The organism is Novosphingobium resinovorum (genome assembly GCF_036352595.1).
GTDB classification, from domain to species: Bacteria; Pseudomonadota; Alphaproteobacteria; order Sphingomonadales; family Sphingomonadaceae; genus Novosphingobium; species Novosphingobium resinovorum_B.
The window spans coordinates 112,336-165,785 of record NZ_JAZFAX010000010.1 but is presented as its reverse complement, the minus strand read 5'-3'; the positions used below and the strand labels follow the sequence as shown (position 1 = coordinate 165,785).

62 protein-coding genes (2 of these 62 only partly in view) are annotated in these 53,450 nt (G+C 68.7%); 43 read left to right on the top strand and 19 right to left on the bottom strand.

The genetic code is table 11. From position 1 onward, the window contains the following. From cyoD to V2S85_RS12190, 5 genes are all read left to right on the top strand, one after another. Positions 1-341: the 3' portion of a cytochrome o ubiquinol oxidase subunit IV gene (cyoD, locus tag V2S85_RS12210; protein WP_330703132.1), read on the top strand. It extends 52 nt beyond the left edge of the window; only the last 341 of its 393 coding nucleotides appear in the window; the start codon falls outside the window, past its left edge; it ends in the stop codon at positions 339-341. Between the two features lie 77 nt (positions 342-418). Next, positions 419-1,060 (top strand): SURF1 family protein, encoded by a 642-nt coding sequence (locus tag V2S85_RS12205; protein ID WP_330703131.1) that lies wholly within the window; start codon positions 419-421, stop codon positions 1,058-1,060. A 35-nt stretch (positions 1,061-1,095) separates the two neighbouring features. After that, positions 1,096-2,382, top strand: coding sequence for an ATP-binding protein (locus V2S85_RS12200; protein ID WP_419198193.1), 1,287 nt, complete (start codon positions 1,096-1,098; stop codon positions 2,380-2,382). 8 nt (positions 2,383-2,390) lie between these two features. Then, on the top strand, positions 2,391-2,945 hold the full coding sequence (locus tag V2S85_RS12195; RefSeq protein ID WP_330703129.1) for a response regulator transcription factor: 555 nt from the start codon (positions 2,391-2,393) through the stop codon (positions 2,943-2,945). 166 nt (positions 2,946-3,111) lie between these two features. Beyond that, positions 3,112-3,813 (top strand): Crp/Fnr family transcriptional regulator, encoded by a 702-nt coding sequence (locus tag V2S85_RS12190; protein WP_330703128.1) that lies wholly within the window; start codon positions 3,112-3,114, stop codon positions 3,811-3,813. A 616-nt stretch (positions 3,814-4,429) separates the two neighbouring features. Here the strand turns inward: V2S85_RS12190 and V2S85_RS12185 are convergent. Continuing rightward, a complete protein-coding gene (locus V2S85_RS12185) occupies positions 4,430-5,128 on the bottom strand; it encodes an OmpW/AlkL family protein (RefSeq protein WP_330703127.1) in 699 nt (232 codons plus the stop codon). Positions 5,129-5,504: 376 nt separating this feature from the next. On the opposite strand from V2S85_RS12185, the gene ccoN reads away from it, so the two are divergent. From ccoN to hemN, 10 genes are all read left to right on the top strand, one after another. Then, a complete protein-coding gene (gene ccoN, locus V2S85_RS12180; protein WP_330703126.1) occupies positions 5,505-7,148 on the top strand; it encodes a cytochrome-c oxidase, cbb3-type subunit I in 1,644 nt (547 codons plus the stop codon). 21 nt (positions 7,149-7,169) lie between these two features. Next, positions 7,170-7,919, top strand: a complete 750-nt coding sequence (gene ccoO, locus V2S85_RS12175; RefSeq protein WP_330703125.1) for a cytochrome-c oxidase, cbb3-type subunit II — start codon at positions 7,170-7,172, stop codon at positions 7,917-7,919. Next, positions 7,916-8,098, top strand: coding sequence for a cbb3-type cytochrome c oxidase subunit 3 (locus tag V2S85_RS12170; protein ID WP_008828422.1), 183 nt, complete (start codon positions 7,916-7,918; stop codon positions 8,096-8,098). The genes ccoO and V2S85_RS12170 overlap by 4 nt, the downstream gene beginning before the upstream one ends. Then, a complete protein-coding gene (gene ccoP, locus V2S85_RS12165) occupies positions 8,091-9,002 on the top strand; it encodes a cytochrome-c oxidase, cbb3-type subunit III (protein ID WP_330703124.1) in 912 nt (303 codons plus the stop codon). Before V2S85_RS12170 ends, ccoP begins: the two co-directional genes overlap by 8 nt. 125 nt (positions 9,003-9,127) lie before the next feature. After that, positions 9,128-10,579 carry a cytochrome c oxidase accessory protein CcoG gene (gene ccoG, locus V2S85_RS12160; protein WP_330703123.1) on the top strand — a complete coding sequence of 484 codons (1,452 nt, stop codon included), beginning with the start codon at positions 9,128-9,130 and terminating at the stop codon, positions 10,577-10,579. Beyond that, entirely contained in the window at positions 10,576-11,124 is a 549-nt protein-coding gene (locus tag V2S85_RS12155; RefSeq protein ID WP_330703122.1) for a FixH family protein, read from the top strand. The genes ccoG and V2S85_RS12155 overlap by 4 nt, the downstream gene beginning before the upstream one ends. Then, complete coding sequence (locus V2S85_RS12150; protein WP_330703121.1) at positions 11,121-13,265, top strand: heavy metal translocating P-type ATPase; 2,145 nt, start codon at positions 11,121-11,123, stop codon at positions 13,263-13,265. Before V2S85_RS12155 ends, V2S85_RS12150 begins: the two co-directional genes overlap by 4 nt. After that, positions 13,262-13,408 carry a cbb3-type cytochrome oxidase assembly protein CcoS gene (gene ccoS / locus V2S85_RS12145; RefSeq protein WP_008832429.1) on the top strand — a complete coding sequence of 49 codons (147 nt, stop codon included), beginning with the start codon at positions 13,262-13,264 and terminating at the stop codon, positions 13,406-13,408. Before V2S85_RS12150 ends, ccoS begins: the two co-directional genes overlap by 4 nt. After that, positions 13,405-13,623 (top strand): hypothetical protein, encoded by a 219-nt coding sequence (locus V2S85_RS12140; protein ID WP_330703120.1) that lies wholly within the window; start codon positions 13,405-13,407, stop codon positions 13,621-13,623. Before ccoS ends, V2S85_RS12140 begins: the two co-directional genes overlap by 4 nt. 31 nt (positions 13,624-13,654) lie before the next feature. After that, the gene (gene hemN, locus V2S85_RS12135) at positions 13,655-14,968 is read left to right on the top strand and encodes an oxygen-independent coproporphyrinogen III oxidase (RefSeq protein ID WP_330703119.1); all 1,314 of its coding nucleotides are present in this window, start codon (positions 13,655-13,657) and stop codon (positions 14,966-14,968) included. A gap of 3 nt (positions 14,969-14,971) precedes the next feature. Here hemN and V2S85_RS12130 read toward each other — a convergent pair whose 3' ends face one another. From V2S85_RS12130 to V2S85_RS12110, 5 genes are all read right to left on the bottom strand, one after another. Further along, positions 14,972-15,244, bottom strand: a complete 273-nt coding sequence (locus V2S85_RS12130) for a PilZ domain-containing protein (protein WP_330703118.1) — start codon at positions 15,242-15,244, stop codon at positions 14,972-14,974. A 304-nt stretch (positions 15,245-15,548) separates the two neighbouring features. Next, the gene (locus tag V2S85_RS12125; protein WP_330703117.1) at positions 15,549-16,235 is read right to left on the bottom strand and encodes a M23 family metallopeptidase; all 687 of its coding nucleotides are present in this window, start codon (positions 16,233-16,235) and stop codon (positions 15,549-15,551) included. Between the two features lie 143 nt (positions 16,236-16,378). Next, complete coding sequence (locus V2S85_RS12120; protein ID WP_330703116.1) at positions 16,379-17,188, bottom strand: ferritin-like domain-containing protein; 810 nt, start codon at positions 17,186-17,188, stop codon at positions 16,379-16,381. A 217-nt stretch (positions 17,189-17,405) separates the two neighbouring features. Further along, entirely contained in the window at positions 17,406-17,888 is a 483-nt protein-coding gene (locus V2S85_RS12115; protein ID WP_330703115.1) for a peroxiredoxin, read from the bottom strand. Further along, positions 17,885-20,605 (bottom strand): bifunctional [glutamine synthetase] adenylyltransferase/[glutamine synthetase]-adenylyl-L-tyrosine phosphorylase, encoded by a 2,721-nt coding sequence (locus V2S85_RS12110; protein ID WP_330703114.1) that lies wholly within the window; start codon positions 20,603-20,605, stop codon positions 17,885-17,887. Before V2S85_RS12110 ends, V2S85_RS12115 begins: the two co-directional genes overlap by 4 nt. A 210-nt stretch (positions 20,606-20,815) precedes the next feature. Here V2S85_RS12110 and V2S85_RS12105 point away from each other — a divergent pair, with 210 nt between their 5' ends. The 6 genes from V2S85_RS12105 to V2S85_RS12080 all read left to right on the top strand — a co-directional run bounded on the left by V2S85_RS12105 (position 20,816) and on the right by V2S85_RS12080 (position 25,266). Then, positions 20,816-22,516: a M28 family metallopeptidase gene (locus V2S85_RS12105; protein WP_330703113.1), complete on the top strand. Its 1,701-nt coding sequence runs from the start codon at positions 20,816-20,818 to the stop codon at positions 22,514-22,516. Then, positions 22,501-23,508 (top strand): agmatine deiminase family protein, encoded by a 1,008-nt coding sequence (locus V2S85_RS12100; protein ID WP_330703112.1) that lies wholly within the window; start codon positions 22,501-22,503, stop codon positions 23,506-23,508. The genes V2S85_RS12105 and V2S85_RS12100 overlap by 16 nt, the downstream gene beginning before the upstream one ends. Before the next feature lie 36 nt (positions 23,509-23,544). Further along, the gene (locus tag V2S85_RS12095; RefSeq protein ID WP_330703111.1) at positions 23,545-23,670 is read left to right on the top strand and encodes a hypothetical protein; all 126 of its coding nucleotides are present in this window, start codon (positions 23,545-23,547) and stop codon (positions 23,668-23,670) included. A 217-nt stretch (positions 23,671-23,887) separates the two neighbouring features. Then, positions 23,888-24,166 carry a hypothetical protein gene (locus V2S85_RS12090; RefSeq protein ID WP_330703110.1) on the top strand — a complete coding sequence of 93 codons (279 nt, stop codon included), beginning with the start codon at positions 23,888-23,890 and terminating at the stop codon, positions 24,164-24,166. Further along, a complete protein-coding gene (locus tag V2S85_RS12085) occupies positions 24,163-25,050 on the top strand; it encodes a bestrophin family protein (protein WP_330703109.1) in 888 nt (295 codons plus the stop codon). Before V2S85_RS12090 ends, V2S85_RS12085 begins: the two co-directional genes overlap by 4 nt. Before the next feature lie 24 nt (positions 25,051-25,074). Next, the gene (locus tag V2S85_RS12080) at positions 25,075-25,266 is read left to right on the top strand and encodes a hypothetical protein (RefSeq protein WP_330703108.1); all 192 of its coding nucleotides are present in this window, start codon (positions 25,075-25,077) and stop codon (positions 25,264-25,266) included. Between the two features lie 87 nt (positions 25,267-25,353). Here the strand turns inward: V2S85_RS12080 and V2S85_RS12075 are convergent, their stop codons facing one another. From V2S85_RS12075 to V2S85_RS12055, 5 genes are all read right to left on the bottom strand, one after another. Beyond that, a complete protein-coding gene (locus V2S85_RS12075; RefSeq protein ID WP_330703107.1) occupies positions 25,354-26,250 on the bottom strand; it encodes a flagellin in 897 nt (298 codons plus the stop codon). A 333-nt stretch (positions 26,251-26,583) separates the two neighbouring features. Next, positions 26,584-27,360 (bottom strand): flagellar basal body L-ring protein FlgH, encoded by a 777-nt coding sequence (gene flgH / locus V2S85_RS12070; protein ID WP_330703106.1) that lies wholly within the window; start codon positions 27,358-27,360, stop codon positions 26,584-26,586. Between the two features lie 8 nt (positions 27,361-27,368). Further along, entirely contained in the window at positions 27,369-27,794 is a 426-nt protein-coding gene (gene flgA / locus V2S85_RS12065; protein ID WP_330703105.1) for a flagellar basal body P-ring formation chaperone FlgA, read from the bottom strand. Then, entirely contained in the window at positions 27,794-28,579 is a 786-nt protein-coding gene (flgG, locus tag V2S85_RS12060) for a flagellar basal-body rod protein FlgG (protein WP_330703104.1), read from the bottom strand. Before flgG ends, flgA begins: the two co-directional genes overlap by 1 nt. 93 nt (positions 28,580-28,672) lie before the next feature. After that, on the bottom strand, positions 28,673-29,416 hold the full coding sequence (locus tag V2S85_RS12055; RefSeq protein ID WP_330703103.1) for a flagellar hook-basal body complex protein: 744 nt from the start codon (positions 29,414-29,416) through the stop codon (positions 28,673-28,675). A 124-nt stretch (positions 29,417-29,540) separates the two neighbouring features. Between V2S85_RS12055 and V2S85_RS12050 the strand changes: the two genes are divergently transcribed. The 4 genes from V2S85_RS12050 to V2S85_RS12035 are packed head-to-tail and all read left to right on the top strand — an operon-like array spanning position 29,541 to position 32,081. Continuing rightward, positions 29,541-30,098, top strand: coding sequence for a flagellar basal body-associated FliL family protein (locus tag V2S85_RS12050; RefSeq protein ID WP_330703102.1), 558 nt, complete (start codon positions 29,541-29,543; stop codon positions 30,096-30,098). Beyond that, complete coding sequence (gene fliM, locus V2S85_RS12045; RefSeq protein WP_330703101.1) at positions 30,095-31,057, top strand: flagellar motor switch protein FliM; 963 nt, start codon at positions 30,095-30,097, stop codon at positions 31,055-31,057. The genes V2S85_RS12050 and fliM overlap by 4 nt, the downstream gene beginning before the upstream one ends. After that, positions 31,054-31,557 carry a DUF6468 domain-containing protein gene (locus tag V2S85_RS12040; protein ID WP_330703100.1) on the top strand — a complete coding sequence of 168 codons (504 nt, stop codon included), beginning with the start codon at positions 31,054-31,056 and terminating at the stop codon, positions 31,555-31,557. The genes fliM and V2S85_RS12040 overlap by 4 nt, the downstream gene beginning before the upstream one ends. Continuing rightward, entirely contained in the window at positions 31,554-32,081 is a 528-nt protein-coding gene (locus V2S85_RS12035; RefSeq protein ID WP_330703099.1) for a MotE family protein, read from the top strand. Before V2S85_RS12040 ends, V2S85_RS12035 begins: the two co-directional genes overlap by 4 nt. A 6-nt stretch (positions 32,082-32,087) precedes the next feature. Here V2S85_RS12035 and V2S85_RS12030 read toward each other — a convergent pair whose 3' ends face one another. After that, on the bottom strand, positions 32,088-32,513 hold the full coding sequence (locus V2S85_RS12030) for a hypothetical protein (RefSeq protein ID WP_330703098.1): 426 nt from the start codon (positions 32,511-32,513) through the stop codon (positions 32,088-32,090). Positions 32,514-32,575: 62 nt separating this feature from the next. Here V2S85_RS12030 and V2S85_RS12025 point away from each other — a divergent pair, with 62 nt between their 5' ends. Together V2S85_RS12025 and V2S85_RS12020 are read left to right on the top strand one after the other, a co-directional pair. Continuing rightward, positions 32,576-32,857, top strand: a complete 282-nt coding sequence (locus V2S85_RS12025) for a hypothetical protein (RefSeq protein ID WP_330703097.1) — start codon at positions 32,576-32,578, stop codon at positions 32,855-32,857. Further along, positions 32,854-34,641 (top strand): hypothetical protein, encoded by a 1,788-nt coding sequence (locus tag V2S85_RS12020; protein WP_330703096.1) that lies wholly within the window; start codon positions 32,854-32,856, stop codon positions 34,639-34,641. The genes V2S85_RS12025 and V2S85_RS12020 overlap by 4 nt, the downstream gene beginning before the upstream one ends. Positions 34,642-35,374: 733 nt before the next feature. Here the strand turns inward: V2S85_RS12020 and V2S85_RS12015 are convergent. The 3 genes from V2S85_RS12015 to flgE are packed head-to-tail and all read right to left on the bottom strand — an operon-like array spanning position 35,375 to position 39,706. Beyond that, the gene (locus V2S85_RS12015; protein ID WP_330703095.1) at positions 35,375-36,283 is read right to left on the bottom strand and encodes a flagellin; all 909 of its coding nucleotides are present in this window, start codon (positions 36,281-36,283) and stop codon (positions 35,375-35,377) included. Positions 36,284-36,294: 11 nt separating this feature from the next. Next, complete coding sequence (gene flgK / locus V2S85_RS12010; RefSeq protein WP_330703094.1) at positions 36,295-38,391, bottom strand: flagellar hook-associated protein FlgK; 2,097 nt, start codon at positions 38,389-38,391, stop codon at positions 36,295-36,297. A 31-nt stretch (positions 38,392-38,422) separates the two neighbouring features. Continuing rightward, complete coding sequence (flgE, locus tag V2S85_RS12005) at positions 38,423-39,706, bottom strand: flagellar hook protein FlgE (RefSeq protein WP_330703093.1); 1,284 nt, start codon at positions 39,704-39,706, stop codon at positions 38,423-38,425. A 244-nt stretch (positions 39,707-39,950) separates the two neighbouring features. Here flgE and V2S85_RS12000 point away from each other — a divergent pair, with 244 nt between their 5' ends. The 5 genes from V2S85_RS12000 to V2S85_RS11980 all read left to right on the top strand — a co-directional run bounded on the left by V2S85_RS12000 (position 39,951) and on the right by V2S85_RS11980 (position 44,264). Continuing rightward, entirely contained in the window at positions 39,951-40,349 is a 399-nt protein-coding gene (locus tag V2S85_RS12000; protein WP_330703092.1) for a flagellar biosynthesis repressor FlbT, read from the top strand. Between the two features lie 117 nt (positions 40,350-40,466). Next, on the top strand, positions 40,467-41,801 hold the full coding sequence (fliI, locus tag V2S85_RS11995) for a flagellar protein export ATPase FliI (RefSeq protein ID WP_330703091.1): 1,335 nt from the start codon (positions 40,467-40,469) through the stop codon (positions 41,799-41,801). Then, positions 41,785-42,204, top strand: a complete 420-nt coding sequence (locus tag V2S85_RS11990; protein WP_330703090.1) for a hypothetical protein — start codon at positions 41,785-41,787, stop codon at positions 42,202-42,204. The genes fliI and V2S85_RS11990 overlap by 17 nt, the downstream gene beginning before the upstream one ends. After that, on the top strand, positions 42,201-43,163 hold the full coding sequence (locus tag V2S85_RS11985) for a peptidoglycan-binding protein (RefSeq protein ID WP_330703089.1): 963 nt from the start codon (positions 42,201-42,203) through the stop codon (positions 43,161-43,163). The genes V2S85_RS11990 and V2S85_RS11985 overlap by 4 nt, the downstream gene beginning before the upstream one ends. Positions 43,164-43,400: 237 nt before the next feature. Then, positions 43,401-44,264: a sigma-70 family RNA polymerase sigma factor gene (locus V2S85_RS11980; protein WP_330703088.1), complete on the top strand. Its 864-nt coding sequence runs from the start codon at positions 43,401-43,403 to the stop codon at positions 44,262-44,264. A 31-nt stretch (positions 44,265-44,295) separates the two neighbouring features. On the opposite strand, the gene flaF is transcribed toward V2S85_RS11980, so the two are convergent. After that, on the bottom strand, positions 44,296-44,697 hold the full coding sequence (gene flaF / locus V2S85_RS11975; RefSeq protein ID WP_330703087.1) for a flagellar biosynthesis regulator FlaF: 402 nt from the start codon (positions 44,695-44,697) through the stop codon (positions 44,296-44,298). A gap of 190 nt (positions 44,698-44,887) precedes the next feature. On the opposite strand from flaF, the gene motA reads away from it, so the two are divergent. The 3 genes from motA to V2S85_RS11960 are packed head-to-tail and all read left to right on the top strand — an operon-like array spanning position 44,888 to position 47,109. Next, on the top strand, positions 44,888-45,772 hold the full coding sequence (gene motA, locus V2S85_RS11970) for a flagellar motor stator protein MotA (RefSeq protein WP_330703086.1): 885 nt from the start codon (positions 44,888-44,890) through the stop codon (positions 45,770-45,772). 12 nt (positions 45,773-45,784) lie between these two features. Continuing rightward, positions 45,785-46,651, top strand: a complete 867-nt coding sequence (locus V2S85_RS11965; RefSeq protein WP_330703085.1) for a flagellar motor protein MotB — start codon at positions 45,785-45,787, stop codon at positions 46,649-46,651. An 11-nt stretch (positions 46,652-46,662) separates the two neighbouring features. Continuing rightward, positions 46,663-47,109, top strand: coding sequence for a hypothetical protein (locus V2S85_RS11960; protein ID WP_330703084.1), 447 nt, complete (start codon positions 46,663-46,665; stop codon positions 47,107-47,109). Positions 47,110-47,130: 21 nt separating this feature from the next. Here the strand turns inward: V2S85_RS11960 and fliP are convergent, their stop codons facing one another. Genes fliP through V2S85_RS11945 form a run of 3 tightly spaced genes read right to left on the bottom strand, consistent with a single transcriptional unit; the run spans position 47,131 to position 48,564 of the window. Beyond that, positions 47,131-47,892, bottom strand: coding sequence for a flagellar type III secretion system pore protein FliP (gene fliP / locus V2S85_RS11955; protein WP_330703083.1), 762 nt, complete (start codon positions 47,890-47,892; stop codon positions 47,131-47,133). 1 nt (position 47,893) lies between these two features. Beyond that, entirely contained in the window at positions 47,894-48,328 is a 435-nt protein-coding gene (locus V2S85_RS11950; RefSeq protein ID WP_330703082.1) for a flagellar biosynthetic protein FliO, read from the bottom strand. Positions 48,329-48,330: 2 nt separating this feature from the next. Continuing rightward, positions 48,331-48,564 (bottom strand): FliM/FliN family flagellar motor switch protein, encoded by a 234-nt coding sequence (locus V2S85_RS11945; protein ID WP_330703081.1) that lies wholly within the window; start codon positions 48,562-48,564, stop codon positions 48,331-48,333. 121 nt (positions 48,565-48,685) lie between these two features. On the opposite strand from V2S85_RS11945, the gene flgC reads away from it, so the two are divergent. From flgC to V2S85_RS11905, 8 genes are all read left to right on the top strand, one after another. Beyond that, a complete protein-coding gene (gene flgC, locus V2S85_RS11940; RefSeq protein ID WP_330703080.1) occupies positions 48,686-49,096 on the top strand; it encodes a flagellar basal body rod protein FlgC in 411 nt (136 codons plus the stop codon). Between the two features lie 9 nt (positions 49,097-49,105). Beyond that, positions 49,106-49,459: a flagellar hook-basal body complex protein FliE gene (locus V2S85_RS11935; protein ID WP_330703079.1), complete on the top strand. Its 354-nt coding sequence runs from the start codon at positions 49,106-49,108 to the stop codon at positions 49,457-49,459. A gap of 162 nt (positions 49,460-49,621) precedes the next feature. After that, positions 49,622-49,885 carry a flagellar biosynthetic protein FliQ gene (locus V2S85_RS11930; RefSeq protein ID WP_330703078.1) on the top strand — a complete coding sequence of 88 codons (264 nt, stop codon included), beginning with the start codon at positions 49,622-49,624 and terminating at the stop codon, positions 49,883-49,885. Between the two features lie 14 nt (positions 49,886-49,899). Next, complete coding sequence (gene fliR, locus V2S85_RS11925; RefSeq protein ID WP_330703077.1) at positions 49,900-50,679, top strand: flagellar biosynthetic protein FliR; 780 nt, start codon at positions 49,900-49,902, stop codon at positions 50,677-50,679. A 1-nt stretch (position 50,680) separates the two neighbouring features. Further along, positions 50,681-51,757, top strand: a complete 1,077-nt coding sequence (flhB, locus tag V2S85_RS11920) for a flagellar biosynthesis protein FlhB (RefSeq protein ID WP_330703076.1) — start codon at positions 50,681-50,683, stop codon at positions 51,755-51,757. 182 nt (positions 51,758-51,939) lie between these two features. Further along, a complete protein-coding gene (locus V2S85_RS11915; RefSeq protein WP_330703075.1) occupies positions 51,940-53,040 on the top strand; it encodes a flagellar basal body P-ring protein FlgI in 1,101 nt (366 codons plus the stop codon). Position 53,041: 1 nt separating this feature from the next. Beyond that, entirely contained in the window at positions 53,042-53,335 is a 294-nt protein-coding gene (locus V2S85_RS11910; protein WP_330703074.1) for a rod-binding protein, read from the top strand. Then, on the top strand, positions 53,325-53,450 hold the 5' end (the start) of the coding sequence (locus V2S85_RS11905) for a flagellar biosynthesis protein FlgN (RefSeq protein ID WP_330703073.1). Its footprint extends 321 nt past the window's final position; the window shows 126 of its 447 coding nt (coding positions 1-126); the start codon lies at positions 53,325-53,327; its stop codon lies off the right edge, out of view. The genes V2S85_RS11910 and V2S85_RS11905 overlap by 11 nt, the downstream gene beginning before the upstream one ends.

Here is a 53,450-nt window from a genome sequence, read left to right as displayed (position 1 = left end):
AGCACGGCGCGAGCCATGGCTCGATGCGCGAGTACGTCGTCGGCTTCCTGCTGTCGGTCGTGCTCACCGCGATCCCGTTCTGGCTGGTGATGACGGGTGCGATCCCCGACAAGCAGACCACCGCGCTGGTCATCATGGCCTTCGCCGTGGTGCAGATCGTGGTCCACATGATCTACTTCCTGCACATGAACACCAAGTCGGAGAACGGCTGGACGGTCATGGCGCTGATCTTCACGATCGTTCTGGTCATCATCACGCTGTCCGGTTCGCTGTGGGTCATGTTCCACCTCAACACCAACATGATGCCGATGAGCGTCCACGACATGGGCCAGCTGCCCTGACCGGGGACCGCACAACGGCGGCAAAAGGAGCGCGGCGGCCCATCGGGCTTGCCGCGCTTCTGCTAGTGGCCTTCGCGATGTTCGTGGCGCTGGGCGTCTGGCAGATCCAGCGGATGCACTGGAAGCACGCGCTGATCGCCCGCGTCGATGCGCGCGTCCATGCCGCTCCGGTGGCGCTGCCGCAGGACGGCAGGCTCGGCCCCGATCTCGAATATCTTCGCGTCCGTGTCTCGGGCGTCTATGACGGTCCTGCGACCGCGCTGGTGCGGGCCGCCACGGAACGCGGAACGGGCTACTGGACGATGACGCCGCTGCGCCTCGAAGACGGCAGGCTCCTGTGGATCAACCGGGGCTTCGTGCCCGCCGGGACCACCCGCGCCGACGCCGGAGCCTCGGCGCCTGCGGGCAAGGTGTCGATCGTCGGCCTGCTGCGCCTGCCGGAGCCCAAGGGCAGCATCCTGCAGTCCAACGCCCCGCAGGACGAGCGCTGGTATTCGCGCGATACCGCCGCGCTGGCGCAGGCGCGCAAGGTGGGCGCCGTCTCCCCCGCCTTCGTCGATGTGCAGACGGAGCAGGCAGCCACCACGCCCGCGCTCAAGCCGGTTCCCGGCCTCACCCAGATCAAGTTCCCCGACAGCCACCTGAGCTATGCGCTGACGTGGTTCGCGATGGCGGCGCTGTCGCTGGTGGCGCTCGTCTTCACATGGCGGCCGGCGTGATCGAGCGTCTGGCGGTGCTGTTCGCGCCGCCGGGCATGGCCGGCAGTTCGCCGAGCCGATCCAGCGTCGTCCTGCTGACACAGCTGCGCTGGATCGCGGTGTTCGGCCAGCTGGCCACCATCGTCGTGGTCTCGACCGTGCTCAAGGTCCGCCTGCCACTGGCGCCGCTGCTGCTGGCGCCGCTGCTGCTGATGGTCATCAACCTGACGGTCGCGCGCGTGGTGTTCCAGCGCAAGGCGTTCTCCCAGCGCGAGCTGTTCTCGGCGCTGATGATCGACGTCATCGCGCTGTGCTGGCAGCTCTACTATTCGGGCGGGGCGACCAATCCGTTCACTTTCCTGTTCCTGCTGCAGATCGTCATCGGCGCCATCATCCTGGAGCCGCGCTGGAGCTGGATGGTCGCGTTCAACGCCTGCCTGTGCATGGTGGTGCTGACGTTCCGCTACGTCCCGCTGAAGCTGCCCGAATCCTACGCGGCCAACCACTTCCACCTCTACATCTACGGCAGCCTGTTCTGCTTCGTGCTGGCCGCCGTGCTGCTGATCGTCTTCGTCGCGCGGCTCGACCGCAGCCGGCGCGACAATGACGCGCAGCTCGCCGCCTATCACCAGCAGGCGACGGAGGAGGACCATATCATCCGCATGGGCCTGCTCGCCTCGGGCGCGGCGCATGAGCTGGGTACGCCGCTGTCGTCGATCTCGGTGATCCTGGGCGACTGGAGCCGCGAGCCCGCCATCGCCTCCGACCCCGACATGGCCGCCGACCTTGCCGACGTGCGCCGCGAGCTGGAGCGCTGCAAGACCATCGTTTCCGGCATCCTGATGTCGGCGGGCGAAGTGCGCGGCATCGACCCGGCGGTGACCACCGTGCGCGGCTTCGTCGAAGACCTTGCCGACGAATGGAGCGCGCGCATTCCCGGCGAACTGCGCGTGATCGACCGGTTGCCGCAGGACGTCGAGATCATCGCCGACCCCGGGCTGCGCCAGATCGTCGGCAACGTCATCGACAACGCCATCGAAGTCTCGCCCGAGCTGGTGCTCTTCGAAGTCTGGATGGAGGGCGAGGATGCGGCGCGGCGGATGATCTTCACCGTCAGCGATCGCGGCCCGGGCTTCGCGCCCGAAGTGCAGCGCCGCATCGGCCAGCCCTACATCTCGACCAAGGGGCGCGAGGGCGGCGGGCTCGGGCTGTTCCTCGTCGTCAACGTGATCCGCAAGCTGGGCGGCACCGTCTCGGTAGAGAACCGCGAGAGCGGCGGTGCCAGCGTGCAACTGGCGATCCCGCTTGCTACACTGGCGCTCGAAGAAACAGAACAGCGGTGAGAGAAGCCATGACCGACACTCCCAGCCCGATCGGGGCGACCGGCGCCAGCCTGCTCATCGTCGAGGACGACCCCACGTTCGCGCGCACGCTGCGCCGCTCGTTCGAGCGTCGGGGCTACAAGGTAGCCTCCGCCGCCAGTCCCGAAGAGGCCGAGGCGCTGTTCGTAGTGGAGGACTTCGACTACGCGGTCGTCGATCTCAAGCTGGGTGCCGGTTCCGGCCTCACCGTGGTCGAGGCGCTGCACGCCCGCGCGCCGCAGACCCGCATCGTCGTGCTGACCGGCTACGCCAGCATCGCCACCGCCGTCGAGGCGATCAAGCTGGGTGCCTCGCACTACCTCGCCAAGCCTTCCAACACCGATGACATCGAGGCGGCCTTTGCTTCGCTGCGCGGCGATGCCAGCGTGCCGGTGGAGGGCCGCAAGACCTCGATCAAGACGCTCGAGTGGGAGTACATCCACCAGACGCTGGTGGAGTGCGAGTTCAACATCTCCGAAACCGCGCGCCGCCTTGGCCTTCACCGCCGCACGCTGGCGCGCAAGCTGGAGAAGCGGCAGGTGTGAACTCCACCATCGTCACCCGCGAGCGCAGCGAAGCAATCCAGGGCTGCGCAAACCGCCCTGGATTGCTTCGCTGCGCTCGCGGGTGACGAAACGAAGGCGGCTCGGTTTTCTTTCGTGCCGCCAATACGCTATACACCCTATGAGAAGCCCCCGGTGATCGGAAACCATGTCCAACTGTGATCTTTGCGTCGTCCGCAACCGGGCGATATGCGCCGCGCTCGACGCGAAGGAACTCAGCGCGCTCAACGCGATCGGGCGCACCCGCCAGCTTGTCGCCGGGGAATCGATCATCTGGGAAGGCGAGGATTCGGTCCTCGTTGCCAACGTGATCGACGGCGTGCTCAAGCTTTCGACCAATACCGAGGACGGGCGCGAGCAGATCGTCGGGGTGGTCTACCCTTCCGACTTCATTGGCCGCCCCTTCGGCGGCACGACCGGCCATGGCGTCACCGCGCTGACCGACGCCAGCGTCTGCGTGTTCTCGCGCCGCGACTTCGACGCCTTCGCGCGCGAGCATCCGGCGCTGGAGCACAAGCTGCTGGAACGCACATTGGGCGAACTCGATCGCACGCGGCGCTGGATGCTGCTGCTGGGCCGCAAGTCGGCGGCGGAGAAGATGGCGAGCTTCCTCGTCGAGATGACCGAGCGGCTCGGCGGTTCGGGCTGCCGCATCGATCCCGTACATCCGGGGCGGCGCATCCTGACCCTGCCATTCTCCCGCCAGCAGATCGCCGACGTGCTGGGCCTGACGATCGAGACCGTCAGCCGCCAGTTCACCCGCCTCAAGAACGAAGGCGTGATCGACCTGCCCTCGCGCCGCGAAGTGACGATCCTCGATTTCGAGACGCTGGTGGCCGAAGCGGGTTGAGGGCTGCTTGTGGTGTTGGCGGCACGGGAAGGCAGAAGACCATGCCCCCCTGCCTCGTCATTGCGAGCGCAGCGAAGCAATCCAGGGCCGGGTAAACCGCTCTGGATTGCTTCGCTGCGCTCGCAATGACGAGGCGTGGTGAAGTCATATGACAATGCCCGCTGGCGAGTGCGGGCCTAACGCCGGGGGAGTATCAACGCGGGGTTCCGAGGTAAACATCGGGTCGGCGTCGGGAGCGTCCAAGCAAGGACGCGGGGTTTGTTTTCCGTGAAGCTCTGACGAGCGGCCGGGTAACTCACGGTGCAGCCCGGCTCGACCTGTATTCCATCGGAAAGTCCCATGTGGCCGTCGTTAGGGTTCGCGTCGTTATCGGCCGAAGGCTGCCGGTGGGGCTTCCGGAACGCATGCGACATGTCGCATGAGGTAGTCGGAAGACGCTTTCCAGTAGCCGGGAGACAGTCCGGGTCTTCGATGGGCGCGTGGTTTGCGTAGCTACGGCTGAAACCGCATCCCGGCCCACGACGCCGACCCGATACACCGGAGCAACGTGATCTGCATTGCCCCGGATGTTGCGGCATATAACCCATGTGGTTATATTTGTCAATGAGGATTCCGATCAGAACCGGTACGACAGGCCCGCGCTCAGCACCCACGGGTCGAGATCGTGCTTGGTTTCCAGCACCTTGTCGCCATCGGCATAGAAGCTGGCGGTCGGCTTCACGAAGTACTTCTTGGCATCCAGAGTCACGCCGTAGCCACTCTGGCCCAGCGCGATGTCCACGCCCGCCTGCAGCACCGCGCCGAAGGAGTTCGACATCTTCACTTTGTCCACGCCGAGTGCCTGCGCGGTGGCGCCGGGCTTCTCGTCGAACACGAAGAACAGCGCGGGGCCGGCGCCGACATAAGGCTTGATCGGGGTGCCGGTGTCGAGGTGGTACTTGGCGGTCACCGTCGCGGGCAGGATCAGTACGTGATCGACCAGCCGGGTTCCCGCAAGGTCCGCCGCGCCGTTCACGTGGTGCTGGGTGAAGCAGCAGATCGTCTCGACCGAGATGGCCTTGGTGAAGAAGTATTCGACCGCGAGGGTGGGCACGACGTTGTCGTTCGCCCTGGCGTCGACGTCGGTGACGCCCATGCCGGTCAGCGTGGCGGCAAGGCCCGTGTCGATCGACTTGACCTTGTCGATGCCGCCGTCGGGCAGAACCCCGGTCGCGAGCACCTTGACCTGAAACCTGCCGTCCGGGCTTCCGGCCATCGCGGGCGTGGTGAAGGCGGTGGCGGCCAGCGCGGCGGCGAGCAGGGTGATCTTGCGCATATCCGTGTCTTTCGAATGACCGCCGGGGCTGCACCATGCATGTCCCCCCTCTTGAGCGGCGCTTGCGGTTTGCGCCTCATGCAACCGGGATGAATTGATCGGGCGCAAGTCGGGGTGAATTTCCTCCTCCTCCCGCCCCCGCTTCCCTCTCGTGAGTCCGCGCCCTCACCTTCGTCATTGCGAGCGTAGCGAAGCAATCCAGGGCGGCGCTGAACTGCTCTGGATTGCTTCGCTACGCTCGCAATGACGAACGGGGGGAATGTGCCGCCCGGTGCATTGGCGACCACGCTCCTTTTTGATCCCCGTCAATGCGACTCCCGGCTCCTGCGCCCAAGGCGGACCCTGATCAGCAACTCATCTCGAAAAGAGACAGCTTATGGTTTCGGTGCTGGCGCGGGCAGGCGTGTGGCTTGCCGTGCTCTTTCTGGCCGTGATGGCCTCCGCGCTGGCGGTGGATCAGGGCTTCGCCATTCACATGGGGATCGTCGCGATCGCGGCGATGACCGCCTTGTGGTTCAGCCTGCGCGGGGCCGACTACGACGGCATCGCCCGCGGCGTGTTGCGCTTCCCCGATCAGGGGCGCTATGACGACGACCCGATCCGCTGGGGCATGATCGCCACGGTGTTCTGGGGCATGGCGGGCTTCCTCGCGGGCGTGTTCATCGCCGCGCAGCTGACCTGGCCCTGGCTCAATCTGGAGCCCTACCTGAACTTCGGCCGGGTCCGCCCGCTGCACACGTCTGCGGTGATCTTCGCGTTCGGCGGCAATGCCCTGATCGCGACGAGCTTCTACGTCGTCCAGCGCACCTGCCGCGCGCGGCTGGCCTTCCCCGGCCTCGCCCGTTTCGTGTTCTGGGGCTACCAGCTGTTCATTGTGCTCGCCGCCACCGGCTACCTCCTCGGCATCAGCGAGGGCAAGGAATACGCCGAGCCCGAATGGTACGTCGACTGGTGGCTGACGATCGTGTGGGTCGCCTACCTCGCGGTCTTCGTCGGCACCATCGTGCGCCGAAGCGAGCCGCACATCTACGTCGCCAACTGGTTCTACCTGGCGTTCATCGTCACCGTGGCGATGCTGCATGTCGTCAATAACCTCGACCTGCCGGTCAGCCTGCTGGGTTCCAAGAGCTACCCGCTGTTCGCGGGCGTGCAGGGCGCGCTGGTGCAGTGGTGGTACGGCCACAACGCGGTGGGCTTCTTCCTGACCGCCGGCTTCCTGGCGATGATGTACTACTTCGTGCCCAAGCAGGCCGAGCGGCCGGTCTATTCCTACCGCCTGTCCATCATCCACTTCTGGTCGCTGATCTTCCTCTACATCTGGGCGGGGCCGCATCACCTGCACTACACCGCGCTGCCCGACTGGGCGCAGACGCTGGGGATGGTGTTCTCGATCATGCTGTGGATGCCCAGCTGGGGCGGCATGATCAACGGGCTGATGACGCTCAACGGCGCCTGGGACAAGGTCCGCACCGACCCGATCATCCGCATGATGGTGATGGCGCTAGCCTTCTACGGCATGAGCACCTTCGAAGGCCCGGTGATGTCGATCAAGAGCGTCAACTCGCTCTCGCACTATACCGACTGGACCATCGGCCACGTCCACTCCGGCGCGCTGGGCTGGAACGGGATGATCACCTTCGGCGCGATCTACTACCTCGTGCCGCGCTTGTGGGGGCGGCAGCGGCTGTACTCGCTGCGCATGGTGAACTGGCACTTCTGGCTCGCGACGCTGGGGATCGTTTTCTACGCCGCCAGCATGTGGGTGGCGGGCATCACCCAGGGCCTGATGTGGCGCGAATACGGCGCCGACGGCTACCTCGTGAACTCCTTCGCCGACTCCGTGGCGGCGCTTCACCCGATGTACGCGCTGCGTGCCTTCGGCGGCGCGCTCTACCTCGCGGGCGGGGTCATCATGACGGTCAACGTCTGGGCCACGATCCTGGGCAAGCTGCGCGAGGAAAAGCCGCTGCGCGATGCCGCCTACGATCCCGCCGCCGACCGCCCCATCCTCGTGAACTGACGACGAACAGGGACAAGAACCATGACCACCATCGTCGAACGCCACAAGACGCTCGAGAAGAACATCACCCTGCTGGGCATCTGCGCGCTGGTCGTCGTCGCCATCGGCGGCATCGTCGAGATCGCGCCGCTGTTCTGGATCGACAACACCATCGAGAAAGTTCAGGGTGTGCGCCCCTATACCCCGCTGGAGCAGGCGGGCCGCGACATCTACGTGCGCGAGGGGTGCTACGTCTGCCACAGCCAGATGATCCGCCCCTTCCGCGACGAAGTGGAGCGCTACGGCCACTACAGCCTCGCGGCGGAATCGATGTACGACCATCCGTTCCAGTGGGGCTCCAAGCGCACCGGGCCGGACCTTGCGCGGGTGGGCGGCAAGTATTCGGACAGCTGGCACGTCCAGCACCTGACGAACCCCGAAGGCGTCGTGCCCGAATCGGTGATGCCGAAGTACGGCTTCCTTGCGGAGCGCGACCTGCAGGTGGCCGACCCCGCCGCGAACCTGACGGCGCTGCGCCGCGTGGGCGTGCCCTACACCGACCGCGACATCACCAGTGCGCTGGCCGACCTCAACGCGCAGGCCGACCCGGAAGCCGATCCCGGCGACCTGTTCAAGCGCTACCCCAAGGCGCAGATCCGCGACTTCGACGGCGACCCGAGCCGGGTGACCGAGATGGATGCGCTCGTCGCCTACCTGCAGGTGCTGGGCATCATGGTCGACGTCAACGCGGCGGCGGCGCAAGAGAAGCTGGCCAAGGAGAAGGGCCGATGACCTTCTCCCTCAGCACCCACTCCACTTACGACATGCTGCGGCATCTGGCCGACAGCTGGGGCCTGCTGGCGATGCTGGTGGTGTTCGTCGTGCTGATCGCCTGGCCCTTCCGGCCCGGCCACCGCGCGAAGAACGACGCCGCCGCGACGATGATCTTCAAGGACGAGAACGATGGCTGAGCATCATCCAAAAGGACGCCTCGACGAAGCCACGAACACGGAAACCGTCGGCCACGAGTGGGACGGGATCGAGGAACTCAACACCCCGCTGCCGCGCTGGTGGCTCTGGACCTTCTACGCCTGCATCGTCTTCGCGCTGGGCTACAGCGTGGTCTACCCGGCGTGGCCGATGCTTTCGAGCGCGACGCAAGGCACGCTCGGCTGGACCAGCCGGGGCGAGCTGGACAAGGACATGAAGGCCGCCGCCGCCACCCGCGCGAAGACCGTGGCGGCGCTGGCGGACATGAGAATCGAGGAGCTGCCGAAGCACCCCGAACTGATGCGCGCGGCGGTGGCGGGCGGCGCGGCGGCGTTCAGGATCAACTGCGTCCAGTGCCACGGCGCCGGTGCGGCCGGGTCGAAGGGCTTCCCCAACCTCAACGACGATGACTGGCTCTGGGGCGGCGATCTGAAAACCATCGAGACGACCTTGCTCCACGGCATCCGCCAGCCCGGTGATGACGCCACGCGGCAGTCGATCATGCCGAACTTCGGCAGCGATGGCCTGCTGACGGCGGCGCAGATCGACGCGGTGGCAAGCCATGTCCTCTCGCTTTCGGGCAAGGCGCGCGGCAACGCCGAGGGTGCGAAGCTCTTCGCCGACAACTGCGCCGTCTGCCATGGCCCGGCAGGCAAGGGCAGCCGCCAGTTCGGCGCGCCTGACCTGACCGACGCGATCTGGCTCGACGGCGGCACGAAGGACGATGTCGTCGCGCAGGTCAGCAAGCCGCACATGGGGGTGATGCCCGCATGGAACGGCCGCCTCGACCCGGTGACGATCAAGATGCTGGCGGCTTACGTCCACTCGCTGGGCGGGGGTGAACAGGCGCCTGCGCCCGAGCCCGAAGCTGCCGCCACCCCCTGACCCGTCATTCCCGCGAAGGCGGGAACCCATCTGATGACCGTGCAACATGCCAGTTCAGGAGATGGGTCCCCGCCTTCGCGGGGATGACGGAGAAAAAGGAAGCACTCCCAGGCGGGACAAGTACCATGAACAAGCCCCCCGACATGACCCAGCTCTCGCTCTACGCAAAACGAGAGCCCGTCTTCAATCGCCGCATCGACGGCAAGTTCCGCCGCATCAAGTGGGCGATCATGGCGCTGTGCCTCGCGGTCTACTGGGTAACCCCCTGGCTGCGCTGGGATCGCGGCCCTTACGCCCCCGACCAAGCGGTGCTGATCGACCTCGCCCACCGCCGCTTCTACATGTTCGGCATCGAGATCTGGCCGCACGAGTTCTACTTCGTCGCGGGCCTGCTCATCATGGCGGGGATCGGCCTGTTCCTCGTCACCAGCGCGGTGGGGCGGGCGTGGTGCGGCTATGCCTGCCCGCAGACCGTCTGGACCGACCTGTTCCAACACGTCGACCGTCTGATCGACGGCGACCGCAATGCGCGGCTGCGGCTCTACAAGGCCCCGTGGGGACCGGCCAAGATCGCCCGGCGGCTGGTGAAGTGGGCGATCTACCTCGCCATCAGCCTCGCCACCGGCGGCGCGTGGATCTATTACTTCGCCGACGCGCCGACGCTCTGGACCGCGTTCTGGAGCGGCACCGCCGACCCCGTCGCCTACGCCACCGTGGCGACGCTGACGGCGACCACCTTCGTGCTCGGCGGCTTCATGCGCGAACAGGTGTGCATCTACATGTGCCCCTGGCCGCGCATCCAGACCGCGATGACCGACGAGAAATCGCTGACCGTCACCTACAAGGACTTCCGCGGCGAACCGCGCGCCAGCCTCAAGAAGTCGCAGAAAGCGCCCGACGTGTTCGGCGACTGCATCGACTGCAACCAGTGCGTCGCCGTCTGCCCCACCGGCATCGACATCCGCCAGGGCCCGCAGGTCGGCTGCATCACCTGCGCCTTGTGCATCGACGCCTGCGACCGGGTGATGCGGGACGTCGGCCGCCCGCGCGGGTTGATCGACTACGCCACGCTGGACGACGCGGAGCGCGAGAAGGCCGGACAGCCGCCGACGCGCCACCTGAAGCTGATCTGGCGTCCGCGCACGCTGGCGTACCTCGCGGTCTGGGCGGGCATCGGCCTTGCCCTGCTGTTCGCGCTGGGCACGCGCGTTCACACCGGGCTGACCGTCGCCAGGGATCGCAACCCGCCGTACATCCTCCTGAGCGACGGCTCTGTGCGGGGCGCCTACACCTTGCGCCTGCGCAACATGGAGGGCCGCCCGCGCAAGATGGAGATCGCCCTCGTCGGTCTCCCCGGCGCGGTGATGTGGACCGACGACAGCGCCCGCGCCGACGCCGCCCGTACCCTCACCCGCACGATCCCCGCCGACGCGACGCTGCCCTTGCGCGTCTACGTCGTCGCCCCGCCGACAACCGCCGCGCAGGACTTCAGCTTCCGCGTCACCGCCGAGGGCGAGGCGCGCGAGACCGCCCTATCCGAAGTGACCTTCGACACGCCGCAGGAGGCGACCCCATGACCGTGCAGACCCGCAGACCTTTCAACGGAAAGCATATGACCGCGATCCTCGTCGCCGGGTTCGGCGTGGTGCTGGCAGTCAACGTGACGATGGCGACGCTCGCCAGCACCACCTTCGGCGGGATCGTGGTGGAGAACTCCTACGTCGCCAGCCAGGACTTCAACCGCTGGCTGGATGAAGCGGCGAAGGAGAAGGCGCTGGGCTGGCGGCTGGCAGCGCGGCGCGGGGTCGAGGGCAGGGTGGTGGTGGACCTAGAGGTCGCGCCATCCATCCTTCGACAAGCTCAGGATGAGCGGGGTGGGGTTAATAGCCCTGTTACAAATCCCGCTCAGGCTGAGCTTGTCGAAGCCCCCGCCGCCCACACCAAGCTCACCGCCATCGCCCGCCACCCCCTCGGCCGCCTCCCCGACACCGCACTCACCTTTCGCCGCGAGGGCACGCACTGGATCAGCACCCGGCCGCTGCCCGCAGGCCGCTGGACCCTGCGCTTCGATCTCGAGACCGAGGGCCGCCAATGGCGCACCGAACAGGAGATCGGCGCATGAACGCGATCACACCCCCGCCGCCGGTCCCTGCCCAAACCACGCTCACGATCGACAGTCGCTTCACCGTCCCCGGCATCCGCTGCGCCGGCTGCATCGGCAAGATCGAGCGCGGCCTCGCGCTCGTCCCCGGCGTGGCTTCGGCGCGCGTGAACCTGTCCGCCAAGCGCGTCGCCGTCAGCCATGCCGGGACGCTCGACGCCGAAACGCTGATCGAGGAACTGCGCAAGCTCGGTTTCGAGGCCGAACGCGCCGCCGACAACCCGCTCGCCCGCGACGATGTCGAGACCAAACGCCTGATCCGCGCGCTGGCGGTGGCGGGCTTCGGCATGATGAACATCATGCTGTTCTCGGTCTCGGTGTGGTCGGGCACCGACGCGGTGACGCGGGGCATGTTCCACTGGATCAGCGCGCTGATCGGCATCCCGGTAGTGGTCTATTCGGGCCGCCCGTTCTTCGCTTCGGCGTGGATGGCGCTGAAGTACCGCCGCACCAACATGGACGTGCCGATCTCCATCGGCGTGATCCTGGCGACGGGCATGAGCCTCTACGAGACGCTGACCGGGGGCGAGCACGCCTACTTCGACGGCGCGGTGATGCTGCTGTTCTTCCTGCTCGCAGGCCGCACGCTCGACGCGATGATGCGCGGCCGCGCCCGCTCGGGCATAGCCGCCCTGCTCGGCCGCATGGGGCGGGGCGCGCAAGTGATCGGCGAGGACGGCACTGCCCGCTACGTCGAGGCCGACAAGCTGCGCCCCGGCATGACGATGCTGGTGGCCGCAGGCGAATCGCTCGCCGCCGACGGCGAGGTCGTCGAAGGCCGCACCACCATCGACACCGCGATGCTCACCGGCGAGAGCGCCCCGCGCCCCGCCGCGCCCGGCGACCTCGTCCACGCGGGCACGATCAACCTCGGCAATCCGGTGCGGGTGCGCGTCACCGCCGCTGCGCAGGACACCGCCATCGCCGACATCGCGCGGCTGATGGACGAGGCGGGCCAGTCCCGCTCGCGCTACGTGCGCGTGGCCGACCGCGCGGCGCGGCTCTATGCGCCTGCCGTCCACACCCTCGCGTTCCTCAGCTTCTGCAGTTGGCTGATCGCAGGGGCGAGCGTCTACAAGGCGCTGACGATCGCCACCGCCGTCCTCATCATAACCTGCCCCTGCGCGCTCGGCCTTGCGGTTCCGGCGGCGCAAGTCGTCGCGGCGGGGGCGCTGATGCGGCGGGGCCTGCTCATCAAGGACGGCTCGGCGCTGGAGCGGCTGGCCGAGGCGGATGAAGTGTTGCTCGACAAGACCGGCACCCTGACGCTGGGCGAACCGCGCCCGATCACGCTGGCCATGCTCGGCCCGCGCAGCCGCGCCATCGCGCTGGGTCTGGCGCAGGCGAGCCGCCATCCGCTGAGCCGTGGGCTCGCCCATGCGCTGCGCGGCGAAGGTGTGGAGCCCGCAGCCGTCGAACTGGTGCGCGAGGCGGCGGGCTCGGGCATGATCGGGCGCTGCGACGGCGCCGAAGTCGCGCTGCTGCGGCCCGAGGTGGAGACCGACACTCTCGCCGTCGACCTGCTCGTCGATGGCACCCGCACCCGCATTACCTTCGCCGACAGCCTGCGCCCCGACGTGACCGAGACATTGGCGGCGCTGAAGGCGCAGGGCCTGACCGCCGCGATCGCCTCGGGCGACCGGGTGGAGGCGGTCGGCGGTGTCGCGCGCAAACTGGGCCTGTTCGCCACGGCGGCGATGCGCCCGGCGGACAAGCTGGCGCTGCTCGAACGCCGCGCGGGGCTTGGGCACAAGGTGCTGATGGTCGGCGACGGGCTCAACGACGGGCCGGCGCTGGCGGGCGCCCACGTCAGCCTCGCGCCCGGCGGGGCGAGCGACGTCTCGCAGCAGGCGGCCGACGGCGTCTTCGTCGGCGAGCGGCTGATGCCGGTGGCGACGGCGGTGAAGGTGGCGCGCGCCACGATGCGGGTGGTGCGCCAGAACTTCGCGATGGCGGTAGGCTACAACGTGCTGGCGGTGCCGCTGGCGATCCTCGGCCACGTCACCCCGCTGGTGGCGGCGCTGGCGATGTCGGGAAGCTCGCTGCTGGTGGTCGGCAATTCGCTGCGGCTGGCGCGTGCTGCAGGAAGGGAAGCGAAATGACGATTCTCGGCTTCATGATCCCGCTCTCGCTGGCGATGGGGCTCTGCGCGCTGGGCACGTTCTTCTGGACGATGCGCTCGGGCCAGTACGAGGACATGGACGGCGCCGCCAACCGCATCCTGATCGACGAGGATGCGCCATGACGCGGCGCCTGATCGCCCTGTTCGGCGCGCTGGCGCTGGTCCCGGCGATGGTGGGGCCATTGCAGGCCGAGGCGCGCGATTTCGTCGCGATGACCTGCGGCGGCGGCGTGGTGAGCGTGCCGGTCCCCCCACCTCCGGGGCCGCCGCAGGGGCCATGCTGTGCCAAGGGGTGCCATTCCGATTCCAAACGCAAGCGGCTTGATCGATCGCAATGACGGCGCGGAGGGATAAGGCAAAGTTACGGCCATGTGGACCTATCACCCCGAACTGCTGGCGATTCCCGTGCCGCGCTACACCAGCTTCCCCACCGCCGCCGAGTTCGCTGGCGGGATAGGCGCGGGCCAATACGAGGAGGCGCTGGAGCGCACGCAGGGCGAGGTATCGCTCTATGTCCACATCCCGTTCTGCGAGAAGATCTGCTGGTACTGCGGCTGCAACACCAGTGTCGCCAACCGGCGGGACAGGGTAGCCAGCTACCTCGACGCGCTTCACCGCGAGATCGATCTCGTCGCCGAACGCCTGCCCGCAGGGGCGCGGGTGACGCGCATCGCTTTTGGCGGCGGCAGTCCCAACGGCATTTCGCCGATCGACTTCGTGCGGCTGGTCGATGCGCTGACGCTGCAGTTCGAGACCTCGCACCCGGTCACTTCGATCGAACTGGACCCGCGTACTCTCGGCCCCGGGTGGGCGGGGGTGATCGCCTCGGTCGGGATCGCGCGCGCCAGCCTCGGCGTGCAGACCTTTGCGGAGCCGTTGCAGCGGGCGATCGGCCGCGTGCAGCCCACCGCGATGATCGAGCAGGCCGTCGCCATGCTGCGCGGCGCGGGCGTGGGTTCGCTGAACTTCGACCTCATGTACGGGCTGCCCGGCCAGATCATGGCGCAGCTGAAGGATTCGCTGGAGCGCACCGTCGCGCTGGGCGCCGATCGCATCGCGCTGTTCGGCTATGCCCACGTTCCGCACCTGATTCCCCGCCAGCGCAAGATCGATGCGAGCGAACTTCCCGATGCCGAGGCGCGCTTTGCCATGGCGGCTTACGGGCACGCCTTCCTGCTGGACCGGGGCTATGTCGCGGTGGGCTTCGACCATTTCGCGCTGCCCGGCGATCCGCTGGCGCAGGCGACGCTGACCGGGCACCTTCGCCGCAACTTCCAGGGCTTCACCGACGATCAGGCGCCGGTCCTGCTAGGGCTGGGCGCCTCGGCGATCGGCGGCTTCCCGGACCTGCTCGTCCAGAACGAGAAGAACACCGGGCGCTATCGCATGATGCTTTCGCAGGACCGCCTGACCGCGACGCGCGGCATCGTCCGCAGCGCTGAGGACCAGCGGCGCGGCGCGGTGATCGAGGCGCTGCTGTGCCAGGGCCGCGCGCCTGTGGCGGCGGACTTGTGGCAGGAGGCCGGGCCATTGCTGCGCCCCTACCTCGAAGCCGGATTGTGCGAGACGGACGGCGATGACCTCGTCGTGCTGCCGGGCGGACTGCCTTACGCGCGCTCGATCGCGGCGCGGTTCGACCCTTACCGCAAGGATTCGCTGCGGCGCTTCAGTTCGGCGGTGTGAGCGTCACCCCCGCGTATCGAACTCCACCCCAAACAGGTTGCCCTCCCGCCAACGGACGAGGCCCCAGACCTCGCGGCCGTCTTCCAGCGTGGCGCGCACCACTTCGTTGAGGCGGGGCGGCTCGCCCGAAGCAGCGGCGCTGAGCCCGCGCGAGGATATGTCGCGTACGATCACCGCGATCCGCACGCCGTTGGAATCGGTCAGCGCAAAGCGCGTGCAGCGCCGGCGGCGGCGTTCGCGCAGGATCGGGGTGGGCCTGAAGCGGGACGTGTCCATTTCAGGCCAAGAACGGCGGCGCGCAGCAGAAATTCAGCGGGTTCTGGCGGAATTGACCGCGATCAATGCGAGACGCGGCCGCAAGTGCGAAGACCGTCTTGCCGGTCCACCGCACCAAGATCCGCCGCTGGCGAACCCCCGGTGCGGTAACCGCTTCTCCCCAACTTCAAGGGGCGGCCCACCCTCGTGACGGGCTGCCCCCCTTTTTTTGGCCCATTTTCTCGAGACGCTGCGGAATGCAGACAAAAGAAAAGGCGGCCCTTGCGAGCCGCCTCTTCCTCCTCTCAACCGGGAATTTCGAAGATCAGTTGGCCGAAGCGAGGCTCGGCTGCTGCATGTAGGGAACCGGGTTCACGGCCTCGCCGTCGACGCGCACTTCGTAGTGGAGGTGCGGGCCGGTCGAGTTGCCGGTGGAACCGACGTAACCGATGATGTCGCCCTTGTGGACGCGCTGGCCTTCCGCGACGTTCAGGCGCGACATGTGGCCGTAGCGGGTCTGCATCTCGCCGCCGTGCTCGAGCGAGATGAACAGGCCGTAGCCGCTGAACCACGAGGCGCGGCTTACGGTGCCGTCTGCAGTGGCGTAGACCGGGGTGCCGGTGGGAGCGGCGAGATCGACGCCCTTGTGGGCGCGGCGACCGCCGAGAATGGGGTGTTCGCGCATGCCGAAGGTGCTGGTCATGCGCTCCTGCGCGAGGGGGTTGCGCGAGGGGATGGCAACCGAGGCCATGCCGCCGGTGGCGGCCTTGGGCTTGGCGGCCGCGAGGCCGGTTTCCTCATAGTTCTGCCACGAGCTGAAAAGCTGGCTGAACTGTTCGTCCTCACCGCCGGTGATCGACTGGTTCGCCTGGCTGGTGCGCAGGGTGGAGGAAATGTCGGCAGCGGCGGCGCTGCTGTTGGCCATCGCGGGGTGCGCTGCGATGGAAAGTCCCGCGACGACGAACACGCCGGTCAATGCGCGGAACTTGGCGAAAAACTTCGTTACGACCACTCGCAATACCTTGCTTATCCGCCGCTGCCCCGAAGGATGCGACGTTATATTGAGCACAGCCGAAACCGGCCGCGCCAAGGAGTATGGAGATGGTCGGAACCCCCCGCCGTCTCGCGAATGTGACTTATGCCGTTAGATTTGGCTCAGGCAAGCGCGGTATAGAGATCGCGCGACAAACCGGCAGCGAGGCGCGCCGAGTCGTTGAACGGTGGTTTCACGTTTCCGTGAAAGTAACGAAAAACCAAGGATTTCCACAGTTCTCCGGGCTCTTCGGCCCGCCGCTGCGCAACTGCGGCGAAGTGATTTGCGCCGAATCGAACGTGGGCGATCTCGTCGTCAAGGATTCGTTCCAGGATCCGGGCGCCGCGCTCGTCGCCGGCGGCGCGGGCGCGTTCGATGGTGGCGGGCGTGATGTCGAGGGCGCGCGCCTCCAGCACCATGGGCACCACCGCCAGCCGCGCGGCGACGTCGTGGCGGGTGTCGTGCGCGGCGCTCCACAGCCCGTCATGCGCGGGGAGCGCGCCGTAATGGCTGCCGAGCCTGCGCAGATGGCGGTCGATCAGCGCGAAATGCATCGCCTCGTCCGCCGCCACCTTGAGAAAGTCGGAGACGAAGTCCGGGCCCATCTCCCCGCCGAAGCGCCCCGCCATGTCGAGGGCGAGGTCGATCGCCACGAACTCGATATGGGCAAGGGCATGCCACAGCGCGATCCGCCCGCGTTCGGACCCGGCCTTGCCGCGCCTCGGCATGCGGGCCGGGGGCAGCAGTTCGGGCGCGTCGGGGCGGCCGGGCGTCCCGGGCATCTGCGCGTCGAAGGCGAAGGCCAGCCGGCCGAGCCGCCAGTCGCGCGCGACCTTACGGGCGGCCATGGCCTTGGCATGCGGCGCGCGTTCCAGCAGGGCCGCGCGGATGGCGCCGGAGACGGTGGAGGCAGGGGAGGATGTGTCTTGCATGCGGGCACTCAATGATCTGGCGAACATACAAACGGCGTCACCCTGAACTCGTTTCAGGGTCCATTGCGCCGCAAACGCTGCGTTTTGGCGCCGTGGACCGTCAGGGCAAATGGCGGCCCCACGCTTCGGATACACTGCCCGATGGACCCTGAAACGAGTTCAGGGTGACAGGGGGGGGAGGCAAGGACGGCGAAGCGTCTCCCGGCCCCCTTCGCGTTCACAGCGCCCGCGCGGCTTCCAGCACCTTGGCGGCGTGGTCCTTGACCTTCACTTTGTCCCAGACTTGCGCGATCCGTCCGTCCGGGCCGATCAGGTAGGTGGTGCGCACCATGCCCATGTACGTGCGGCCGTAGTTCTGCTTCTCGGTCCAGATGCCGAGCGCGTCGGACAGGCCGTCCGCCTCGGCATCGGTGACGAGCGGGGCCTTGAGGTCGTGCTTGGCGATGAAGCTGAGGTGCTTCTTCGCCGGATCCTTGCTGACGCCCAGTAGGGCGGTGTTCGCCGCGTCGAAATCGGCCTTCAGCGCGGAGAAATCGATGTTCTCGGTGGTGCAGCCCGGCGTCGCGTCCTTGGGGTAGAAGAACACCACCAGCTTCTTGCCGGCGAAGTCCGATGCCTTCACGCTGCCGCCTTCGGGCGTTTCGAGGGCGATGTCGGGGAAGGCGTCGCCGATGTGGGGGCGAGAGCCGGGGCTGTTCATATCGTGATCTCCAGTGTTTCGTCGAAGGCCTGGGCCCAGGCCGCTGCCACGGCCTCGCGGGCCCGGGCAAGGCCGGTTTCGAGCGCGTCCCAGTCGTCATAGCCACATGCGCGCACGAGGGCCAGACACGCCGCCGCGCCGGGCACCTGCGCATCGGGGGCGAGCAGGCGTCCGGCGACCAGCAGCCGCGTCAGCGCATCGTGTGCCTCCACCAGCGGCGCGGGCAACAGTCCGTCCGCCACCAGTGCGCGGACCGCCTCGCCGAGATCGGGGTCCAGTCCCGGCCCTCTCTCGCGCAGCTGGACGAAGTGGACGAGGAATTCGAGATCGACCAGCCCGCCGCGCATCAGCTTGACGTCGAGCGGGCCGCCGGCCGGCTTGTGCCGGGCCATCTTCGCGCGCATTTCCAGCACGTCGGCGCGCAGCTTCGCCGCGTCGCGCGGGGCGGTGAGGACGGCGCGCACCACTTGCGCCAGTGCATCGCGCCCGGCTGCCGAACCGTAGAGCGGGCGGCCCCGGCACAGCGCCATGTGCTCCCAGGTCCAGGCCTGCTCGCGCTGGTAGCTTTCGAAGCTTTCGAGGCTGGCGGCGGGCGGCCCCTGTTCGCCCGAGGGCCGCAGCCGGGTGTCCACCTCGAACAGCGCGCCCTGCGCGGTCGCCACCGACAGCGCCGAGATCGCCCGCTGCGACAGGCGGTTGTAGTAATGCGTCGCCCCCAGCGGGCGGCGGCCGTCGGACTCGGTCCGGAAATCGCCGCCGAACAAGTAGACGAGGTCGAGGTCGGACGCGTGGGTGAGCACCCCGCCGCCCATCCGGCCGAGCCCCAGCACCAGCATCTCGCTGCCCGGCACGGTGCCGTGGGCGAGGCGGAATTCCTCGACCGTGGCGTCGGTCAGCACCACCAGCGCGGCCTCGGCGATGCGGGCGAGGGCGTGGCCGATATCGACCGGATCGTTGGCCCCCTCGATCAGCTGGACGCCCAGCCTGAAGCGCAGTTCGCCGACCTTGCGGCGCACCGCGTCGAGCTTGCGTTCGTAGTCGTCGCCAGTCTCGAACCGGGTCAGTTCGGCGACGAGGTCGGCCACGCTGCCGGGCAGGTCGAAGGCGCTGGCGTCGATCAGCGGGTCGAGCAGGTCGGCGCGGCGGGCCAGCGCATCGGCCAGCGGCGGGGCAAGGCCGAGGATGCGCGCCAGCATCTCGATCAGCGCGGGGCGCGCCTGCAGCAGGTTGAACAGGTTGATGGCGCTGGGCAGGTTGCCGAGCAGCTGTTCCCAGCGGGCCAGCGCGCGCTCCGGATCGGGCGCGGCGGCGAAGGCGGCGAGCAGGTCGGTGCGGATCGCGGCGAAGGCACTGCGCGCGGCCTCGGAACGCAGCGCGCGGACCTTGCCGCCCAGCCAGCCCTCGATCCGCTGCGCCAGCGCGGCGGGATCGGCGAAGCCCAGCGCTTCGAGTTCCTCGGGCAGGGTGCCCTGGTCGGGTGCGGCAACCGGCACCGCGCCGGTGGGCGTCTGGGCCATGATGAGCGTGTCGTAGCGCTCGCCCACGGCTCCGGTGATCGCCGCCAGTTCGTCGAGCAGGGCCTGGCCGCTGTCCAGTCCGTCGAGCCGGGCGACCGCCTCGATGCCTTCGGCCGTCTTCGGCAGGCTGTGCGTCTGCTGGTCCTGCATCATCTGCAGGCGGTGCTCTACGGTGCGCAGGCGGTCGTAGCTCGTGCCCAGAAGCTGGGCCTCGCCCTCGGGGATCAGCCCCGCCTCGGCCAGCGCGTCGAGCGTGGCGCGGGTGCCGCGCAGGCGCAGCGCCGGGTGGCGGCCGCCGTGGATCAGCTGGTGCGTCTGCGCGTAGAACTCGATCTCGCGGATGCCGCCGCGCCCTTTCTTGAGGTCGAAGCCGGGGCCGACTTCGGGTGAGCCGCGCGTACTGGCGCGGATCTGCGCGGTCAGGCGGCCGATCTCGGCGATGGCGCCGAAGTCGAGGCTGCGGCGCCAGACGAAGGGGCGGATGGCGGCAAGGAAAGCCTCGCCCGCCGCGACGTCCCCGGCGCAGGACCGGGCGCGGATGAAGGCGGCGCGCTCCCACGTCAGGGCGGAGCTTTCGTAGTGGCTGAGCGCGCCCGCGACCGGAATCGCCAGCGGGCTGACCTCGGACGCCGGGCGCAGCCGCAGGTCGACGCGGAAGACGTAGCCCTCGTGGTCCACGCGGGAAAGCGTCTCGACCACCGCGCGGGCGACGCGCTCGGCCGCCTCGCCGGGCTCGTCGCGCTCGCGGCGGGGCAGCACGGCGGGGTCGAACAGCAGGATCGGGTCGATGTCCGAGCTGTAGTTGAGTTCGCCCGCACCGTGCTTGCCGAGCGCGAGCGCGAAGAAGCCTTTGGGTTCTGCGGCGTCGTAGTCCGGCACGCGGCGGCGAATGCCCGCGACGATCGCGGCATCGAGCGCGCGGTCGGCGAAGGCGGACAGCGCGCCGGTCACTTCCAGCAGCGGGAAGGCGCCCGCGAGGTCGCCGATCGCGAGGGCGAGGGCCAGCGCCTGCCGCTCGCGCCGCAGCGCCGATCCGGTGTCGCCCGCGCCTGCTCCGGCATTGCGGGCAAGGGCGAGCGCGGCGGCGCCGTCGCCGGATTCCAGCAGGGCGGTCAGCGCCGGCAGCCGGTCGAGCGCAGTGGCGAGAAACGGCGCATGGGCGCGGGCGCGGGCGATGGCGGCGGTCCAGTCGGCACTCATGGCGGGCCTTGTGCCTGCGGGCGCGGGCGGGAGCAAGAGGTGGAGATGATCCCCCTCGTCATTGCGAGCGCAGCGAAGCAACCCAGGGCGGCTTGAGACTGCCCTGGGTTGCTTCGCTGCGCTCGCAATGACGAATGAGGTGCGCGCCCTTGCCCCCGTCCGCGCCCTCTGGCACCTGTGCGCGGGTTATCCTGCCCGAGGTTCCCCCCGATGAAACCGTCGCTGTCCTTCGCCGCCGTACTCCTGCTCGGGGCGTCCGTCGCCGTTTCCGCGCAGCCGCTGCCCAAGGGCACCGCGCTCAAGCCGCCCGCCGATGCAGGCGCGCAGCCCGACGTGCCGGTGGACCTGATGAAGGCGGTCACCAAGCGCCTCTCCGCCGACGATTTCGAGGGCCGCGCGCCCAGCACCGCGGTAGAGCCGAAGGTGCTCGACTATATCATCGCCCAGTTCAAGGCGGCGGGGCTGCAGCCGGGCAACAAGGGCGAATGGCTCCAGCCGGTGCCCACCGTCGAGATCACCGGCGGCAACTACACCCCGCTCAAGGTCGGGGCGCAGTCCTTCGCGTTCGGAACCGACTACGTCGCCGCCAGCTACCGGGTGACGCCGAAGGCCGAGGTCAGGGACAGCGAACTGGTCTTCGTCGGCTACGGCATCAATGCGCCCGAACTCGGCTGGAACGACTACGCCGGGCTGGACATGAAGGGCAAGACGGCGGTGATCCTCGTCAACGACCCGGACTATGCGGACGAGGGCGAGCAGGGCCTCTTCAAGGGCCGGCGCATGACCTACTACGGCCGCTGGACCTACAAGTTCGAGGAAGCCGCACGCCAGGGCGCCACCGCCGCGCTGATCGTGCATGACACGTTCCCCGCCGCCTATGGCTGGAACGTCGTCAACTCCAGCTGGACCGGCGCGCAGTATTCGGTGCAGAAGCCGAATGACGGCATGGACCAGACCGTCGCCAACGGCTGGGTGCAGAAGCCGGTGGCCGAAGCGATCCTGAAGGCGGCCGGAAAGGATCTCGCCAGCCTGACGAAGGCGGCGCAGACCAAGGGTTTCAAGCCGGTGCCGCTGGGCCTCAAGGTCAGCTTCGGGTTCGACAACACGATCCGCCGCTCCACTTCCAACAACGTCGTCGGCGTGCTGCCCGGCACGACGCGGCCGGACGAAGTGGTGCTCTATTCGGCGCACTGGGACCACCTCGGCCATTGCGCCCCCCAGGGCGGCAAGCCGCAGGACGGCATCTGCAACGGCGCGGTGGACAACGCCGACGGCGTCGCCGCCATGACCGCCCTTGCGAAGATGAACGCCGAGGCCGGCCCTGCCGCGCGCAGCCAGGTCTTCGTGGCGCTGACGCTGGAGGAATCGGGCCTGCTGGGCTCGGAATACTATGGCGCCAACCCGATCTACCCGCTCGACCACACCGTCGGCGGGGTCAACATGGACGCGCTGCTGCCGGCGGGCCGCGCGCGGTCGTACACCCAGACCGGCGGCGACAAGTCGGAGCTGGGCGACCTCTACCTGAAGGCGCTGGCCGCGCGCGGCCTGACCGACGTGGCCGAGGATCATCCCGAGCGCGGCGGCTACTACCGCTCGGACCACTTCAGCCTCGCCAAGCGCGGCGTGCCGATGTTCAACGTCGAGCGCAGCAGCGATCTGGCGAGCGGCGGCACCGCGGCGGGCGAGAAGGCCGCGCAGGACTATACCGACAACCGCTACCACGCGCCGGCGGACGAATATTCCGACGACTGGGACTGGAGCGGCATCGCGCAGGACGTCGAACTGTTCTACGACCTCGGCCGTACTCTGGCGGACGGGACGATGTGGCCCAACTGGCGCCAGGGCGACGAATTCCGCGCGATCCGTGACAAGGCCTGCGCCGCCGCGACCAAAGGATGCAATACCAAGTGACGTTCCAGCTTCCCCCCGAATGGGGCCCGCAGGACTGGCTGTGGATCGGTTTTCCGCATGATCCGGTCGAGTGGCCGGGCTTCCTCGAACGCGCGCAGGAGCAGATGGCGGCCTTCGCCAGCGCCGTCGCGGAAAGCGGGCAGGAAGTGCGGCTGATCGTGCGTGACGAGGCCAACCGGGCCCGCGCGCTCGAACTGGTATCCGGCAAGGTCACGCTGGAAACGCGCCGCTACGGTGACGTCTGGCTGCGCGACACCGGGCCGCTGGTGGTCGCCGACGCGCAGGGCAACCGCAAGGCCAAGCGCTTCGGCTTCAACGGCTGGGGCGGCAAGTACCTGATGGACGGCGACCAGGAGATCGGCGAGGAACTGGCGCGCGAGGCCGGGCTGGAGGTCGAGACCGGGGACTGGATCCTCGAAGGCGGCGCCATCGACGGCGACGGCACCGGGCTGGTGGCGGTGACCGAGCAGGTCTTCCTCAACCCCAACCGCAACCCGCACCTGACGCGCGGCGACCTCGAAACGCGGCTGCGCGGCGATCTCGGCTACGACCGGGTGCTGTGGCTGGGCGACGGGCTCATCAACGACCACACCGACGGTCACGTCGACAACCTCGCCCGCTTCGTGGCGCCCAACCTGCTGGCGGTGCCGCGGGCCACGGGCGCCGACGACCCCAACGCCGCGATCTACGCCGATGCCAGGGCGCGGGCCGAGGCGATGGGCGTGACGGTCGCCGAAGTGCCCTCGCCGGGCCGGGTCGAGACCGATGGCCGGGTGGAGCCCGCCAGCTACATGAACTTCGCGATCACCTCGAAGCTGGTGGTCGTGCCGGTCTATGGCACCGCGCACGACGCGGACGGCGTCGCCGCCATCGCCGCGCTGTTCCCCGATCGCGATACCGTGGGCGTGATGGCCGACGCGGTGCTGGCAGGGGGCGGCTCGTTCCACTGTTCCAGCCAGCAGATGCCGTCCGTTTTCAGGGCTATCCCTTAACGCTTTGGAAACCACCATGCGCGCATGGTCGCGCGCATGGCTCGTATCGTCTCTCTCGTGCACACTCCGACGCTCGCCCAGGGCGCGGACCGGCTTCGTGCGCTGGTGGTATGCGGCTGCGCCCTCGCGCTGATTCTCGCGCGCGACGTACTGCCGTTCTAAGCTCCGTACCGAGGCCGTGACCGCCGGCCTCGTTCATCGGGCAGCAATATTTCCCAGCAAAATCAGCGTTTCGTCACAAACTGTGGCTGCACCCTGTCTCCATTGTTGCACTGCACACCGATATGCCGCACCGCAGCAAAACTTTGTCGCATTGCGCTGATGCAATCGAAATCGGGCGTCCCCACTCTTGGGACGAACCCGATTTATGGAGATGCCCATGCGCAACATGACAGACGCCGACCGCGCCCGCCTGCGCGAATCGTTCATCGGCAACGGCCTGCTGTTCCTTTTCGGCTGCGGCGTGCTTGCCTTCCTGGTGGCGGTGGACCGGGTGGACTGGTTCTCGATCCGCCCGGCGACGGGAACCTCGATCGCGATGGCCCGTTCGACCGAAGCTGCCGAAAAGAGCGCGACACCCGGAAAGGCCGAGACTCTGGCCAAGCCCGCGGTTAGCGTGGCGCAGCAGCCCGCTCCGGAGACCGCTTCGCCCCGATGATCGTCGCAAAGATTCCCAGTTCAACGCGGATCATCCAGGAGATCTGGAAGCCGCTTACCCTGCTGTTCGTCTGGGACGTGATCGTCACGATCACGTACTATATCCTGCCGTTCGAGGCGCCGGAACTGCCGGTCACGCTGTTCGGTTCGGCGCTGGCGCTGTTCCTGGGCTTTCGCAGCAACTCGGCCTACCAGCGCTGGTGGGAAGGGCGCGGGCTGTGGGGGCTGATGATCAACGCCAGCCGCAGCCTGGCGCGCGCGACGCGCAACTTCATGCCCGATCCCGATGCCTCCGACTACAAGCGGCGCATCGTCCTGCGGCAGATCGCCTACGTCAACGCCCTGCGCTGCCAGTTGCGCCGCCTGCCGCCGGACGAGGAAGTGCTGCGCCTGCTCCCCCAGCACGAGGCGGACCTGGCGCTGGAACGCACCAATGTCGCCAACGGCATTCTCGACGGCACCGGCCGCCGCATCGACGAGGCACGCCGCAACGGCTGGATCGACACCATCCAGCAGACGCAGATGGAAGCGGTGCTGGTCGATATCGCCAATGCCCAGGGCGGCATGGAGCGGCTCAAGAACACGCCGCTGCCGTTCCAGTACCGGTTCATCCCGGAAGTCTTCACACACCTGTTCTGCGTGCTGCTGCCGATCGGCCTGGTCGAGACGCTGCAGTTCGCGACGCCGCTGGGCTCGACGCTGGCGGGCTTCATGTTCCTGTCGGTGCTGACCATCGGCGACGACCTGGTGGATCCCTTCGCCAACGACGTCCACGACCTGCCGCTCAACGCCATGTGCCGCACGATCGAGATCGACCTGCTGCAGACGATCGGCGAGGAAGCGCCCGCACCGGTTCAGCCTGACAGGCACGGCGTGCTTTGGTGATCCGTCCATGGTAACGGTTGCGCCATGAAGCTCTCGAAAGATCGTCAGGTCGCCAGCGCCGCGGTGCGGCTGGGCAAGGTGTTCAGCGCCGAGGCACGCGCGGATTTCAGTCCGGCCGGCCTGCTGGCGGTGGGCGCGATGACCGGGGCGATCCTGCTGGGGAGCGCGCTGGTGGTCGCGGCAGCCCGGCGATCGCGGCGGCTTCCCGCCGACTGACGAAAAGAAAGGCCGGGGCGGCGGACCGCCCCGGCCTTTTCCGAAATGTCCCCCGGCGAACCGGAGGGGTCTCCCGGACGCGGTTCCTTACTGGAACAGCGACAGGAGAGTCTGCGGTGCCTGGTTGGCGATCGACAGCGCCTGCACGCCCAGCTGCTGCTGGACCTGGAGGGCCTGAAGGTTCGCCGACTCCTTGGCGAGGTCGGCATCGACGAGGTTGCCGATACCGGTCGTCACCACGTCCGTCAGGTTGCTGTTGAACGTCAGCTGGCCTTCGATCTTGCGCGAGCCCGCGCCGAGATCGGAGAGGCTGTCGTTCACGGCGTCGGCGAACGTGTCCAGGTTGGTCGCCAGCGTCGAGGCCGCACCGGCCGCATCCGCATCTTCCGCGTCCGCATCGGGCGAAAGCGCCGCGATGAGATCCTCGTCGTCATCGCCGTTGAAGGCGGCTTCGATGAGGGTGCTGAAGCCCTGGTTGGCGACCGAGAGGGTCTCGGTGCTGGAGATCGACTGGAGCGCGCTGACCTTGCCGTCGTCATCACCGGTGGCGTCCTCGGCGGTGTCGTTCTTCAGCAGGTTGATGCCGTTGAAGTCCGAACCGTCGACGACGGTGACGATCTGCTCCTTGAGGGACTGCAGATCCTTGGTGATGGCGTCGCGGCTGTCCTGGTCGAGGCCTTCGTCGGATGCCTCGAGGGCCTTCGACTTCATCTGGTTGATGAGGTCGGAAACCTGCTCGGCACCGGCGACGGCGACGTCCGTGACGCTCTTGGCATTGTTGAGCGAGCTGGTGACAGCGCCCAGCTTGCCGAGATCGCCGCGCAGCGACTGGGCGACGGTGTACTTCGCCGAATCGTCCTTGGTGGACGCCACGTTCAGACCCGTGGTGATACGGCTCTGGGTGGTTTCCATCGACTTGTTGGTGGCGTTGAGGCTCTGCAGAGCCGCCATCGCGCCGGAGTTGGTGTTGACCGAAAACGCCATTTCTATTCCCCTTCTAGGTTACCGGCCGATTCTGCGGCCTCGTTGCGCTCCCGAGAGATACGGGTGCAGCTTTATTCTAGGAGGAGTCGTTAAAGGATGGTTCCTGCCTGTGGAAAAACTATAATCGTCGCGAGTGTCGATGGACCGTCGACAGGCTCGGGCTGAGCGCAAGCAGGGTGGAGAGAATGGGCAAGCGCACCGCGCGGCCCCACACGCCGCTCATGCTGAGCGTGTCGAAGCATGGGGCCGTTGCAGCGCCTTTTCGGTACCCCTTGCGTACCGTCAGTCCCCCTTTGGGTGCCGTTAGGTGCCGCTGAGTGCCGCTATGTGCCCTCAGAACGGGAACAGCGCGTCGTAGATCTGCTGGCCCCAGCGGGCCTGCTGCGCATCGGTCAACTGGCCACGGCCGCCGTAGCTGATGCGCGCCTCGGCGATCTGGCTGTGGCGGATCGAGTTGTCGCGGGCGATGTCCTCGGGCCGGATCACGCCGGAAACCACCAGTTCGCGCAGTTCGAAGTTGACGCGCACTTCCTGCTTGCCGCGAATGGCGAGGTTGCCGTTGGGCAGGACGCTGGTGACGGTGGCCGCCACCGTCATGTTGATCTGCTCCGACCGGGCGGTGTTGCCCACGCCGACCGCGCTCGACTTGGAGCTGGTGCTGACGAGGTTGCCCGGGTCGGGGTTGCCGGGGAGCACCTTGCCGATCTGGCTCTCGAGGCCCAGAAGCGCCGCAATTCCGCCGCCTTCGCTGCCGTTGCGGGTGCGCGTGGTGCTGTTGGCGACCTGGGCGTTGTCGGCGATGTTGATGCGGATCGTGACGATGTCGCCGACGCGCGAGGCGCGCTGGTCGCGGAAGAACGCGCCGCCGCCGGTGCGGAAGAGGGAGGCGCCGCGATCGGCGTCGGCGACCTTGGGATCGCTGCCGTCGGGCGCGCGATCGCCGCTCGCGTGGTTGCCCAGCGAAGGCTCGATGCGCGGGGCCACCGGGGCGCCCGGATCGCTCATCTTCGGCGCTTTTCCGACGTTCTTGAGGCGGCCGACCGAGCCGCAGCCCGCCAGCAGGCTGGCCGAGAGAAGGGCGCAGGTGAGGGCGGCGAGAGGCTTGTTCATGAGGGTTCCTACGGAAGCGCGATGCGCACTTCGCCGGCGGCGGCGGCGGTGCCTTCGAGCGTGCGGTTGGTGGCGAGATTGAGGACGCGCACCGGCTCTCCGCGCCCTGCATCGGCGAGCGCGCGGCCGGGCGAAGTGATGCGCAAAGCCCCGGAAACGAGCGCGATCGTGACGTTCTCCCCCCTCCGTACGAGGCGCGGTGCGGCGACGTCGGCGGCGCGCACGGCGGAGCCTGCCATGATGCGGCGGGTCGCTTCCTGCCCCGCGGCGTCGGCCGGGGAAAGGGCACCGCGCGCGACGGCGGCGGGCATGCGCTGCGTCTCGAAATCGGCGCGCGCCAGCACTTCGCCGCGCTCCACCGTGCGGGCGAGCACGGGGGCGGGTTCCCCCGCAGGCGCGGCGGCAACGGCGAGGAGAAGCAGCGCCGACAGCATCAGACGGTCTGCGTCGAGGTCTGGAGCATCTCGTCGGCGGTCTTGAGCACGCGGCTGTTCATCTCGTAGGCGCGCTGGGCGGTGATGAGCGCGGTGATTTCCGAGACGGGATTGACGTTGGAAGCCTCGATGAAGCCCTGGCTCAGCGTGCCGTAGCCAGGCTGGCCGGGGGTGGAGACGATCGGCTGGCCGGAAGCGCCGGTTTCCTTGAACAGGCTGTCGCCCACCGCTTCGAGACCGGCCTGGTTGATGAAGGTGGCGAGTTCCAGCTGGCCCACGGTCTGCATCTCGGTCTGCCCGTCCAGCTTCACCTGCACTTCGCCGGTCTTGGAGACCGAGACGCTGACCGCGCCCTGCGGGATGGTGATGTCGGGCTGCACGCGGTAGCCGTCGGTGGTCACCAGTTCGCCCTGGTCGGACAGCTGGAACGAGCCCGCGCGGGTGTAGGCAAGGTCGCCCGACGGCAGCATGACCTGGAAATAGCCCTCGCCGTCGATGGCCATGTCGTACTGGTTGCCGGTGCTGGTCAGCGCGCCCTGCTCGGTGATGCGGTAGACGCCGCCGGTCTTCACGCCCGCGCCGATCTGGATGCCGGTGGGCACCTTGGTCCCGTCCGAACTGGTCGCGGCGCCGGGGCGGGTCTCCTGCTGGTAGAGCAGGTCCTGGAACTCCGCCCGCTGCCGCTTGAAGCCGGTGGTGTTCATGTTGGCGATGTTGTTCGAGATGACATCGACGTTGGTCTGCTGGGCCAGCATGCCGGTCGAGGCGATGGAGAGCGAACGCATGGGCGGTTTCCTTCGGGCTTAGGCCGGATTGCCGGGAGTGTTTTCCCCACCCTCGCGATGACGAAGTTGGGCGGAGGGAAGGGTGTGCATCGATCAGCCGATCTTGCTGAGGCGGTCGATGGCCTTGCGGCGCATGTCGGCAAGGTCGGCCGAAAGGCGCTGGCTGACCTGATAGGAGCGCAGCACCTCGACCATGCGGGTGGTCTCGGAAATCGGCTCGACGTTGGACGCCTCGACGCCGCCGCTGCGGAGGCGCGTCTGGGCGGCGGTCATCACGGTGCCGCCGCTGCCGGTGAGGACGCCGTCGCCGCGCGCCTCCAGCATGTTCTCGTCGGCGAAGCCCGTCACCGCGAGGCGCCCGACCGGATCCTGCCCGGCCATGACGGTGCCGTCGGTGGTGATCGAGACCTCTGCCAGCTGGTCGGCGGGAATGGCGATCGGGCGGCCGTTCTCGTCCAGCAGGCGCTGGCCGCCGGAGGTCGCCAGCTCGCCGCTTTCCAGCACTTTGACGAAGCCCGCGCGGGTGTAGCCGGTGGAGCCGTCCGGCATCTCGACGTTGAGGTATCCCGGCCCCTCGATCATCACGTCGAGCGGGTTGCCGGTGGACTGGAACGCGCCCTGGGCGATGTCGTGGACCTGGCCGTAGTCCAGTACGTAGGAGGTCTTGCGCGCGTCCTGAACGGGGGCTTCCTGCGCGTTCTCGACGTATTCGTGGAACACCGCCTGCTCGCGCTTGTAGCCCGCGGTCGAGACGTTCGCCATGTTGTTCGCGGCCACGTCCAACTGGCGGCGCAAGGCCTGCTCGTGGCTGAGGAGGACGAAGGAGGAGACGTCCATGGCGGACCTTTTCGCAAAAATCTCGGGCCAACCGGCAAGGCGCGCCCCGACGGCAGGATAGTCCTCTATATAGAGGTGAAATCGCGCGCGCGGACGCGGGCGGGAATTTTCAAGAGGTACGTGCGTGAGCGACGAGAAGGGCGATGCCGGAGCGACCGGAGAACCCGTCGAGGAAGCGAAGAAGAAGGGCGGCAAAGGCCGCCTGATCGCGATCGCCGTCGTGGTGGTGGGCATGCTCGCGGGCGCCGGCGGCGTCTGGTGGTACACCCAGCGCGGCGGCGCCGCGCCGGCATCCGGGGACAAGCACGCCGAGGCGCCTGCCGAGGGCGGTGAAGGTCAAGGTGAAGGTGGCGAAGGGGGCGAGGCATCGAAGGCCGATCCCTCGGCCGCCTACATCGAGGTTCCGCCGATGATGGTGAACTTGCGCGGCGGCGGTCCTGCGAAGTTCATCAAGCTGCGCTTCATCGTGGTCGCCGCCGAGGGCAAGACCGATGTGGTCAAGGCCCGCCTGCCGGTGATCCTCGACGCGCTGCAGCCCTTCCTGCGCGAATTGCGACCCGACGACCTCAACGGCTCCGCCGCCGTGTTCCGCATCAAGGAAGAGATGCTGCGCCGATCCGCCCAGGCGCTCGGCAAGGGCATGGTGCGCGACGTGCTGATCCAGGATCTGATCCAGCAATGAGCGCTGGCGGCAACGGAAGCGGCGACGAGCCGATCCGGCTCGCGGCGGTGGACGGCGAGCCGGTGCCCCGGCGCGGGTTGAAGGCGGTGCTCGAATCCAACGTCATCAACCACGAACGCCTGCCGATGCTGGAGGTGGTGTGCGAGCGCATGGTGCGCACTTTCGCGACCTCGATGCGCAACGTGACGTCCGACGCGATCGACGTGAACCTCGAGGCGATCTCCTCGGTGCGGTTCGGCGATTTCATGGACAACGTGCCGCTGCCGGCGATGTTCGGGGTATTCCAGGTCAAGCCCTGGGAGAGCTACGGCGTGGTCATCGTCGATGCCGGGCTGATCTATGGCATCGTCGATGCCCTGCTCGGCGGGCGCGGCGGCACCCGCTCGCTGCCGCCCGAGGGGCGCACTTTCACCACTATCGAATCGAATCTCGTCTCGCGCGTGGTGCAGATGGCGCTCGACGATCTCTCCGGCGCCTTCGAGGAGATCGCGCCGGTGGCCATGGGGCTGGAGCGCATGGAGCTGAGCCCGCGCTTCGCCGCGATCGCCGAGCCCAGCAATGCCGCCGCCGTCGCGACTTATCAGGTGGCGATGGAAGGGCGCGGCGGGGTGCTCTCGGTCCTGCTGCCCTATGCCACCATTGAGCCGGTGCGCGACAAGCTGCTGCAGCGCTTCATGGGCGAGAAGCTGGGCCGCAACCGCATCTGGGCGGACCACATGGCGAGCGAGCTGTACAACACGCAGGTCACCGTCGACGTCGTGCTGGGCGAGAAGATGATGTCCCTGCGCGAGGTGCGCGGCCTTGCGGTGGGCCAGACGATCGCGCTCAGCCAGAGCCCGGACGATGCGCTGCAGGTCCACTGCGGCGGAGTGGCGCTGGGCCGTGCCCACATCGGCCAGCGTTCCAGCAACATCGCCATCCGTCTGGCCACCGACATTGCGAAGGGGTATCCGAAATGACTGTCGCCACTGCGATCAACCTCGCGCTCGTGCTGATGTGCCTCGTCGTCATGGTCCAGGCGATCCGCATGGACCGCCGGATCCGCGCGCTGCGCGACGGCCATCTGGAGCAGGCGGTCGAGAAGCTCGACCATGCCACGCATCAGGCGCGGATCGTGCTGACCGAACTCAAGCGCGTGCTCTCCACCGACGCGGCGGCGCAGGGCGAGATCATCCACGTCGCGCGCGAACTGCGCGATGAGCTGTCGGTGATGGTCGGCCTCGGCAATTCGGTGGCCGAGCGCATCGTCGATGCCGCCGACAAGGCCCGCGCGGCCGAGGCGGGCGTGCGCCGTCGTTCGGCCCGCTGGCGCGAGGAAGCCGATGCCGTGCTGCGCGCCGAGGACGCGGCGCGGGTTCCGGCGGCCCCGGCGCCGGCCTCTTCGCTCGGCGACGAACCGCGCGATCTCACCAGCATCGTCTTCGATCTCACCTCCAAGCGCGGGAACCGCGTGGCATGATGGGGCTGACCCGGCCGACGCGGCTGATGCTGGGCGTGGCGGTGGCGGCGGCGGTCGCCAATGCCATCGCCTTCGCGGCCTCGGCGGACATCGCCGGGGATACCAGCCGCCTCGGCGTCTCGCTCAAGGATGCGGCGGCGCGGCGGGCGACCTCGACCGCGGCCGAGAAGCGGCGGCTCGACATGCGCGAGCAGGCGGTCCGGGCCAGCGAGGCGCGGCTGGCGGGGCAGGTCCGGCAGCAGCAGGAGCAGCAGGCGGCCGCCGCCAAGGCGGCGCAGGGCGCGGCGGGGCCGGCGGTGCCTTACGACAACCTCGCGCGGATCTACCAGACGATGAAGCCGAACCGCGCCGGACCGATCTTCGAGAAGCTCGACATCGAGGTGCAGCGCGAAGTCGCCACCCGCATGCGCGAGCGCGCGACGGCGCAGATCATGGCCAACATGTCGCCGCAGGGCGCGGTGGCGCTGTCTATGGCGCTGGCGGGCCGCAAGGTGGTGCCGGCGGTGGCGCGGGCAGGGAAGTAGTCCGCCTTACCGCTCGGTCGCCGAAACGCGCACGATCAGCACTTTGTCGATTGCCGGGTCCACCCGCTTGAGCGGCGGCGTCAGCATTTCCGCCAGCCGCGCCACGTCGACCGCCGCGAAGCGCGAGGCGCGCAGGCGGGCGAACTCGATCGCGGCGGGCAGGGCGGCGGCGCGCAGTTCGGGCATGCGCTTGCCCAGCGCGGCGGCATCGTCCTCGGTCCGGGCCTGCACCGTGATGGTGACGTGGAGCACGCCGTCCACCTGTCCGCCGTCGACGATCGGGGCGTCGATCTGCTCCATCGGCAGGAAGGTGGGATCGGCGGGCGGCATCTCCGCAGGCTTGCGCGGGTCGGTGTTGGCAGGCAGCGCGGGCACCGCCCAAGCCAGCAGCACGGGCGTCAGGAGGGCGGCCGGAAGGCGAAGGGATGGCATGCGAACTCCGAAGCGCGGGCGATCCCTCTATAATAGGACGAAACTTGAGGAGTCCCGTTGAGATGAGCGACGATCGGCGTCCGGCCAAGGTGCGGGTCGTTTCCGCGAGCCCGGTAGAGGCAGGCCTAGACGCGCTTTCGCCGCAGGGCACCCCGGCGCGGCGGCGCAGCGATCGTCCCGAGGCGGGCGAGGAAGAACAGGTGGCCGCCGCCATTCTCGCGGGGAGCCGGCGGCGAGGAGGCGTGGCGGGGAGCCTGGCGGTGGCCGCGCTGTTCCTGGTCGGCTGCGCGCTGGGCGGCGCGCTGTTCGTGCTCTCCGGTTTCGCCGGGCCGGTGCAGCCGTGAGCCGCCGCCCGCTTAGTCGCCTCTCTTTGCGCCGTCTGGCGGCTGTCTCGGCGCTGGCGCTGGCGGCGGTGCCGCTCGGTGGCGCGACTTTCGGGCCGCCGCTCTCACCGCTCGGGGACGGTGCGCGCCTGCCGGGCTTCGCCGCCGAACTGGCACAGCGCCCGCCCCTGACCGGGCCCTCGGCCTGGGCGCCGCTGACCGAGGCGCAGGCCTGGGACCGGCTGGTGAGCGCCACCGGGGTCGAGCGCCAGCGCGCCCGTTGGGACTATGCCCGCAGCCTGATCGCCGCAGAGCGCGGGCCCGAGGCGCTCGGCGTGCTCGAAGTCATGCGGCAGGACGATCCGGACCTCGGCATGGTCGATGCCTGGCGACTGGCGCACGGCGCGGCGCTGGCGCAACTCGGCCGGGCCGAGGCGGCGGTGGCCGAACTCGACATGCCGGGCCTGCGTGCCAATCCCGAGGCCTGCCTGTGGCGCCTGCGCGCGCTGGCGCAGGAGGGGCTGGCCGAACAGGCGCTGCAGCAGCTCGACTGTGCCTCCCCGGCGCTGATGTCGCCGCGCGCGACGCCTTTCGTGCTCGCCGCGGCGCGGGCGGGAGTGGAGGGCGGCGCGCCCGACAAGGCGCTGCACTGGCTGTCGTGGCTGCCCGATCGCGATCCCGCGGCCAATCTCCTGCGCGCCCGTGCCGAGCAGGCCACGGGGCACGCCGATGCCGCCCGGCTGCGCTTTGCCCGCGTCGAACTTTCCGGCGGCCCGGTCGAACGCATGGACGCGCGGCTGAGCAAGCTGGAAGGCGAGGTCGCGCAAGGCAGGGTCGCCCCCGAGGCGGCGCTCAAGCAGCTCGATGCGATCCGCTACGAGTGGCGCGGCGATGCCATCGAGGAGCGCGCGCTGCGCCTGACCTACCGCCTTGCCGACGCGCGCGGAGACCTGCCCGCGACGCTGTCCGCCGGCGCCGCGCTGGTGCGCTACCATGACGTGTCGCGGCTGGGAGCGGACTTCCTCCCCGGCCTGCGCGCCCGGCTGGCGACGGCGCTTGATCCGGCACGCAAGCTGCCGCTGGACAAGGCGGCGGGGCTCTACTGGGACTATCGCGACCTGTCGCCCGCAGGGGCGGAAGGCGACCTCATGGCGAGCCGGCTGGCCGCACGGCTGCAGCAGGCGGGGCTCTACGAGCGTGCCGCGGACCTGCTTTCCTACCAGCTGGCGCAGCGCGCGGGCGACCTGGCGCGCGGGCCGCTCTCGGCGAAAGTGGCGGGGCTCTACATCCTCGCCGGGCGGCCCGAGCGCGCGCTCAAGACCCTGCGCGAGACCGACGATCCCGGCCTGCCCGACGCCATGCTGGCCGAGCGCAAGCGGGTCGAGGCGGCGGCGCTGACGCAAGTGGGCCGGGCGGACGAGGCCATGGCGGTGCTGCAGGATCTCCCCGGATCGGCGGCGCTGCAGGCCGAGATCCTGTGGCAGCGGCGCGAATGGTCACGCTATGCCGATATGTCCGCCGCTGCCCTGCCCAAGGCGCGCGCGCTCGATGCGGTGGCGCAGGCGCAAGTGCTGCGCTACGCGATCTCGCAGGCGATGCTGGGGCGTGAGAGCGTGCTGGCGGGGCTGCACACGCGCTATGCCGGGGCGTTCAGGGGACTGCCCTCGGCTCCGGTGTTCGAGATGCTGACGGGCACGCCCGGCGCGGTCGATCCGGGGAAGCTGGCGGGCGCGATGGCGGCGATCCCCTCGGCCAGCCCGGCGGGCGACTTCGCCGACCTGCTGGAGAGCGGGAAGAAGGGCTAGACGCCGTGGACAAGCTCGACGGCCGCTGAATGGTGGAGAGGGTGGGGAGCGGCTATCGCCCCATCGACACCGCTCATGCTGAGCTTGTCGAAACATGGGGAGCCGTAGCGCCCCGCCTCGGGGGCTTCGACAAGCTCAGCCTGAGCGGGGTTGGGTGGGAAGCAGACCTTCCCAGGGGCTTCGTCATCCTGAACTTGTTTAGCTGCGCTGGCCTTCGGCTCAGGATCCATCAGGCAATTGGTGCCGGTATGTTGTGTTGTAAACTGCCATCTCGGTTCGCCGATCACGAACCTGAGCTATCGGCTTGATGGACCCTGAAACAAGTTCAGGGTGACGGTGAGTTTGGCTGGGAAGCGGTCGTTGCGCAGTGCCCACCCCGTCCGGCTAGGCAGCAAGCTGCCAAGCCTACCGGCCCTCCCGCAAGCGGGAGGGCGAACACCGCTTTCCCCTCCCGCTTGCGGGAGGGGCAGCGAGACTTACTGAGCCGAAGGCGAAGTTAGTCGCAGCGGGGTGGGCCAAGCGCAACGCCCACCACGGGGCGATTGGTGCCGGGAGGGCGGGAGAAGCCCTTTTGCACTTCTCAGAGCCCCGGCTGATCTCCTCGCTGTGTCAAACCTCCCGACACAACTGAGAACTCGATCTGTTTATCGTCAGACCGGAATAGGCGGCAACAGGGTGTTATCGGACGGTCCGAATTTGCCCCCCACAGTCTTCATTGCGCGCGAAGGTGGGATCAATCCAGGTAGTTCACCAAGGACATCGCGTTGAGCTGCGTGAACACCGAATAGCTGGCCTGCAGGATCGTCTGCCGCTGCGAGATGTCGATCGCCACTTGCCCGAGGTCGGCGTCCTCGATCTCGCCGATGCTCTGGGTCAGCAGGGTCACCCGGTCGTCGGCGCGTGAGGAGAGGGTCTCTACTTGCGCCTGCTTGCGCCCGTTGGCGGCATTGACCGAGCGGACCTGCGCGATGCCGGTGTCAAGCAGGCCGAGCGCGTCGTTGATGGCCTTGGTCTGCTCGTCGGTCAGGGTCTCGCCGAAGGGGCCGGCCTCGGCCAGCGCGCGGAAGGCGGGGATCAGGCCGCTGGCGATGTCGCTGGCGCCGATGCCGTATTGCACGTCGAGCCCGTCGCCCGCGCGGGTGGATAGGCGCACGTCGTCGTTGGTGAAGGCGTCCGCCGCGTCGAGGCCGACGGTGTCCTCCAGCGTCTCGGGCAGGAACGGCGTGTCCGAGGTCTGCGACCCGGCGAACAGCGGCGTCCCGGCCTCCTGCGCGTTGAGCGCGGTGCGCAGCGAGGCGAAGGCTTCCGAAATGATGTCCTGCAGGCCCGGCGAATTGCCGGTGCCGACCGCAGAGTACAGCTCCTCGCGCAAGTCCGACATCGAACCGTCGACCGCTTCCAGATTGGCCTGGTAAAGCGACAGCGTGGTCGAGACGCGGCCGATGTTGCTCTTGTAGGTCTCCTGCTGCGACAGCATCGACTTGGCCGAGAGCGTGCGCACCGCGTCGAGCCCCAGCCCGGCGTAGTCGTTGACCTTCTTCTCGGTGGCGAGCTGGAGCTGGCTGGTCGCGAGGTTCTGCTGCGAGCGCTGGATCGCGCTGGACAGCGTCTGCTGCATCGTGACGGTGGCGACGCGGGTCATGGCGCGGATCCTCAGAGCATGTTGAGCAGGGTGTCGTACATCTGCGAGGCGGTGGTCATCACCCGCGCCGCGGCGGAATAGCTGTTCTGCAGCACCACCATCTGCGCCAGTTCCTCGTCGATGTTGACGCCCGAGTAGGAATCGCGCCGCGTGGTCGCATCGGTGAGCCGCGCGCTGGCGTCGTCGGCCGCGGTCTGCGCCAGCGAGGCCTGCGCGCCGACGTTGCCGAGCAGGCGATTGGCGAACAGCGCCACCGTCGCGCTGCCGTCCTTGCCGAAGTCCGCAGTTGCCGCCAGCGCATCGACGAAGGCGGTGGCGTTGCGGATGTCGCCGGCGCCGATCGCCTTCTGGCCGACCTCTGCGTCAAGCTGCAACTGGGCCAGCGGCACGCGCGCGGTGTTGTTGAGCATGTCGGCGGAGACTTGCGCCGTGGACAGTCCGCTCGCCGCCCCCGTCAGACCCGAGAGCGCCGCGAACGACAGGCCGGTGCCGTAGCGGTCGGTGGTGTCCGAGCGGATCGAGATCGTCGCCCCCGAACTCGCGGTGTTCGCGGTGAAGGCGATGCGGCCCTTGTCGTCGAGCTTGAAGCTGCCGAAGGCGCCGAGCGGACCGGAACTCAGTTGCGCGACCACGTCGCCCCAGGTGTCGCCGTCGGCGGCGGTCAGGGTCTGGCTGGCGAGGATCTTGCCGCTGGAATCGCGCAATACCAGCTGGCTGGTCTCGCCCGCCGCGAACCCGGTCGGGTCGCTGGCGGTGAAGCCCGAGGGGGTGAGCGCGCTGGTGTCCGAGCGGACCAGGTTGTTGAGCCCGAAGAACTGCGAGAACCCGCTGCCCGCGCGGTCGCTGGGACTGTCGGGATCCTGCGCGATGGCGACGCCGTTGGCGCTGGAGGTGGCGCCGATCGACAGCACCCCGTCCGTGAAGCTGGCGGTGCCGGCATCGCCGAGGCCCTCGTTGATCGCGGCGATCGCGTCGGCCACGGTCGCGCCGGCGCCCAGCGCGTCGAAGTCCACGGTGGTCTTGGCGACGAGGGTGCCGTCCTTGGCGACGACGGCGAAGGTCGCCTTGCCGGTGAAGCCGAGGCGATCGCTCTCGACCAGCCCGTTGGCCTGCCCGGTCAGCGTCTGCGGCGGCGGCAGGGCGGTGCCTTCGTTGGAAACCTTGTTGAGCGTCTGCGCCAGGCCGGTGAACAGCTGGCCGAGCTGTTCGGAGAAGCCTGGCAGCACCCGGTCGCGCATGTCGAGCAGGCCGCCAAGCTTGCCGCCCACGGCGGTCGAGGCGATCGTCTGGCCGGTGGAGGCGCCCATCGTCCCGTCGTCGCTGGCGAAGCGGATGTCGATGGCCGAATAGCTTGCCTGCGCCGAGCCAGTGCCCGACGCCGCGTAGCTGAGCTGGCGCAGCCGCTTGTCGAGCAGCACCTGCCCCGAGGCGGTGTCGATGCTGACGCGCCCGTCGGGCTGTTCGCGCACGTTGACCTCGACGAGGCCGCTCAGTTCCTGCAGCGCGCTCATGCGCTCGTCCGCCGGGCCCGAGGTGCTCAGGCCAAGGCCCTGCAGGCGTGAGACGTCGGCGTTGAGGCCGTGGATCTTCTGCAACAGCGTGTTGATCCGGTCGACGCTGTCCGAAACCTCGCTCTCGACGTCGGCCTGGAGGTTGGCGACGTCTCCCTGCAGCCCGCTCAGCGTGTCGAGCGTGTCGTCGATGGTGCCGGTGAACAGCGCCACCGATTCCGCCGAGCCCTGCAGGCCGGTGACCTGCGAGATCGCGCTGGAGATCGCCGAGATGCGCGACGACAGCCCGGATTCGGCCGAGGGAGAGCCCAGCAGCGACTGCAGCCGGTCGAGGTAGTTCGCCGCCGCCTCGGTCCGCCCTGCCGTGCCGGCGCGCTGGTAGACCGCGTTCTCGAGGAACTTGTCGGCCACGCGCGAGGGTTCGCCGACGACCACGCCGTTGACCGTGCCGCCCGCCACCGAGGCGCTCTGCGACAGGGTCTGGCGGGCGTAGCCGACGGTGCCGACATTGGCGATGTTGGTCGAGACGACCTGCATGCCCGCCTGCGAGGCGGACAGCCCCGATATGGCGGAACTGAGGATCGAGTTGAGCGACACGGCGCGGCCGGTTCAGGTCAGGGCGTCTGGATCAGCGCTTCAGGTTGCTGATTTCCTGGAGCATGTCGTCCACCGTCGTGATGATCTTGGACGAAGCGCTGTAGGCGCGCTGGAACAGGATCATGTTCGAGAACTCCGAGGCGAGATCGACGTTGGAGGCTTCCAGCATGCTCGCGGAAATCTTGCCGCCGCCGCCGGTACCCGGATTGTTGAGCGCGACGTTGCCCGAATTCTCGGAGACGAGGTAGGCGTTGCCGCTGATCTTGGTCAGCCCGTCGGGGTTCTGGAAGGTGGCGATCGGCAGCTGGTAGATCGCGCGCGAGGTGCCGTCGTCGAACACCGCGCTGACCACGCCGGTCTCCGAGATCTTCACCGAGGCGACCGTGCCCAGCACGCCGCCGTCCACCGTCGAGGACAGCAGGGCCGAGGCGCTGCCGAACTGGGTCAGCCCGTCAAGGCCGCCCTCGGTGCCGAGGTCGAGGCTGATCGACTGCGCCTCGGCGCCGTTGGAGAAGGTGAGATCGAGGCCGGCGAGCGCGGAATCCACCGACTTGAGGCTGCCGTCGCCATCGAAGGTCACCGTACCGCCGGCGATCAGGCCATTGGTCCCGGCGCTGGAGATCTGGGCCGGGTCGCCGGTCACTTCGACCGCCCAGGTGTTGGTGCCGGTCTTGACGAAGCCGAGGGTCAGGGTGTGCGAGGTGCCCTGCGCGTCGTAGATTTCCATCGAGCGCGAGAACTGCGGGGTGACCGTGCCGCTCGCCATGTCGCCGCTGGTGTAGGGGCTCACGGTCGCGGTGGTGGAATCGAGGTTGGCACGCAGCTCGATCGCGCTGGTCGGCGTCGCCGCGCCGGTCAGCGCGGCGGGGCGGATCGGCTCCAGCGAGGCCATGTTGCCGTCGTTGACCTGCGCGTCGATCGGCCAGCCCATCAGGTAGTAGCCCGAGGTGTTGCGCAAGTAGCCCGCGCTGTCGGTGCTGAACGATCCCGCGCGGGTATAGGCGATCGCGCCCGAGGCATCGGCGCTGGAGCGCACGACGAAGAAGCCGGCGCCGTCGATGGCGATGTCGGTCAGACTGGAGGACGCCTGCAGCAGCCCTTGCTTGGAGATCAGCGCCTTGGAGGTCGCGGCGACGCCGCCCGCCGAATAGCTGGAGTTCACGGTGCCGCCGTTGACCAGCGATTCGAACTGGGCCGAAGTGCCCTTGTAGCCGACGGTGTTCACGTTGGTGATGTTGTCGGCGACGGTGGCCATCGCGCTCGACTGTGCGCTGAGGCCCGAAACGCCGGCGTAGAGAGCGGAATAGAGGCTCATTCAATGTCTCCTGTGCCGATCGTCACGGCCCTGTTGGCGTCGCGGAGCGGCGCACACGCACCGGACACAGGCATTGTAGGACGAATTTCGACGGTCCGGTCGCGGGTGGCCCAGACACTTTTCGTCAGCCCACTTCTTCACCCCTGGGCAGGCGCATCGTCCTACCCGGCAAAAATTGCCGTGCCTCGCACGGGTGCTGGAAAACCCTTCTATAAAGGGGCTGTCTCTTGGGGAATTCTTGGACATGACGCTTCGCATCTCGCTCCGCAACGGCGAGCCGGTCATCGTGAACGGCGCGGTCCTGCGCGCGGTCGGCCGCACCGACCTGGTGCTGGAGAACGACGCCACGATCCTGCGCGGGCGCGACGTGATGAAACCGCAGGACGCCAATTCGCCGGCGAGGCAGCTCTATTTCGCCTGCATGATGGCCTATATCGACCCGGCCGACCTCGTGCGGCACCAACAGGTTCTGCTGGAGAAGCTGGAGGCGTTGCTTTCCGCGCTGCAGGCGCCGGAGGCCAAAGGCGTGTGTGTCGCCTTCGCCGAGAAGGTCGCTGTCGGCCAGTTCTACCAGGCCCTCGCCGAATGCCGCTGGCTGATCGCCTACGAAACCGAGGCGCTGGCCCGCGTGGCGCCGGAGTAGCGCGCGGATGGTGCCCATCCCGTTCGTCATTGCGAGCGCAGCGAAGCAACCCAGGGCGGTTTACGCCGCCCTGGGTTGCTTCGGCCCCGCGGGCCTCGCAATGACGAGGGTAGCCCTATGCCTTTAGCCGCTGCCGCATCGGGTCTTCGCATGCTCGCACCCGACCAGCGTTATGGCCGGGTCGTCGCGGTGCGCGGGGCGCTGATCGAGGTGGACGGGCTGGCCGGCGCCGCGCGGATCGGCTCACGGGTCACGCTGCGCGCGCCCGCAGGACCGATCGAGGCGGAAGTCGTCGGCCTCGACCACGGCATAGCCCACTGCATGCCCTTCAACGAGCCCGAGGGCATCGCCTCGGGATCGCGCGCGGACTTGTCCGCCGGGCAACTGGGCCTGCGTGTCTCCTCGGGCTGGCTGGGCCGGGTGGTGGACGGGCTCGGCCGCCCGGTCGACGGCAAGGGGCCGCTGCCGCAGGGGCGCGAGCAGCGGCGGATCAAGGCCGCGCCGCCGCCCGCCTCGGCCCGCGCCCGCGTCGGTGCCCGGATCGAGACCGGGGTGCGCGCGCTCGACCTCTTCGCGCCGCTGTGCCGGGGGCAGCGGCTCGGCCTGTTCGCGGGATCGGGCGTCGGCAAGTCCACGCTGCTGTCCATGCTGGCGCGCTGGACCGAGTGCGACGTCGCCGTCATCGGTCTGATCGGCGAGCGTGGCCGCGAAGTGCAGGAATTCATCCAGGACGACCTGGGCGAGGAAGGCCTTGCCCGCAGCGTCGTCGTCGTCGCCACCTCGGACGAGCCGGCGCTGCTGCGCCGCCAGGCCGCCTGGACCACCCTCGCGGTCGCCGAGCATTTCCGCGACGAAGGGCTCGACGTGCTGTGCCTGATGGACTCGGTCACCCGCTTCGCCATGGCCCAGCGCGAGATCGGTCTGGCGGCCGGCGAACCGCCCGCGACCAAGGGCTATACCCCGACGGTCTTCGCCGAGCTGCCGCGCCTGCTGGAGCGCGCCGGGCCCGGCACGCCGGAGCAGGGCGCGATCACCGGCCTGTTCACCGTCCTCGTCGATGGTGACGATCACAACGAGCCGGTCTCCGACGCGGTGCGCGGCATCCTCGACGGCCACGTCGTCATCACCCGCCAGATCGCCGAGCGCGGGCGCTATCCTGCGATCGACGTGCTGCGCTCGGTCTCGCGCACCTTGCCGCATTGCCTTTCGCCCGATGACAACGCCACGCGCCTTGCCGCGCGCGCCGAACTGGCGACGTGGAAGGACATGGAGGAGATGGTGCGGCTGGGCGCCTATCGCGCCGGGGCCAGCGCCGAAGTGGACCGCGCCGTCGCGCTCGCCCCGCGCATCGAGGGGCTGCTGAAGCAGGGCAAGCGCACCCGCAGCTTCGCGGCCGATGACTTCGCGGCGCTTTCGGCCATTCTGGAGGACACGCATGAAAACGCCCTATGACGCCGCGCTGCGCGTGCGGCAGCGCGAACTGGACGAAGTGAGCAGCGCGATCCGCGCCGAGGCGGGGGCTCTGGGTGCCGTCGAGCAGGAACGGATGCGCGTCGCCACCGCGCTGGCGCGCGAGGCGGACCTCGCCGCCAGCGACCTCGCGCTCGCCTCGCCGGGCTGGCAGCGGCGCATGCGCGGCGAGCGGCAGGCGCTTTCGGCCCGCGAGACGGAACTGCAGGCGCGGCTGGATGCGCTGCGCGAAGTCGCGGTGGACGCCTATGGCGTGCTGCGCGGGATCGAGAACGCGGCTGACGATTATCGCGCCGAAGCGCAGCGCAGCGAGGCCGCGGCCGAGCAGTCCGCCACCGACGACATCAGTGCCGCAGCCTTCCTGCGGACCTTGCGCGCGCGATGATCGACAAGACCGCCTCTTCGGACCTTTCGGCAGGGAGCCTTTCGGCGTCGCAGAAGGCGCGGTTGATCTACGATACCGCACGCTCGGAGATGTCCGGCCGCCTGTGGCGCGCGGCGCTGGGCTCGGCGGATGAGGCGGAAGGGGAAGGCAAGCCGTCCGTCAACGTGATCGGCCAGAAAACCATGGGCCAGAGCGATCCGATCGGGCTCGACCGGTTGCTGGCGATCCTCGACCCGGATTCGAAAGCGGCGCTCGATGCCGCCGCCGCGCCGCAAGTCGCGGAAGCACCGGTCGCGGCCACCGGGGAGGCCGTGGCGGCGATGGGCGATGGTCCGAACGCGCGCTATGCCGGGATGCTCGATGCGGCGGCGGAGCGGACCGGGCTCCCCGCCTCGGCGCTCGCCGCGATCGTCGATGCGGAGGCGGCGAAGGGTTCGGGCGGGACGTGGCAGCCCTATTCGCGCAATCCCCGTTCCAGCGCGGCGGGGCTGGGGCAGTTCCTGAACGGCACCTGGGAAGGCGAGGCGGAGCGCGCGGGCACCTGGCTCAATGCCACTGCCGAGGCCAGCGGCTGGCTCGACGCGCGCGGGCAGGTCAAGGCCGAGAACCGGGGCGCCCTGCTGGCCCTGCGCTACGACCCGCGCGCCTCGATCGAGGCGGTCGCCGACTATGCCAGCGCCAATGTCGCGGCGCTGCGCCGCTCGGGCGCGAAGATCGGCGAGAGCACCGCCGAAGTCGCGCAGGCGGCATACCTGGGTCATCACCTTGGTGTAGGCGATGCGAAGCGGTTCCTGGCGGGCGGCCTCTCGCCCGACCGCGCACGCACGCTGCTGGGCGCGCAAGTCGGCTCGGCAGCGGCAGAGCGGCGGATCGCCCAGGCGGGAGACGCCGTTTCGGCGCACCGGACCTGGCTGATGGACTACGTGGGCAAACATGTCCGGCCGGAAAGATTTGCCTGATCCTATATTCATCAGGGGCGGTGTCTTCCGGGCTTCCACAAGCTCAAGCTGAGCTTGTGGAAGCCCCGGCAGCTTGGGGAAACCGCGAGCCGGTAGGAAAATCGCTCCACCGGCGCGGCAAAATTTGCCGCATCGGTGGATAACTCTCGTATAGGATTGATGGTTCCAGAATTATAGGAATAGATTCTGGTCCCATGGACGCGGCGCAAGGGGCTTCGCGTGCCATCGGGGTTCGCCATGTCGAAGATCACTGTCGCGCTGGAGGCTGCGGTCGCCACGGTCCGGGCCAATACACCCGCCGCCGACACCGCTCGGACCCGGCGGCAGCGGGCCGAAGTGGACCGCGCTTTCGCGCGCATCCTCAAGCTGATCGCGCCGCGCATTCGCCATTTCATCCGCCAGTACGGCCTTGTCGGCCACTGGGACGATGCCGAGCAGTGCTGCGCCATCGCCGTTCACCGCGCGATCCAGGCCTACGAGCCGGAGAAGGCGCAGTTCACGACTTTCGTGAACTGGCAGATCCGCGGCGAACTGCAGAGCCTGCGCTTCCGCGTCATGACCGACCAGCGCCCCTCCGCGCGCAAGGTGGAGGCCACCACCGTCTCGCTCGACGCTATCGCCGGCGGCGAGGACGGGGAGGGCCTGTCGATCCTCGCCACCATCGCCGACGAGGATGCGATCGACCGCACCGAGGCGGGCGCCAGCGACTATCTGGCGCACGCGGCGATGAGCGCGCTGACCGACAGCTATGTCGAGCACATGCGCAATTCCGGGCTCGACCGCATCCGCCGCCGCGCCCAGCCGCGCAAGCTGACCCGCGCCGAGCGGGCCGCCGGGGTAGTCCAGCCCCGCCGCCCGGTGCTCGACAACGGCGAGGTCAGCGATCTCGAGCAGCGGTTGCAGCACAACCGGCAGGTCGTCGAGGGCCGCCTGTTCGAAACCGCCTCGCTCGATGTGGTCGGCGGGAGCGAGGACGAGATGGCACGCGAACGCATGCGCCAGATCGCCAAGCGCGCCGCCAAGACCATGGGCGACCTCGCCGGGCTCGATCCGCGCTTCGCGCTCATGGCCGAATACCGGCAGGCGATGGCCGCGCACTGACACGCGCGGGCCTCGCACAAGGGACGCCGCTTCAGCCGGGGATCGCCGCCGTAGCAGGGGCCGGGGCAGCACCGCCATTCTCGTTCATCAGCCCGCCCATCACGGTGCGGTTTACCGAGATCAGTTCGTCGATGCTGTCGCGCCCGGTGATGACCAGCGAGGTGTGGCGCTCCACCCAGAGCCCCAGCGAGATGATCCCGGCGCGCAGTTCCTCGGGCAGGGCATTGGCGGGGTCGGCGCAGAGGTTGCGGAAGGCCGCCCAGACCTGGCGGTTGCGGTGCAGCGCCGGGGCTAGCCGGGCCCCCGCGAGCCCGGCGTCGCGCGCGGCGATCATCTCGCCGGTGATCTCGCTCATCAGCCGGTATTCGGTGCTGCGGGGCGTCGCGGCGACCCGCTGGGCACGCGCATAGGCACCTAAGGGATTCTGGGACATCGGGGCTCCGGCTTTACGGGACGTGTGGGCGGGGACTTCGGGCGGTTCGCTGCAAGTCCTATAGAATGCCCGGCGCGCGGCCGGTCGCGCGCCACGGAAAATTGCGCGCGCGGCACCGCCGGGGGGCGCGGCGTCCTATAATTCAGCCATAGAGGCCCCGTGTGCGGGCCTGCCTGCTTGCGGACCCTTCATGCTCAACGTCATCGGCCTCGTCGTCATCCTGCTGTGCGTCTTCGGCAGCTACCTGATGTCGGGCGGCAGTCTCGAGGTCATCCTTCATGCCCTGCCGCACGAGTTGCTGGCGATCGGCGGCGCCGCGATCGGCGCTTTCGTGCTGGGCAATTCGCTGACCACGCTCAAGAAGGCGGGCAAGGGCGTCGCGCGCGTGTTCAAGGGCGACCGCTGGAAGGAGGCCGATTACCGCGACCTCCTCGCGCTGCTCTACACGCTGCTGTCGACCTTCCGCAAAGGCGGTGCCAACGCCATCGAGCCGCACCTCGACGCGCCCGCCGAGAGCCCGATCTTCTCGCGCTATCCGCGCCTGCTGGCCGATCACGAGCTGATCGAGTTCATCTGCGACTACTTGCGCATGATGACCGTCAACTTCGAGGATCCGCACCAGCTGGCCGAGGCGATGGAAAGCGACATGGAGCGCCATCACCACGAGGAACTCGCGCCCCAGCACGCGATCCAGATGATGGCGGACGGCCTGCCCGCGATCGGCATCGTCGCGGCGGTGCTGGGCGTCATCAAGACGATGAGTTCGATCGACCAGCCGACCGAAGTGCTGGGCGCGATGATCGGCGGCGCGCTGGTCGGCACGTTCCTGGGCGTGTTGCTCGCCTACTGCCTGGTCGGGCCGATCGCGCAGAAGTTGCAGCAGATCATCGACGCGGATTTCCATCCCTACACGCTGGTGAAGACCGCGATCGTCTGCCACGCCCAGGAACAGCCCACCGAGATCGCCGTCGAGCTGGCCCGCCGCCTGACGCCTTCGCCCTACGCGCCCAGCTTCCAGGAGATGGAGACGGCGCTGGAGGCGGTGAAGGAACAGCTCGCCGCGGCTCCGGCGTAAGCGGACCAGCCGATGGCCACCAAAGGCGGCGACAAGCGCCCGATCGTCATCCGCAAGGTCAAGAAAGTGGTCGGCGGCGGCCACCATGGCGGCGCGTGGAAGGTCGCCTATGCCGACTTCGTGACCGCGATGATGGCGTTCTTCATGCTGCTCTGGCTGCTCGCCAACCCGGACGAGGTGCAGCTCAAGGGCCTGGCCGAATACTTCTCGCCCGACAGCCAGAGAGCGAACCAGTCCACCACCCTGACCGACAAGCCGGGCATGCAACCGGGTGCCGGCGGACATGGGCGCGACAACCAGGCCGATGCCGCCGATCCGCGCGGCGAGCCGGCGGCGGAGTCGGGCGCGGTCGGCATCGCGCGGGGGGGGGGCGCGGACGTTCCCTCGGCGGCGCTGCGGGTGATGGCGCAGGAAATGCAGGTGGAACTGGAGCCGCCGCTCGATTCCACGCAGGGGCGCAACAATGTCGACGTCCGGCCCAGCCGCGAGGGCATGCGCATCCACCTGGTCGACAGCCCGCAGCGTTCGATGTTCAAGGGCAGCACCGCGCAGCTCAACGACTTTGCCCGGGCGATGCTGGCACGCGCCGCGAAGAAGCTGGCGGGCGTCGATGCGCGCATCGCCATCGAGGGCCACACCGACGGCAGCGGCGGCGACAGCGAGGCCAACTGGCAGCTTTCGGCGCAGCGCGCTCTGGCGGCCCGCGCGGCGATGGTGGCGGCGGGGCTGCCGGCGGACCGCTTCTCCGAAGTGGTGGCCAAGGCGGGAACCGAGCCGGTCTATCCCGACCAGCCCGATCGCCCGGAGAACCGGCGCATCACCATCGTCGTCATCGGCGAGGCGGCGGCATTGCCGCATGACGCCAGCTTCAAGTTCTAGGGGATCGGCAGGTGGTGAAGCGCATCGTGATCGGCCTGGTGGCGGTCGTCGCGGGTCTCGGCGTCGGCGCGGGCGGGGCCTGGGCGGCCTGGCGGTTCCTGCCGCAGTACGTCGGCGGCAAGCACGCTGCGCCCCGCGATCGCGGCGAGGGCGAGTTCGTGCCGCCGTTCCAGGTGCTCGCCCCGCTGGTTTTCGCCGATGGGCGGCTGACCGGCTACACCAGTTTCGAGGTGCAGATCGAGGTCGACAAAGGCGAGAGCGAGACCATCGGCGCCAAGCTGCCGCTGCTGATGAACGCGATCAACCTGCGCACTTATCGCCGCCCCCTCGCCAGCGGACCGGACGGGTTGCTGCCCGCGCTCGACCCGTTCCGCAAGCTGGTGATGGAGGCCGCCGCCGAGGTCTACGGCAAGGACGTGGTGCGCAGCGTGGCGGTGACGCGGGCCTCGCCGGGGTGACGGAGGGCGATCACGGCCCCTCTACCCGAAGCTCTTGACCAGCGATCCGGCGACAAGCGCCCAGCCGTCCACCAGCACGAAGAAGATGATCTTCATCGGCAGCGATATCGTCGAGGGGGGCAGCATCATCATGCCCATCGCCATCAGCACCGCCGCGACGGCAAGGTCGATCACCAGGAACGGCAGCAGCAGCAGGAAGCCGATCTCGAAGGCGCGGCGCAGTTCGGAGATCATGAAGGCGGGCATCAGCGTCGTCATCGGCAGTTCCGCGCGGCTTTTCGGGACTTTGCCGGAGAGGCCGACGAACAGCTTCACGTCGTCCTCGCGCACCTGCTTGAGCATGAAGGCGTGGAAGGGCCGGCTGGCGCGCTCCAGCGCCTCGGTCTCGGTGATCTGCCCGGCGTTGTAGGGCTCCATGCCCTGCTTCCACGCCGCGTCGAACGTCGGCGCCATGACGAAGAAGCTGAGGAACAGCGCCAGCGAGATGACGATCGGGTTGGGCGGCACGCCCTGCACGCCCATTCCCGAGCGCAGCAGCGAGAGCGCCACGACGATGCGGGTGAACGAGGTGATCGTCATCAGGATGCCCGGTGCCAGGCTGAGCACCGTCAGGATCATCACCAGCTGGAGCACGCGGCCGGACATCGTGCCGCCGCCGCCCAGTGCTCCGGCGGCGCCTGCCGTCTGCGCCATCGCCGCGACGGGGAGGCTCAGTGCCAGCAGCGCGGCGATCACGCCGAAGATCAGGGGGGCGGCGCGTACCACCGGAGAATTCTCCGTCATTTCAATGCAGTTCCGTCTTCGCGTCCTGCGTGAACCAGATGTCCGGGAGCACCGCGATCCGATCGGCGAAGGACAGCGGCGGGGCTTCCGGCTCCGCTTCGGGCGCTTGCGGCGTGGCGGGTTCGTGGGCGGCCGCGATGTCCGTCGCTGCTGCCGGCGAAACCGGGGCGCTGTCGAGCACGGTCACCCCCTCTGGGCCGATCAGGACGCTGAATTCCGTATCGTCGCGGCGCAGCAGCACGACCGAGCGGCGCGGGTCGAGGGCGAGTCGCTCGACCACCTGGAGACGCCTGTGAGAGCCGCCATTGCCAAGCTTTTCCAGCCACTTGCCGGGCATTGTGAGGTTATGGCGCTTAACGGCACTCAACGTAGCCACAAGGATACCCAACACCAGCAGAAGCGCACCGAGCGTACGCAGCAACGACAGCGCGTCCACCCTCAGCGCTCGCCTTCGACGACGCGGGTGATTTCCAGCGACATCGCCTCGCCGTTGACGAGGATTCGCCCTTCGGCGACCAGCCGGTCGTTGACGTAGACGCGGGTGGGATCCTCCTGCCCGCAGTCGAGCGGGATCATCGCGCCGCGGCTCATCTTGAGCACCTGGCGGATCGGCACGCTGGTGGAGCCGAGCACGATCTGCAGGTCGATGGGAATGCCTTCGAGCACGGACACCGCGCGTCTCCTTTCAACGCCACTGGGCTTTGGGGCGCTTTATAGAGGAAAAAGTTATAGGAGTAGTGCGCCACTAGGAAAAAGTTGCCTATAAGGTCGGTAAGGGCATCTGGGGACCACTGTGGCGGAACTGGGCAATTCGATCGACGTCTCGGCATCGGGCCTGCGCGCGCAGGCGCTGCGCATGCGGGTGATCGCCGAGAACCTCGCGAACTCGGACTCGATCGCCACCACGGCGGAGGGCGATCCCTATCGCCGCCGCGTCGCCACCTTCGCCGCCGAGGTCGATCGCAGCACCGGCGCCACGCAAGTCGCCGTGAAGTCGATCGAGGCGGACAAGAGCGCCTTCGGCCGCATCTACCAGCCCGGCAACCCCGTCGCCGACGCGCAGGGGTACGTCGAGCAGCCCAACGTCAACCCGCTGGTCGAGGCCGCCGACATGAAGGCGGCGCAGCGGTCCTACGAGGCCAACCTCAACGCCATCGAGGCGGCGCGCGGCATGACCATGCGCACCGTCGACCTGCTGAAGTAAGGGCGCACGATGTCGATCGGCTCCCTCGACGGCCTTTCCGCCTATGCCCGCGCGGCTCGGGCCACCAATCCGCTGGCCGATACCGGCGCCAGGACCGGCGGCCTCGCGCCTTCCGGCGGGCTGGCGTCCGGCACTTCCATCGGCGGCGGCGGCTTCGGCGCGATGGTCGAAAACATGGTCTCGCAGACGGGCGATGCCCTGCGCGGCGCGGAAACGCAGAGCATCCGGCAGATCGGCGGCAAGGGCGACCTGATCGACGTCGTCACCGCCATCGGCGCGGCGGAAACCGCGCTCGATACGGTGGTGGCGGTGCGCGACCGGGTGGTCTCCGCCTATTCCGATATCATGAAGATGCAGATCTAGGGATGAGTTGGTGTTGCGCCCTGCCGGTGGGGCTTCGACAGGCTCAGCCTGAGCGGAGTGGAGAGGTCTTTACACTATCCCCGCTCACCCTGAGCTTGTCGAAGGGTCATCCTGAGCTTGTCGAAGGATGGGGTATCAGCACCACCCCATGATAAAGACCCCATGACCCCCGACGCCGCCATCGAACTCGCCCGCGCCGCGCTGGTGCTGATGCTGACCATCTGCGGGCCGATGCTGATCGCCGCGCTGATCGTCGGCGTCGTCATCGGCCTGCTCCAGGCGCTGACCCAGGTGCAGGAAATGACGCTGACTTTCGTGCCCAAGCTGCTGGTGCTGGGCGTGGTCATGCTGCTCAGCCTGCCGATGATCGGCCATGCGCTGGGCGCCTTCATGGACCGCGTGGCCGACGCGATCGTCGCGCACTGAAAACCGGGCGGGACGTGGACGCCATCGACCTTGCGACGCTGCTGCGGCTGCCGATCGACACCGCCGCGTTCCTGCTGCTGTTCTGCCGGGTCGGCGCGGTGGTGATGCTGCTGCCGGCGTTCTCGGAGGACGGGGTGCCGCCGCAGATCCGCCTCGTCATGGCGCTCGGCTTCACCTTCGGCATGTACGGCATGCTAGAAGGCCGCGTCGCCCCGGCGCTCGGCTCCGGCATCGCCATGCCGCTGCTGGTGATGGGCGAGGTGGCGGTCGGCCTCGCGCTCGGGATGATCGTGCGCATCCTGTTCAGCGCCGCCGCCATGGCCGGCGCGCTCGCCTCGCAGCAGGTGGGTCTGTCCTCTGCCCTGGTGGCGGATCCGGCGATGGGCGGGCAGACGCCGCTGCTCGCGCGGTTCGTCGGGGTGGCGGCGGTGGTGACGTGCATGGCGGCGGGCGTGCATCACTTGTGGATTGCCGCGATCTTCCATTCCTACGCCAGCTTCCCGGTCGGCGGCATGCCCCCTGCCGCCGACTTCGCGCACCTGGCGATCTCGGTGATGGGGCAGGCCACTGCCCTGGCGCTGAGCCTCGCCGCGCCGCTGATCCTCTACGGCATGCTGTTCAACCTGGGGCTGGGGCTGGCGGCGCGGGTGGCGCCGGCGATCCAGGTGTTCTTCATCAGCCAGCCGCTCAACCTGCTGCTCGGCCTTTCGGTGTTGGCGATGACGATCGGCGCGATGCTGACCGCCTTCGCCCATGCGATGACGACGTTCATGCAGGACGGCTGGACGCTCTGACATGGCCGACGACGCTCCCGACAAGGACCAGCGCACCGAGGAGCCGACCCAGAAGAAGCTGGAGGATGCCCGCAAGCGCGGCGAAGTGGCCATCGCCCCGGAGGTCCGCCACGCGACGATGATGGCGGGCGCGATGGCGGTCACCGGGTGGCTGGGGCTTTCGGCGCTCGAACGGCTGGGCACGATGCTCAAGCGGCTGTGGGGCGACGCGCAGGAATTCCCGCTCGATGCCGAGGGGGCGCAGGGCCTCGCCACCGGGGTCGCCTGGCATGCGATGGTCTCGCTGCTGCCGGTCTTCGCGGTGCTGATGGCGGCGGCGGTGGGCACGGTGTTCCTGCAGGGCCGCGCGACGATGAGCTGGTCGCGCCTCAGTCCCAAGTGGTCCAAGCTGTCCCCCGCCAGCGGCTTCGCCCGCCTGTTCGGCACCCGCGCGCTGGTGGAGTTCACCAAGACGCTGGCGAAGATGGGCGGCATCGGCCTTGCCGTGTGGCTGGTGCTGGCGCCGCGCCTGCAGGGGATGGACGGCCTCGTCGGTCGCTCGCCCGGCGCGATCGGGGCGGCGGCGGGGGGCCTCGCCTTCGAGGCGCTGCGCGTGGTGGTGATGCTGGTCGCGGGGCTGGCGCTGTTCGATTTCCTCTACCAGCGGCGCAGTTTCCTGCAGCGCATGCGCATGACCAAGCAGGAAGTGAAGGACGAGCACAAGCAGAGCGAGGGCGATCCCAAGATCAAGGCCAAGATCCGCCAGATACAGATGCAGCGTTCGCGAAAGCGGATGATGGCGGCGGTGCCGACCGCCAGCGTGATCGTGACCAACCCGACGCACTATGCGGTGGCGCTGAAGTACGAGCACGGCGTGACGGCGGCGCCGACGGTGGTGGCCAAGGGCGTCGATGCCGTGGCGCTGCGCATCCGCGAGGTGGCGAAGGAGGCCGGGGTGCCGGTCATGGAGAACCCGCCGCTGGCGCGCGCGCTGTTCGCGGCGGTGGAGATCGACCACCCGATCCCGATCGAGCACTACCAGGCGGTGGCGGAGATCATCGGCTACGTGATGAAGCTGGCGAAGAAGGCGGGGCGCTGACGTTCCTTCCCGAGCTTGTCTCGGGGAGGTGGCGCCGACGAAGTCGGTGACGGAGGGGGAATTTCCCGCCTTCTCCCCCTCCACCACCGCCTGCGGCGGCGGTCCCCCTCCCCGAGACAAGCTCGGGGAGGAATTGCGTCGGTCACACCCGCCCCTCCCAACTCCATCCTATAATGCACCCGATGCCCCGGCTGTCGTTCCTCCTCGCGCTTCTCGCCCTGCTTGCGCCCTCGGTGGCACAGGCAGGCCCGCAGCCGCGCATCAAGGACATCGTCGACGTCGAGAACGTGCGCACCAACCAGTTGGTCGGCTACGGCCTGGTGGTCGGCCTGCAAGGCACCGGCGACCGCATCCGCAACGTCCCCTTCACCGAGGAGACCTTGCAGGCGATGCTGGAGCGCATGGGCGTCAACATTCGCGGCACCCAGATGCTCACCCAGAACGTCGCCGCCGTGACCGTCACCGCGACGATGCCGCCGTTCGCGCGCTCGGGATCGACGGTGGACGTGCAGGTCTCGGCGCTGGGCGATGCCAGCAGCCTGCAGGGCGGCATCCTGCTCGTCTCCTCGCTGCGCGCACTGGACGGGGAGATCTACGCCGTGGCGCAAGGCCCCGTCGCGGTCTCCGGCTTCAAGGCGCAAGGGGCGGGGGCGAAGCTCAGCCGGGGCGTGATGACCACCGCGCGCATCGCCGGCGGCGCCATCATCGAGCGCGAGGTGCCTTACGACCTGCGGGGTGCCCACTCGCTGAAACTGGCGCTGAAGAACCCCGATTTCACCACCGCCCGCCAGATCGCCCAGACCATCAACCGGCAGGCTCCCGGCTCGGCCGAAGTGCTCGATCCCGGCACGGTGGAGCTGCGCCCCTATGGCAGCGGCTCGTTGATCGACCTCGTCACCCAGGTCGAGAACCTCACCGTCGCGGTCGACCAGCCCGCGCGGATCGTCATCAACGAGGCGGCGGGCACCGTGGTCATGGGCGCCGACGTGCGCGTCAGTCCGGTCGCCATCGCGCAAGGCGGGCTGACGATCAGCGTCACCGAGACCCCGGTGGCCTCGCAGCCCGCGCCGTTCTCGGGCGGGCAGACGGCGGTGCTGCCGCGCACCCGGATCGAGGCAAACGACGGCAACGGCGCGGCGCTGGCGATGCTGACCAGCGGCACTTCGCTGCAGACGCTGGTGGGCGGCCTCAATGCGCTGGGCGTCAGCCCGCGCGATCTCATCACCATCCTGCAGGCGCTCAAGACGGCGGGCGCGCTGCAGGCCGAAATAGCGGTGCAGTAGGATGAGCGATCCGATCAATACCTACCCGACGCAGGCCCGCGTCATCTCGCAGGACCGCAGCCCGGCGGCGGTGGCGCGCCAGTTCGAGGGCGTCTTCGCGGGCCAGATCACCAAGATCATGATGGAAACGGTGGAGCAGGACGAGCAGTTCTCCGGCGGCCACGGCGAGGAGATGTTCCGCGGCATCCTGGCGGAGCAGATCGGCAACTCCATCGCGTCCGGCAAGGGCCTCGGCATCGCCTCGGCGGTCGAGGCGCAGATCATCCGCCTGCAGGGAGGCGTTGATGGCGAGTGACACCGATACCGCAACCGCAACCGAGGTCATCGCGATCATGACCTCGCTCTCCTCGGTCATGCGCGAGGAGACGCAGCGTCTGGAGACCGGCACCCGCGCGCTCGACCTCGCGGAA

Bases quoted from the DNA above. Each gene is read 5' to 3' on its own strand.
- V2S85_RS12205 (WP_330703131.1), top strand. From the start codon at position 419: ATGTTCGTGGCGCTGGGCGTCTGGCAGATCCAGCGGATGCACTGGAAG.
- V2S85_RS12200 (WP_419198193.1), top strand. From the start codon at position 1,096: ATGGCCGGCAGTTCGCCGAGCCGATCCAGCGTCGTCCTGCTGACACAG.
- V2S85_RS12195 (WP_330703129.1), top strand. From the start codon at position 2,391: ATGACCGACACTCCCAGCCCGATCGGGGCGACCGGCGCCAGCCTGCTC.
- V2S85_RS12190 (WP_330703128.1), top strand. From the start codon at position 3,112: ATGTCCAACTGTGATCTTTGCGTCGTCCGCAACCGGGCGATATGCGCC.
- V2S85_RS12185 (WP_330703127.1), bottom strand. From the start codon at position 5,128: ATGCGCAAGATCACCCTGCTCGCCGCCGCGCTGGCCGCCACCGCCTTC.
- ccoN (WP_330703126.1), top strand. From the start codon at position 5,505: ATGGTTTCGGTGCTGGCGCGGGCAGGCGTGTGGCTTGCCGTGCTCTTT.
- ccoO (WP_330703125.1), top strand. From the start codon at position 7,170: ATGACCACCATCGTCGAACGCCACAAGACGCTCGAGAAGAACATCACC.
- V2S85_RS12170 (WP_008828422.1), top strand. From the start codon at position 7,916: ATGACCTTCTCCCTCAGCACCCACTCCACTTACGACATGCTGCGGCAT.
- ccoP (WP_330703124.1), top strand. From the start codon at position 8,091: ATGGCTGAGCATCATCCAAAAGGACGCCTCGACGAAGCCACGAACACG.
- ccoG (WP_330703123.1), top strand. From the start codon at position 9,128: ATGAACAAGCCCCCCGACATGACCCAGCTCTCGCTCTACGCAAAACGA.
- V2S85_RS12155 (WP_330703122.1), top strand. From the start codon at position 10,576: ATGACCGTGCAGACCCGCAGACCTTTCAACGGAAAGCATATGACCGCG.
- V2S85_RS12150 (WP_330703121.1), top strand. From the start codon at position 11,121: ATGAACGCGATCACACCCCCGCCGCCGGTCCCTGCCCAAACCACGCTC.
- ccoS (WP_008832429.1), top strand. From the start codon at position 13,262: ATGACGATTCTCGGCTTCATGATCCCGCTCTCGCTGGCGATGGGGCTC.
- V2S85_RS12140 (WP_330703120.1), top strand. From the start codon at position 13,405: ATGACGCGGCGCCTGATCGCCCTGTTCGGCGCGCTGGCGCTGGTCCCG.
- hemN (WP_330703119.1), top strand. From the start codon at position 13,655: ATGTGGACCTATCACCCCGAACTGCTGGCGATTCCCGTGCCGCGCTAC.
- V2S85_RS12130 (WP_330703118.1), bottom strand. From the start codon at position 15,244: ATGGACACGTCCCGCTTCAGGCCCACCCCGATCCTGCGCGAACGCCGC.
- V2S85_RS12120 (WP_330703116.1), bottom strand. From the start codon at position 17,188: ATGCAAGACACATCCTCCCCTGCCTCCACCGTCTCCGGCGCCATCCGC.
- V2S85_RS12115 (WP_330703115.1), bottom strand. From the start codon at position 17,888: ATGAACAGCCCCGGCTCTCGCCCCCACATCGGCGACGCCTTCCCCGAC.
- V2S85_RS12110 (WP_330703114.1), bottom strand. From the start codon at position 20,605: ATGAGTGCCGACTGGACCGCCGCCATCGCCCGCGCCCGCGCCCATGCG.
- V2S85_RS12105 (WP_330703113.1), top strand. From the start codon at position 20,816: ATGAAACCGTCGCTGTCCTTCGCCGCCGTACTCCTGCTCGGGGCGTCC.
- V2S85_RS12100 (WP_330703112.1), top strand. From the start codon at position 22,501: ATGCAATACCAAGTGACGTTCCAGCTTCCCCCCGAATGGGGCCCGCAG.
- V2S85_RS12095 (WP_330703111.1), top strand. From the start codon at position 23,545: ATGGCTCGTATCGTCTCTCTCGTGCACACTCCGACGCTCGCCCAGGGC.
- V2S85_RS12090 (WP_330703110.1), top strand. From the start codon at position 23,888: ATGCGCAACATGACAGACGCCGACCGCGCCCGCCTGCGCGAATCGTTC.
- V2S85_RS12085 (WP_330703109.1), top strand. From the start codon at position 24,163: ATGATCGTCGCAAAGATTCCCAGTTCAACGCGGATCATCCAGGAGATC.
- V2S85_RS12080 (WP_330703108.1), top strand. From the start codon at position 25,075: ATGAAGCTCTCGAAAGATCGTCAGGTCGCCAGCGCCGCGGTGCGGCTG.
- V2S85_RS12075 (WP_330703107.1), bottom strand. From the start codon at position 26,250: ATGGCGTTTTCGGTCAACACCAACTCCGGCGCGATGGCGGCTCTGCAG.
- flgH (WP_330703106.1), bottom strand. From the start codon at position 27,360: ATGAACAAGCCTCTCGCCGCCCTCACCTGCGCCCTTCTCTCGGCCAGC.
- flgA (WP_330703105.1), bottom strand. From the start codon at position 27,794: ATGCTGTCGGCGCTGCTTCTCCTCGCCGTTGCCGCCGCGCCTGCGGGG.
- flgG (WP_330703104.1), bottom strand. From the start codon at position 28,579: ATGCGTTCGCTCTCCATCGCCTCGACCGGCATGCTGGCCCAGCAGACC.
- V2S85_RS12055 (WP_330703103.1), bottom strand. From the start codon at position 29,416: ATGGACGTCTCCTCCTTCGTCCTCCTCAGCCACGAGCAGGCCTTGCGC.
- fliM (WP_330703101.1), top strand. From the start codon at position 30,095: ATGAGCGCTGGCGGCAACGGAAGCGGCGACGAGCCGATCCGGCTCGCG.
- V2S85_RS12040 (WP_330703100.1), top strand. From the start codon at position 31,054: ATGACTGTCGCCACTGCGATCAACCTCGCGCTCGTGCTGATGTGCCTC.
- V2S85_RS12035 (WP_330703099.1), top strand. From the start codon at position 31,554: ATGATGGGGCTGACCCGGCCGACGCGGCTGATGCTGGGCGTGGCGGTG.
- V2S85_RS12030 (WP_330703098.1), bottom strand. From the start codon at position 32,513: ATGCCATCCCTTCGCCTTCCGGCCGCCCTCCTGACGCCCGTGCTGCTG.
- V2S85_RS12025 (WP_330703097.1), top strand. From the start codon at position 32,576: ATGAGCGACGATCGGCGTCCGGCCAAGGTGCGGGTCGTTTCCGCGAGC.
- V2S85_RS12015 (WP_330703095.1), bottom strand. From the start codon at position 36,283: ATGACCCGCGTCGCCACCGTCACGATGCAGCAGACGCTGTCCAGCGCG.
- flgE (WP_330703093.1), bottom strand. From the start codon at position 39,706: ATGAGCCTCTATTCCGCTCTCTACGCCGGCGTTTCGGGCCTCAGCGCA.
- V2S85_RS12000 (WP_330703092.1), top strand. From the start codon at position 39,951: ATGACGCTTCGCATCTCGCTCCGCAACGGCGAGCCGGTCATCGTGAAC.
- fliI (WP_330703091.1), top strand. From the start codon at position 40,467: ATGCCTTTAGCCGCTGCCGCATCGGGTCTTCGCATGCTCGCACCCGAC.
- V2S85_RS11990 (WP_330703090.1), top strand. From the start codon at position 41,785: ATGAAAACGCCCTATGACGCCGCGCTGCGCGTGCGGCAGCGCGAACTG.
- V2S85_RS11985 (WP_330703089.1), top strand. From the start codon at position 42,201: ATGATCGACAAGACCGCCTCTTCGGACCTTTCGGCAGGGAGCCTTTCG.
- V2S85_RS11980 (WP_330703088.1), top strand. From the start codon at position 43,401: ATGTCGAAGATCACTGTCGCGCTGGAGGCTGCGGTCGCCACGGTCCGG.
- flaF (WP_330703087.1), bottom strand. From the start codon at position 44,697: ATGTCCCAGAATCCCTTAGGTGCCTATGCGCGTGCCCAGCGGGTCGCC.
- motA (WP_330703086.1), top strand. From the start codon at position 44,888: ATGCTCAACGTCATCGGCCTCGTCGTCATCCTGCTGTGCGTCTTCGGC.
- V2S85_RS11965 (WP_330703085.1), top strand. From the start codon at position 45,785: ATGGCCACCAAAGGCGGCGACAAGCGCCCGATCGTCATCCGCAAGGTC.
- fliP (WP_330703083.1), bottom strand. From the start codon at position 47,892: ATGACGGAGAATTCTCCGGTGGTACGCGCCGCCCCCCTGATCTTCGGC.
- V2S85_RS11935 (WP_330703079.1), top strand. From the start codon at position 49,106: ATGTCGATCGGCTCCCTCGACGGCCTTTCCGCCTATGCCCGCGCGGCT.
- V2S85_RS11930 (WP_330703078.1), top strand. From the start codon at position 49,622: ATGACCCCCGACGCCGCCATCGAACTCGCCCGCGCCGCGCTGGTGCTG.
- flhB (WP_330703076.1), top strand. From the start codon at position 50,681: ATGGCCGACGACGCTCCCGACAAGGACCAGCGCACCGAGGAGCCGACC.
- V2S85_RS11915 (WP_330703075.1), top strand. From the start codon at position 51,940: ATGCCCCGGCTGTCGTTCCTCCTCGCGCTTCTCGCCCTGCTTGCGCCC.
- V2S85_RS11910 (WP_330703074.1), top strand. From the start codon at position 53,042: ATGAGCGATCCGATCAATACCTACCCGACGCAGGCCCGCGTCATCTCG.